The 56,106-nt window shown below is 75.0% G+C and carries 50 protein-coding genes and 1 pseudogene (1 of these 51 only partly in view); 31 read left to right on the forward strand and 20 right to left on the reverse strand.

Going from position 1 to position 56,106, the window contains the following annotated elements; translation table 11 throughout:
- Positions 1-140: 140 nt before the first annotated feature.
- Positions 141-1,250 carry a hypothetical protein gene (locus ACF1ED_RS33965; RefSeq protein ID WP_391767188.1) on the forward strand — a complete coding sequence of 370 codons (1,110 nt, stop codon included), beginning with the start codon at positions 141-143 and terminating at the stop codon, positions 1,248-1,250.
- 29 nt (positions 1,251-1,279) lie between these two features.
- Here the strand turns inward: ACF1ED_RS33965 and ACF1ED_RS33970 are convergent, their stop codons facing one another.
- A complete protein-coding gene (locus ACF1ED_RS33970) occupies positions 1,280-2,509 on the reverse strand; it encodes a serine hydrolase domain-containing protein (RefSeq protein WP_391767190.1) in 1,230 nt (409 codons plus the stop codon).
- Between the two features lie 375 nt (positions 2,510-2,884).
- Between ACF1ED_RS33970 and ACF1ED_RS33975 the strand changes: the two genes are divergently transcribed.
- From ACF1ED_RS33975 to ACF1ED_RS33990, 4 genes are all read left to right on the forward strand, one after another.
- On the forward strand, positions 2,885-3,448 hold the full coding sequence (locus tag ACF1ED_RS33975) for a PadR family transcriptional regulator (protein ID WP_391767192.1): 564 nt from the start codon (positions 2,885-2,887) through the stop codon (positions 3,446-3,448).
- A gap of 65 nt (positions 3,449-3,513) precedes the next feature.
- Positions 3,514-5,238 carry an acyl-CoA dehydrogenase family protein gene (locus tag ACF1ED_RS33980; protein ID WP_391767194.1) on the forward strand — a complete coding sequence of 575 codons (1,725 nt, stop codon included), beginning with the start codon at positions 3,514-3,516 and terminating at the stop codon, positions 5,236-5,238.
- Positions 5,239-5,307: 69 nt separating this feature from the next.
- Positions 5,308-7,014, forward strand: a complete 1,707-nt coding sequence (locus tag ACF1ED_RS33985; protein WP_391767196.1) for a serine/threonine-protein kinase — start codon at positions 5,308-5,310, stop codon at positions 7,012-7,014.
- A 27-nt stretch (positions 7,015-7,041) separates the two neighbouring features.
- A complete protein-coding gene (locus tag ACF1ED_RS33990) occupies positions 7,042-9,075 on the forward strand; it encodes a prolyl oligopeptidase family protein (protein ID WP_391767198.1) in 2,034 nt (677 codons plus the stop codon).
- Positions 9,076-9,084: 9 nt separating this feature from the next.
- On the opposite strand, the gene ACF1ED_RS33995 is transcribed toward ACF1ED_RS33990, so the two are convergent.
- Entirely contained in the window at positions 9,085-10,068 is a 984-nt protein-coding gene (locus tag ACF1ED_RS33995) for a LuxR family transcriptional regulator (RefSeq protein WP_391767200.1), read from the reverse strand.
- A 151-nt stretch (positions 10,069-10,219) separates the two neighbouring features.
- On the opposite strand from ACF1ED_RS33995, the gene ACF1ED_RS34000 reads away from it, so the two are divergent.
- From ACF1ED_RS34000 to ACF1ED_RS34035, 8 genes are all read left to right on the forward strand, one after another.
- The gene (locus ACF1ED_RS34000) at positions 10,220-11,632 is read left to right on the forward strand and encodes an aminopeptidase P family protein (protein ID WP_391767202.1); all 1,413 of its coding nucleotides are present in this window, start codon (positions 10,220-10,222) and stop codon (positions 11,630-11,632) included.
- A 68-nt stretch (positions 11,633-11,700) separates the two neighbouring features.
- On the forward strand, positions 11,701-12,618 hold the full coding sequence (locus ACF1ED_RS34005; RefSeq protein WP_391767204.1) for a glutaminase: 918 nt from the start codon (positions 11,701-11,703) through the stop codon (positions 12,616-12,618).
- Positions 12,619-12,712: 94 nt separating this feature from the next.
- Positions 12,713-12,919, forward strand: a complete 207-nt coding sequence (locus ACF1ED_RS34010) for a cold-shock protein (protein WP_391767206.1) — start codon at positions 12,713-12,715, stop codon at positions 12,917-12,919.
- A gap of 140 nt (positions 12,920-13,059) precedes the next feature.
- Entirely contained in the window at positions 13,060-13,632 is a 573-nt protein-coding gene (locus tag ACF1ED_RS34015) for a GNAT family N-acetyltransferase (protein ID WP_391767208.1), read from the forward strand.
- A gap of 119 nt (positions 13,633-13,751) precedes the next feature.
- A complete protein-coding gene (gene rox / locus ACF1ED_RS34020) occupies positions 13,752-15,185 on the forward strand; it encodes a rifampin monooxygenase (protein WP_391767210.1) in 1,434 nt (477 codons plus the stop codon).
- A gap of 253 nt (positions 15,186-15,438) precedes the next feature.
- Positions 15,439-15,846, forward strand: coding sequence for an STAS domain-containing protein (locus ACF1ED_RS34025; RefSeq protein ID WP_391767211.1), 408 nt, complete (start codon positions 15,439-15,441; stop codon positions 15,844-15,846).
- A gap of 184 nt (positions 15,847-16,030) precedes the next feature.
- The gene (locus tag ACF1ED_RS34030) at positions 16,031-16,672 is read left to right on the forward strand and encodes an isochorismatase family protein (protein WP_391767213.1); all 642 of its coding nucleotides are present in this window, start codon (positions 16,031-16,033) and stop codon (positions 16,670-16,672) included.
- Positions 16,669-17,187, forward strand: a complete 519-nt coding sequence (locus ACF1ED_RS34035) for a GNAT family N-acetyltransferase (protein WP_391767215.1) — start codon at positions 16,669-16,671, stop codon at positions 17,185-17,187. The genes ACF1ED_RS34030 and ACF1ED_RS34035 overlap by 4 nt, the downstream gene beginning before the upstream one ends.
- On the opposite strand, the gene ACF1ED_RS34040 is transcribed toward ACF1ED_RS34035, so the two are convergent.
- From ACF1ED_RS34040 to ACF1ED_RS34065, 6 genes are all read right to left on the reverse strand, one after another.
- The gene (locus ACF1ED_RS34040; RefSeq protein ID WP_391767216.1) at positions 17,184-17,747 is read right to left on the reverse strand and encodes a carboxymuconolactone decarboxylase family protein; all 564 of its coding nucleotides are present in this window, start codon (positions 17,745-17,747) and stop codon (positions 17,184-17,186) included. The two genes, ACF1ED_RS34035 and ACF1ED_RS34040, sit on opposite strands and share 4 nt — an antisense overlap.
- 99 nt (positions 17,748-17,846) lie before the next feature.
- Positions 17,847-19,106: a cytochrome P450 gene (locus tag ACF1ED_RS34045; RefSeq protein WP_391767217.1), complete on the reverse strand. Its 1,260-nt coding sequence runs from the start codon at positions 19,104-19,106 to the stop codon at positions 17,847-17,849.
- Positions 19,106-20,839: an FAD-dependent monooxygenase gene (locus tag ACF1ED_RS34050; RefSeq protein ID WP_391767218.1), complete on the reverse strand. Its 1,734-nt coding sequence runs from the start codon at positions 20,837-20,839 to the stop codon at positions 19,106-19,108. Before ACF1ED_RS34050 ends, ACF1ED_RS34045 begins: the two co-directional genes overlap by 1 nt.
- A 4-nt stretch (positions 20,840-20,843) precedes the next feature.
- On the reverse strand, positions 20,844-24,041 hold the full coding sequence (locus tag ACF1ED_RS34055) for a ferritin-like domain-containing protein (RefSeq protein WP_391767219.1): 3,198 nt from the start codon (positions 24,039-24,041) through the stop codon (positions 20,844-20,846).
- Positions 24,038-25,648, reverse strand: coding sequence for a flavin monoamine oxidase family protein (locus ACF1ED_RS34060; RefSeq protein WP_391767220.1), 1,611 nt, complete (start codon positions 25,646-25,648; stop codon positions 24,038-24,040). Before ACF1ED_RS34060 ends, ACF1ED_RS34055 begins: the two co-directional genes overlap by 4 nt.
- 73 nt (positions 25,649-25,721) lie before the next feature.
- Positions 25,722-27,374: an FAD-dependent monooxygenase gene (locus tag ACF1ED_RS34065; protein ID WP_391767221.1), complete on the reverse strand. Its 1,653-nt coding sequence runs from the start codon at positions 27,372-27,374 to the stop codon at positions 25,722-25,724.
- 484 nt (positions 27,375-27,858) lie between these two features.
- Here ACF1ED_RS34065 and ACF1ED_RS34070 point away from each other — a divergent pair, with 484 nt between their 5' ends.
- The gene (locus ACF1ED_RS34070; RefSeq protein WP_391767222.1) at positions 27,859-28,380 is read left to right on the forward strand and encodes an SSI family serine proteinase inhibitor; all 522 of its coding nucleotides are present in this window, start codon (positions 27,859-27,861) and stop codon (positions 28,378-28,380) included.
- A 268-nt stretch (positions 28,381-28,648) separates the two neighbouring features.
- The gene (locus ACF1ED_RS34075; protein WP_391767223.1) at positions 28,649-30,700 is read left to right on the forward strand and encodes a SpoIIE family protein phosphatase; all 2,052 of its coding nucleotides are present in this window, start codon (positions 28,649-28,651) and stop codon (positions 30,698-30,700) included.
- 3 nt (positions 30,701-30,703) lie between these two features.
- Here ACF1ED_RS34075 and ACF1ED_RS34080 read toward each other — a convergent pair whose 3' ends face one another.
- Positions 30,704-31,324, reverse strand: a complete 621-nt coding sequence (locus ACF1ED_RS34080; RefSeq protein ID WP_391767224.1) for a DinB family protein — start codon at positions 31,322-31,324, stop codon at positions 30,704-30,706.
- Positions 31,325-31,427: 103 nt separating this feature from the next.
- Positions 31,428-31,922 (reverse strand): Lrp/AsnC family transcriptional regulator, encoded by a 495-nt coding sequence (locus ACF1ED_RS34085; RefSeq protein WP_391767225.1) that lies wholly within the window; start codon positions 31,920-31,922, stop codon positions 31,428-31,430.
- 457 nt (positions 31,923-32,379) lie between these two features.
- Between ACF1ED_RS34085 and ACF1ED_RS34090 the strand changes: the two genes are divergently transcribed.
- From ACF1ED_RS34090 to ACF1ED_RS34105, 4 genes are all read left to right on the forward strand, one after another.
- Positions 32,380-32,925 (forward strand): heme-binding protein, encoded by a 546-nt coding sequence (locus tag ACF1ED_RS34090; protein WP_391767226.1) that lies wholly within the window; start codon positions 32,380-32,382, stop codon positions 32,923-32,925.
- Between the two features lie 180 nt (positions 32,926-33,105).
- A complete protein-coding gene (locus ACF1ED_RS34095; RefSeq protein WP_391767227.1) occupies positions 33,106-33,732 on the forward strand; it encodes an ankyrin repeat domain-containing protein in 627 nt (208 codons plus the stop codon).
- 268 nt (positions 33,733-34,000) lie between these two features.
- A complete protein-coding gene (locus ACF1ED_RS34100; RefSeq protein ID WP_391767301.1) occupies positions 34,001-35,503 on the forward strand; it encodes an FUSC family protein in 1,503 nt (500 codons plus the stop codon).
- A 98-nt stretch (positions 35,504-35,601) separates the two neighbouring features.
- Positions 35,602-36,663 carry a lactonase family protein gene (locus ACF1ED_RS34105; RefSeq protein WP_391767228.1) on the forward strand — a complete coding sequence of 354 codons (1,062 nt, stop codon included), beginning with the start codon at positions 35,602-35,604 and terminating at the stop codon, positions 36,661-36,663.
- A 115-nt stretch (positions 36,664-36,778) separates the two neighbouring features.
- Here the strand turns inward: ACF1ED_RS34105 and ACF1ED_RS34110 are convergent, their stop codons facing one another.
- Both ACF1ED_RS34110 and ACF1ED_RS34115 read right to left on the reverse strand, forming a co-directional pair.
- Complete coding sequence (locus ACF1ED_RS34110) at positions 36,779-37,696, reverse strand: sirohydrochlorin chelatase (protein WP_391767229.1); 918 nt, start codon at positions 37,694-37,696, stop codon at positions 36,779-36,781.
- A 171-nt stretch (positions 37,697-37,867) separates the two neighbouring features.
- On the reverse strand, positions 37,868-38,863 hold the full coding sequence (locus ACF1ED_RS34115) for an N-acetylglucosamine kinase (RefSeq protein ID WP_391767230.1): 996 nt from the start codon (positions 38,861-38,863) through the stop codon (positions 37,868-37,870).
- 87 nt (positions 38,864-38,950) lie between these two features.
- On the opposite strand from ACF1ED_RS34115, the gene ACF1ED_RS34120 reads away from it, so the two are divergent.
- On the forward strand, positions 38,951-39,628 hold the full coding sequence (locus tag ACF1ED_RS34120) for a uracil-DNA glycosylase (protein WP_306314853.1): 678 nt from the start codon (positions 38,951-38,953) through the stop codon (positions 39,626-39,628).
- Positions 39,629-39,662: 34 nt separating this feature from the next.
- On the opposite strand, the gene ACF1ED_RS34125 is transcribed toward ACF1ED_RS34120, so the two are convergent.
- Positions 39,663-40,745, reverse strand: a complete 1,083-nt coding sequence (locus ACF1ED_RS34125) for a WD40/YVTN/BNR-like repeat-containing protein (protein ID WP_391767231.1) — start codon at positions 40,743-40,745, stop codon at positions 39,663-39,665.
- Between the two features lie 121 nt (positions 40,746-40,866).
- Positions 40,867-41,946 (reverse strand): NADH:flavin oxidoreductase/NADH oxidase, encoded by a 1,080-nt coding sequence (locus ACF1ED_RS34130; RefSeq protein ID WP_391767232.1) that lies wholly within the window; start codon positions 41,944-41,946, stop codon positions 40,867-40,869.
- Positions 41,947-42,158: 212 nt separating this feature from the next.
- Here ACF1ED_RS34130 and ACF1ED_RS34135 point away from each other — a divergent pair, with 212 nt between their 5' ends.
- Complete coding sequence (locus ACF1ED_RS34135; RefSeq protein WP_391767233.1) at positions 42,159-42,551, forward strand: ArsR/SmtB family transcription factor; 393 nt, start codon at positions 42,159-42,161, stop codon at positions 42,549-42,551.
- Here ACF1ED_RS34135 and ACF1ED_RS34140 read toward each other — a convergent pair.
- The gene (locus tag ACF1ED_RS34140; protein ID WP_391767234.1) at positions 42,529-43,182 is read right to left on the reverse strand and encodes a DUF305 domain-containing protein; all 654 of its coding nucleotides are present in this window, start codon (positions 43,180-43,182) and stop codon (positions 42,529-42,531) included. The genes ACF1ED_RS34135 and ACF1ED_RS34140 overlap by 23 nt on opposite strands.
- Positions 43,183-43,357: 175 nt before the next feature.
- Between ACF1ED_RS34140 and ACF1ED_RS34145 the strand changes: the two genes are divergently transcribed.
- The gene (locus tag ACF1ED_RS34145; RefSeq protein ID WP_391767235.1) at positions 43,358-44,884 is read left to right on the forward strand and encodes an LVIVD repeat-containing protein; all 1,527 of its coding nucleotides are present in this window, start codon (positions 43,358-43,360) and stop codon (positions 44,882-44,884) included.
- Positions 44,885-44,942: 58 nt separating this feature from the next.
- Here ACF1ED_RS34145 and ACF1ED_RS34150 read toward each other — a convergent pair whose 3' ends face one another.
- The 4 genes from ACF1ED_RS34150 to ACF1ED_RS34165 all read right to left on the reverse strand — a co-directional run bounded on the left by ACF1ED_RS34150 (position 44,943) and on the right by ACF1ED_RS34165 (position 48,098).
- Complete coding sequence (locus ACF1ED_RS34150; RefSeq protein ID WP_391767236.1) at positions 44,943-45,560, reverse strand: TetR/AcrR family transcriptional regulator; 618 nt, start codon at positions 45,558-45,560, stop codon at positions 44,943-44,945.
- Between the two features lie 132 nt (positions 45,561-45,692).
- The gene (locus ACF1ED_RS34155; RefSeq protein WP_391767237.1) at positions 45,693-46,361 is read right to left on the reverse strand and encodes a phosphatase PAP2 family protein; all 669 of its coding nucleotides are present in this window, start codon (positions 46,359-46,361) and stop codon (positions 45,693-45,695) included.
- A gap of 88 nt (positions 46,362-46,449) precedes the next feature.
- On the reverse strand, positions 46,450-47,394 hold the full coding sequence (locus ACF1ED_RS34160) for a M56 family metallopeptidase (RefSeq protein ID WP_391767238.1): 945 nt from the start codon (positions 47,392-47,394) through the stop codon (positions 46,450-46,452).
- A gap of 110 nt (positions 47,395-47,504) precedes the next feature.
- A complete protein-coding gene (locus ACF1ED_RS34165) occupies positions 47,505-48,098 on the reverse strand; it encodes a DUF5134 domain-containing protein (RefSeq protein ID WP_391767239.1) in 594 nt (197 codons plus the stop codon).
- Positions 48,099-48,266: 168 nt separating this feature from the next.
- Between ACF1ED_RS34165 and ACF1ED_RS34170 the strand changes: the two genes are divergently transcribed.
- The 6 genes and pseudogenes from ACF1ED_RS34170 to ACF1ED_RS34195 form a co-directional block, all read left to right on the forward strand.
- Positions 48,267-48,839: a GNAT family N-acetyltransferase gene (locus tag ACF1ED_RS34170; protein WP_391767240.1), complete on the forward strand. Its 573-nt coding sequence runs from the start codon at positions 48,267-48,269 to the stop codon at positions 48,837-48,839.
- Positions 48,840-48,995: 156 nt separating this feature from the next.
- The gene (locus ACF1ED_RS34175; protein ID WP_391767241.1) at positions 48,996-50,402 is read left to right on the forward strand and encodes a DUF6421 family protein; all 1,407 of its coding nucleotides are present in this window, start codon (positions 48,996-48,998) and stop codon (positions 50,400-50,402) included.
- A 44-nt stretch (positions 50,403-50,446) separates the two neighbouring features.
- Positions 50,447-51,205 (forward strand): SDR family NAD(P)-dependent oxidoreductase, encoded by a 759-nt coding sequence (locus ACF1ED_RS34180; protein WP_391767242.1) that lies wholly within the window; start codon positions 50,447-50,449, stop codon positions 51,203-51,205.
- Positions 51,184-52,284: a threonine aldolase family protein gene (locus ACF1ED_RS34185; RefSeq protein ID WP_391767243.1), complete on the forward strand. Its 1,101-nt coding sequence runs from the start codon at positions 51,184-51,186 to the stop codon at positions 52,282-52,284. Before ACF1ED_RS34180 ends, ACF1ED_RS34185 begins: the two co-directional genes overlap by 22 nt.
- A 71-nt stretch (positions 52,285-52,355) precedes the next feature.
- Positions 52,356-52,958: a transglutaminase family protein gene (locus ACF1ED_RS34190; RefSeq protein ID WP_391767244.1), complete on the forward strand. Its 603-nt coding sequence runs from the start codon at positions 52,356-52,358 to the stop codon at positions 52,956-52,958.
- 73 nt (positions 52,959-53,031) lie between these two features.
- Positions 53,032-53,145 (forward strand): annotated as a pseudogene (locus tag ACF1ED_RS34195) (cytoplasmic protein); the annotation flags it as partial.
- A gap of 55 nt (positions 53,146-53,200) precedes the next feature.
- Here ACF1ED_RS34195 and ACF1ED_RS34200 read toward each other — a convergent pair.
- A complete protein-coding gene (locus ACF1ED_RS34200; protein WP_391767245.1) occupies positions 53,201-53,926 on the reverse strand; it encodes a lysophospholipid acyltransferase family protein in 726 nt (241 codons plus the stop codon).
- 226 nt (positions 53,927-54,152) lie between these two features.
- On the opposite strand from ACF1ED_RS34200, the gene ACF1ED_RS34205 reads away from it, so the two are divergent.
- The 3 genes from ACF1ED_RS34205 to ACF1ED_RS34215 all read left to right on the forward strand — a co-directional run.
- Positions 54,153-54,503: a TlpA family protein disulfide reductase gene (locus tag ACF1ED_RS34205; protein ID WP_391767246.1), complete on the forward strand. Its 351-nt coding sequence runs from the start codon at positions 54,153-54,155 to the stop codon at positions 54,501-54,503.
- A gap of 234 nt (positions 54,504-54,737) precedes the next feature.
- Complete coding sequence (locus ACF1ED_RS34210) at positions 54,738-55,262, forward strand: flavin reductase family protein (RefSeq protein ID WP_391767247.1); 525 nt, start codon at positions 54,738-54,740, stop codon at positions 55,260-55,262.
- A 198-nt stretch (positions 55,263-55,460) separates the two neighbouring features.
- Positions 55,461-56,106, forward strand: the 5' portion of a protein-coding gene (locus ACF1ED_RS34215; RefSeq protein ID WP_391767248.1) for an electron transfer flavoprotein subunit beta/FixA family protein. The gene runs 140 nt beyond the window's last position; only the first 646 of its 786 coding nucleotides appear in the window; its start codon is at positions 55,461-55,463; the stop codon falls past the right edge of the window.

The raw sequence follows: 56,106 nt of genomic DNA on the forward strand, positions 1-56,106 counted from the left end.
TGGTACTGCAGGGGGGACCCTGTGGGAGAGTAGGACGCCGCCGAACAATTTTTAGCCTCAACCCCCGGACACCGTCCGGGGGTTGAGGCATTTTTTATGCCCATTGCACGGAGTGATCGATTCCGGGAGGATTTCCTGCCGTGACTCTCTTTCTCGCCGTCGTGCTCGGCGTGCTCCTCGTCGCTCTTCACCGGCTCTTCGTCGTGCCCCGGCGTGCCGCGGCCTGGGCCGTCGAGCGGTTCGTCGCCTCCGATTACGGGCTGTCGCCCCGCGAGGCGCTCGATCCGCGTCGGGCCGGACCGCCGGCGCCGGCCCACCGGGCGCGGGAGCGGCAGGCCGTCGCCGACGCGGCGTGGCGCGGGGACTGGGAGCCGGCCGCCCGGTACGTACGCGCGGCGGGGGAGGACTGGGACGAGCGCTGGACCCGGATCGAGGTGCTGCAGCACGTCGCCCAGGAGGACGACTCCTGGCTCGACGCCTGGCGGGCCGCCGAGCCCGGGGACTGCGACGCCCGCACCCTGTACGCGAGCCTCCTGGTGCACCGCGCCTGGGCGATCCGGGGCAGTGGCTACGCCCACGAGGTCCTGGGCTACGACATGAACCGCTTCCGGGCGCTGCTCCCGGCCGCGATCGAGGAGGCGCGCAAGGCCTCGCTGCTGGAGCCCGCGAACCCGGGACCGTGGGTCGTCATGATCACGGCGGCGCGCGGAGCGCAGTACAACCCCCGGGAGTTCGCGGCGCTCTGGGACGAACTCGCGGCGCGGGCGCCGTACCACTACGAGGGCCACGGGCAGGCGCTCCAGTACTGGTGCGCCAAGTGGTTCGGCAGCGATCAGCAGATGATGGGCTTCGCCCGGCGCGCGGTTCGCAAGGCCCCGCCCGGCAGCCCGCTGGCCGGGATCTACCTGCACGCCGTGGGCGAACTGCGGGAACGTACCGCCTTCACGCTGCCCGCGGGGCCGATGGGCAGGCGGGTGCTGAAGCGGGTCGCCGCCTCCTTCGAGCGGATGGACCCCGACCACGAGCTCCTGCCGGGCCTCCGGCACCAGCTGGCGGACGCCATGCTCCGGTCCATGATGTACGGGCCCGCCCTGGACCAGTTCCGGCTGATCGGTCCGTGGTGCGGGGCCGGGCCCTGGCGGAAGGGCGGCGACCCGGTCATCGCCTTCGAGACGGCGCGCGGGACGGCCGCGAGGCTGTCCCGCGTCCGTCCCGCGCCCGCGCCGAGGGTGCACGACATCGGCCGCTGAGCGGCGAGCCGGGCCGGCCGTCCTCCGGCTCAGTCGTCCAGGGCCTGGTAGAGGGTCGTCCAGAAGTCGTGGAAGAGGTGGGCGGGGGCCGGGACGGAGGTGCCGGTCTGGGTGAGGAGTATGCCGGTGAGGCCGTTCACCGGGTCCGCGTACGTCGAGGTGCCGCTCCCGCCGTCCCAGCCGAACTGGCCGACGGGGGCGTAGTCGCCGCGGTGGGTGCGGACGGCCATGCCGAAGCCCCAGCCGCCGTGCTGGCCCTGGCCGAAGGAGACGTGGACGTTGTCGGTGGCCAGCTTGTGGCGGGCGGCCTGCTGTTCGGGGGTGAGCCGGTTGGTGGTCATCAGCTCCACGGCGGGGCGGGAGAGGATGCGCTCGGTGCCGTGCAGGCCGCCGGCGAGCAGCATGCGGAAGTAGGCGTGGTAGTCGTCGGCGGTGGAGTTCAGGCCGCCGCCACCGCCCTGGAAGGCGGGCGGCGCGCTGTGCCGGCCGCCCTCGGCCTCGTCCCAGACGTGGAACTCGCCGGTCGCCGGGTCGGGGGCGTACAGCGGGGGCAGCCGGTGGATCCGGTCGGCGGGGACGTGGAAGCCGGTGTCCTTCATGCCCAGCGGCTCGAAGAGGCGCTCGCGGAGGAAGGTCTCGAAGGACCGGCCGGAGACGCGGGCGACGAGGACGCCGAGCAGGTCGCTGCTGATGTGGTACTGCCAGCGCTCGCCCGGCTGGTGCATCAGCGGCAGCGCGCCGAGGCGGCGCATCCACTCGTCCGGCTCGGGCATCGGCACGGGCAGGTTGGGCGTGAGTCCCTGCTCGAAGACCGCGTTCATGATCGGCGTGCCCAGGGACGTCAGGTCCATGCCGAGGCCGAAGGTCGAGGTCAGCACGTCCCTGACGGTGATCGGCCGACGGGCCGGCACGGTCTCGTCCAGCGGGCCGTCGACGCGCTTCAGCACCTGTCGGCCGGCGAGTTCGGGAAGCCAGGGGTCGACCGGGTCGTCCAGCCGGAGCCGGCACTCGTCGAGGAGGATCATCGCCGCCGCCACCGTGACGGGCTTCGACGTCGACGCCATCCGGAAGACGGTGTCCCGGGCCATCGGCGCGCCGCCGTCGTGGCGCATCGTCCCGAGCGCCTCGACGTGCGTCGCGTCGCCCCGCCCGATCAGGGCGACGAGCCCCGGGATCCTGCCCGACTCGACGTGGCGCGCGAGCACCTCGCGCACCCGCCGCAGCCCCGCCTCGGAAAAGCCTTCCTTGGTCATGCCCATGGTGATCTCCCCGTCCGTGGATGTCGGTGAACCGCCGAACGCCTGCGACGCTACATTGCGTTTCTATATTCGGCAACGCAATGGGATGGCAGCTGGGCTGTCCCTGCTGGTCAATAGGGGGAGATCGTTGCAATGGAGCTGGCCTTGAATGCAATGCGCCCGTGCGTACCGGTCGGCGTGCGCGTCCGCGTCGATCTCGACGTGGTCGTCGGCCGGGGCGACTTCGGCCCGGCCCGGCTCCGGCCCCCACCGGCCGGGTCTTCGCGCCGCGGGAGGGCGGCCGGCCCGCCCGGGGTCGCCTCCGCCGCCGTGAGGCGCGTCTCATCGGAGGGCGGTCGCCTTGCTATGCAACCAGTTGCATAGAAAGATCGGGGCATGGCGCTCGAACACGCGATCCTCGTGTCCCTGCTGGAGCGGCCCGGGTCCGGATACGAACTGGCCCGGCGCTTCGAGCGGTCCATCGGCTACTTCTGGACCGCCACCCACCAGCAGATCTACCGCGTGCTCAAACGCATGGAGAACGACGGCTGGGTCACCTCCCGGGAGGTGACCCAGCACGGGCGGCCGGACAAGAAGGAGTACTCCGTCGCCGACCTCGGGCACGCGGCGCTCAGCTCCTGGCTGCACGAGCCGATCGAGCCCGAGAGCGTCCGCCACGACCTCGCCGTGAAGATCCGGGGAGCCGCCTTCGACGACCCGGCCGGCCTCGTCCGCGAGGTCGAGCGGCACCGGCGGGCGCACGGCGACCGCCTCGCCCACTACCTGGCCGGCGAGGAGCGGGACTTCCCCCCGGCGCCGGCGGACGGCACCCCGGCGGACGGCGCCCCGCCCGACGCCGAGCGCGAGCTCCAGCACGTCGTGCTGCGCGGCGGCATCGCGTACGAGCGGATGATGATCGCCTGGCTCGACGACGTCCTCGCCACCCTGCGCAGGTTCTGAACGCCCTGCGGCAGGCCCCACCCACCACCCTCACTTCCACCCTCACCCTCCAAGGCGGTTACCCCATGGCCGACGCCCTGCTGTTCAACCCCCGCACCTACGACCCCGCGCACTTCGACCCCGAGACCCGCAGGCTGCTGCGCGCCACGGTCGACTGGTTCGAGGAGCGCGGCAAGCGCCGGATCATCGAGGACTACCGCACCCGCGCCTGGCTCGGAGACTTCCTGGCCTTCGCCGCGAAGGAAGGACTCTTCGCCACCTTCCTCACCCCCGCCACCGAGGCCGGCGAGGGGCGGGGCGACAAGCGCTGGGACACCGCCCGCATCGCCGCCCTCAACGAGATCCTCGGCTTCTACGGGCTCGACTACTGGTACGCCTGGCAGGTCACCATCCTCGGCCTCGGCCCGGTCTGGCAGAGCGACAACGCCGCCGCCCGCGCCCGTGCCGCCGAACTCCTCGACCAGGGCGAGGTGTTCGCCTTCGGCCTCTCGGAGAAGGCGCACGGCGCCGACATCTACTCCACCGACATGCTGCTCACCCCCGACGGCGAGGGCGGCTTCCGCGCCACCGGCTCCAAGTACTACATCGGCAACGGCAACGCCGCCGGCCTGGTCTCCGTCTTCGGCCGCCGCACCGACGTCGAGGGCCCCGACGGCTACGTCTTCTTCGCCGCCGACAGCCGCCACCCGGCCTACCGCCTGGTCAAGAACGTCGTCGACTCCTCGAAGTTCGTCAGCGAGTTCCGCCTGGAGGACTACCCGGTCACCGCCGCCGACGTCCTGCACACCGGCCGTGCCGCCTTCGACGCCGCCCTCAACACCGTCAACGTCGGCAAGTTCAACCTCTGCACCGCCTCCATCGGCATCTGCGAGCACGCGATGTACGAGGCCGTCACCCACGCCCAGAACCGGATCCTCTACGGCCGCCCGGTCACCGCCTTCCCGCACGTGCGCCGCGAACTCACCGACGCCTACGTCCGGCTGGCCGGCATGAAGCTCTTCAGTGACCGCGCCGTCGACTACTTCCGCACCGCCGGACCCGACGACCGCCGCTACCTCCTCTTCAACCCCATGACGAAGATGAAGGTGACCACCGAGGGCGAGAAGGTCATCGACCTCATGTGGGACGTCATCGCCGCCAAGGGCTTCGAGAAGGACAACTACTTCGCCCAGGCGGCCGTCGAGATCCGCGGCCTGCCCAAGCTGGAGGGCACGGTCCACGTCAACCTCGCCCTGATCCTCAAGTTCCTCCGCAACCACCTCCTGGACCCGGTCGACCACCCGGCCGTCCCCACCCGCCTCGACGCCGCCGACGACGCCTTCCTCTTCCGCCAGGGCCCCGCCCGCGGCCTCGGCTCCGTCCGCTTCCACGACTGGCGCCCCGCCTTCGACGCGTACGACCGTCTGCCGAACGTCGCCCGCCTCCGCGAACAGGCCGACGCCCTCTGCGACTTCGTCCGCACCGCTGCCCCGGACGAGGCCCAGAGCCGCGACCTCGACCTGCTCCTCGCCGTCGGCCAGCTCTTCGCGCTCGTCGTCCACGCCCAGCTCGTCCTGGAACAGGCCGCCCTCACCGGACTCGACGAGGACGTCCTCGACGAGCTCTTCGCCGTCCTCGTCCGGGACTTCTCCGGCTACGCGGTCGAGCTCCACGGCAAGGACTCCGCCACCGGGGCGCAGCAGGCCTGGGCGCTCGGAGCGGTCCGCCGCCCCGTCGTCGACGAGGCCCGCACCGCCCGCGTCTGGGCCCGCGTCGAGGCCCTCTCCGGCGCGTACGAGATGAAGGCCTGACCCCGCCGGTCCGGGCGGTCCGGCCGCCCGGACCCCGGCTGTCACCGGGGACCCCTACGATGATCGCTCATGAGCACGAATGACGACGACGGCAGACCCCTCGTCGACGGACGGTTCCGGCTGGTCTCCCGGCTCGGAAGCGGCGGCATGGGCACCGTGTGGCGGGCCCGCGACATCGCCCTCGACCGGGACGTGGCCCTCAAGGAGGTCCGCCCTCCGGACCCGGCCGTCGAGGAGGCGAATCCCGGCCTCACCGCCCAGATGCGGGCCCGGGCCGTCCGCGAGGCCCGGGCCCTCGCCCGGCTCTCCCACCCGCACGTCGTGACCGTCCACCACATCGTCGAGCCCGCCGACGGCTCGGCCCCCTGGATCGTCATGGAACTCGTCGAGGGGAACTCGGTCGCCGACCGGCTCGCCGCCGGGCCGATGCCCGTCCCCGAGGCGATCGCCCTCGGCCGGCAGGTCCTCGGCGCGCTGCGCGCCGCACACGCGGCCGGCATCCAGCACCGTGACGTCAAGCCCGCCAACGTCCTGCTGCGCGCCGAAGGCGGCGCCGTGCTCACCGACTTCGGCATCGCCGTCTTCGACGAGTCCACCTCCCGGCTCACCGCCTCCGGCGACCTCATCGGCTCCGCCGAGTTCATCGCCCCCGAGCGGGTCCGCGGCGAGGAGGGCAACCCGGCCTCCGACCTGTGGTCCCTCGGCATGCTCCTGTACGTGGCCACCGAGGGCCACCATCCGCTGCGCCGCGCCACCAGCCTCGCCACCGTCGTCGCCGTCCTCGACGACCCGATCCCGGCGCCGGTCCGCTCAGGCGCCCTCGCCCCCGTCCTCACCCGGCTCCTCGTCCGCGACCCGGCCCTCCGGCCGGACGGCGCGCTCCTCGACCGGCTGCTCGCCGAGGCGCAGACCGCCGCCGGCGGTGCCGTCGCCGACGCCGTACCCCCGGGCTTCGGCCCGCCGGACCCGGGCGCTTACCCGCCGCCCCCGGCCCGCCCGTACGCCCACCCCGCCTACGGGCGGCCCGCCGAGGACCACCCCGGCCGTCCCGCGCCCACCCGGCGCAGGCGCCTCGCCACCGTCGCGGGCGGCCTGGTCCTCGCCGCCGCCCTGCTGGCCCTCGGCATCGCCCAGTTCCTTCCGAACGGCGGCGGCGACGGCGGCAAGGGAGGGGGCACCGGCCTCGGCACGGGCACCAGCACCGGCGCCGGTGACGGCAAGCGGACCGGGACCACCGACCGCACCACCGCACCGGAGGGGACGACCGGCACCGGCACCGGCACCGGCAAGGAGAGCCCCACGACCACCGCCCCCGCCGCCGGCTCCCTCCTCACCCCCGCCGGCGTCCGCACCGCCCTCGCCGCCTTCCGGGAGGCCACCGGCGTCTCCACCATCAAGCAGGTGTTCGTCTACGACGAGTACGCCATCGCCGAGATCCCCACCAAGGAGGGGGCCAAGACCTACGACCGCTACCAGTACCGGGACGGCGAGGTCAGCAAGCAGGGCGCCGGAGGCACCATCCTCGCCTCCCGCCCCGACGACCAGCCCTTCGACCCGTCCCGCATGCCCTGGGACGACCTGCCGGCCCTGGCGCAGCGCGCCGACCGCGAGCTCAAGGTCGACGCGCCCCTCACCCGGTACCTGATCGTCCACCGCTGGACCTTCAACGACAACCGCCCCACCCTCCTCGTCTACCGCACCAACGACTACAACGCCACCGGCTACCTCGCCGTCGACGCCGACGGCAAGGTGGTGCACAAGCTGACCGCCGACTGAGTCACCACCGGCGTGCGCCGGGGGACAATGTCCGGCGTGAACCATGACGACCCGTACCTGTGGCTGGAAGACGTCGACGGCGAGGAAGCCCTCGCCTGGGTGGCCGAGCGGAACGCCGAGACGGAGGCCGAGCTCGCCTCCGGCCCCGGCTTCGACGCCTTCGCGGAGCGCCTGCGCGAGGTGCTCGACGCCGTCGACCGCATCCCGTACACCACCCGCCGAGGCCCGTACCTCTACAACTTCTGGCAGGACGCCGAGCACGTACGGGGCCTGTGGCGGCGCACCACCCTGGAGCAGTACCGCAAGGACGCCCCGGAGTGGGAGACGCTGCTCGACGTGGACGCGCTCGCCGAGGCCGAGGGCGAGAAGTGGGTGTGGGCCGGCGCCCGGGTCCGGCGGCCCGACCACGAGCGGGCGCTGGTCAGCCTCTCCCGCGACGGCGGCGACGCCGTCGTGGTCCGGGAGTTCGACCTGCCCTCCCGCGCCTTCGTCGCGGACGGCTTCACCCTGCCCGAGGCCAAGACCAGCATCGGCTGGGCCGACGCGGACACCGTCTTCGTCGGCACCGACCACGGCCCCGGCTCCCTCACCGACGCCGGCTACCCGCGCACGGTCCGCCGCTGGCGGCGCGGCACCCCGCTCGCCGAGGCCGTCACCGTCTTCGAGGGCGAGCCCTCCGACGTCTCCGCCTGGGCCTGGCACGACGCCACCCCCGGCTTCGAGCGCGACTTCGTCGGCCGCTCCCTCGACTTCTTCCGCAGCGAGACCCACCTCCTCACCGCCGACGACCGGCTGGTGCGGATCGAGGTCCCGGAGGACGCCGAGGTCTACGCCCACCGCGGGCACCTGGTCGTCACCCTCAAGTCGCCCTGGCTCGGCCACCCCGCGGGCTCGCTCCTCGCCTTCGGCTTCGACGCCTTCCTGGCCGGCGACCGCACCGCCGAGGCCCTCTTCACCCCCGACGGGCGGACCGCGCTCGCCGGGCACTCCTGGACCCGCCACCACCTGGTCCTGGAGACCATGCGGGACGTCAGCACCCGCATCGAGGTGCTGACCCCGCGCGAGGAGGGCGGCTGGTCGCGCGCCCCGCTCGCCGACGTGCCCCCGCTGTCGGCCGTCGGCGTCACCGACACCGACCCGGACGTCTCCGACGAGTACTTCCTCGACGTCTCCGGTTTCCTCCAGCCGTCCACGCTCACCCGCGGCACCATCGGCGGCGACAGCGAGATCCTGCGCCAGGCGCCGGCCCGCTTCGACATCACCGGGCTCGCCGTCGAGCAGGCCTTCGCCACCTCCGACGACGGCACCCGCGTCCCTTACTTCGTGATCGGCCCCGACCGGTCCGGCGACCGCGCGGAAGGCCCCGGCCCCACCCTGCTCTACGGCTACGGCGGCTTCGAGGTCTCCCTCACCCCTTCGTACGCGGCGCTCACCGGCCGCGGCTGGCTGGAGGGCGGCGGCACCTACGTCATCGCCAACATCCGGGGCGGCGGCGAGTACGGCCCCGCCTGGCACCAGGCCGCGCTCGGCGCCCACCGGCACCGGGCCTTCGAGGACTTCGCCGCCGTCGCCCGGGACCTCGTGGCCCGCGGCATCACCACGCCCGGCATGCTCGGCGCCGCCGGCGGCAGCAACGGCGGCCTCCTCATGGGCGCCATGCTCACCCGCTACCCCGAACTGTTCGGCGCCATCGTCTGCCAGGTGCCGCTGCTCGACATGGTCCGCTTCCACAAACTGCTCGCCGGCGCCTCCTGGATCGCCGAGTACGGCGACCCCGACGACGAGGCCGACCTGCCGCACCTGCGGGAGCTCTCGCCGTACCACCGGCTCACCGCCGACGCCCCCTACCCGCCCGTGCTGCTCACCACCTCCACCCGCGACGACCGGGTCCACCCCGGGCACGCGCGCAAGGCGGCGGCGCGGCTGCGCGAGCTGGGCCACCGGGTGCTCCTCCACGAGAACACCGGCGGCGGCCACGCGGGCGCCACCGACAACGCGCAGGCCGCCCGCAACAAGGCCCTGATGTACACCTTCCTGCGCAAGCACCTGACAGAGGGGTGAGGGGCGGGCTCAGAGCCAGCCGTGCCGCTGCGCCTGGAGCGCCAGCTGGAAACGGTTCGCCGCGCCCAGCCGGGCCATCAGGATCTGGATCCGGCGGAAGAGGGTGCGGCGGCTGACGCCGATCTCCCGGGCGATCACCTCGTCCGCCGCGCCGCCGGCCAGCAGCCACAGCAGCCGCCGGTCGGCCGGCGCGAGCCCGCCGGGGAGGGCGGTGCGGCCGTGGAAGGGCAGCGCGTCCCGCCAGGACTGCTCGAAGAGCGCCACCAGCGCCGAGAGCAGTCCGCACGGCTGCACCACCAGCATCGTGCTGTGCACGTCGGCCTCCCGGATCGACAGCGAGACCAGCGCGTACGCGTCGTCGATGATCACCAGCTTCACCGGCACGGACGGCAGCACCCGGGCCTGCTCGCCCGCCGCGACCACCGGCTCGATCGACTCCTCCAGGTGCCCCGGCTGCTCCAGCGAGGCCCGGGAGTAGATCACCCGCTGGGTCACCCCCCGGGCGAGGGTGGCCAGCGCGTCGTCGGTCGAGCCGGGGATCGGGAAGTACGGCGGCGAGTCCAGCTGCCGGATCTGCTGCCGGGCGCTCGCCCACGCCTGCCGCATGCGCGGCCCGATCGCCTCCCCGGTCACGACCTCCACCAGGTCGTCGTCGTGCGCGGCCAGCCGCCGGCGGCGGAAGGACTCGAAGGCGCCGCCCACCGTGATCCGCGACTCGTCCAGCTCCGCCGCCCGGTGCCGGCCCAGGACCTCCAGGCCCGCCGCCGGAGGCACCGGCGCCACCGTGCCGCCGCCGTCGACCACCGGGCTCGCCAGCCCCGCGTCGACCAGCTCGCCGTACGCCTCCGCCAGCGCCGGCCCGTCGAGCCCGGCCGCCGCGCCGACCGCGGGCAGCGGCGCGGGAGCCCGCTCCAGGAGGGCGCGGTAGACACGCGCGGCCGTCTCGCCGAGGCCCAGGAGGCGCAGCGCCTCGCCCAGTTTCGCGTTCGCCATGGGACCCATTCTCCGGCCGCTCCGGACCGCCCGGTGTCCGATCCGTGCCACTGGCACCATCCGGCCCCACGGCGTCCCCGGGCGGGCTACGGTCCGTGAGCCGCCGACGACCGGCGGTTTCCCGCAGGCACTCTCGACGAAGGAGCACGACGTGGCGAAGGGTCGCAAGAACGGCCTGTACGGCGGCATCTCCGAGGAACTGTCCGCGCTGATGCGGACCGGCTGGGCCGACACCGAGCGGCACGACCTGGAGCGGGCCGAGCAGGCGCCGTACGCCGCCGCCCGCCGCGCCGCGCTCTCCGCGCGGTTCCCCGGCGAGCGCCTGGTGATCCCCTCCGGCAACCTCAAGGTGCGGTCGAACGACGACACCTACCCCTTCCGTCCCCACTCCGCCTACGTCCACATGACCGGCGACCAGGCCCGCGACTGCGCCCTCGTCATGGAGCCGCGCGAGGACGGCGGCCACGACGCCTACGGCTACGTCCTGCCCCGGGACGGCCGCGACGACGACACCTTCTGGATCGGCTACACCGCCGAGCTGTGGATGGGCCGTCGGCTCTCCCTCGCCGAGGCCGAGCGCGTCCTCGGGCTGGCCTGCCGTGACGTCCGCGACCTCACCGGCCACCTGGCCGCCGGCGCCGGCGTGCCCACCCGCGTCCTCCGCGGCGTCGACGCCGCCCTGGAGGCGGCCGTCACCACCGACGAGGAGCGGGACGCCGAGCTGGAGGACGTCCTCAGCGAGCTGCGCCTGGTCAAGGACGCCTGGGAGATCGGCGAGCTGCGCAAGGCCGTCGACTCCACCGTCCGCGGCTTCACCGACGCCGTCGGCGACCTCTCCACCGCCGTCGCCACCTCCGAGCGGTGGATCGAGGGCACCTTCTTCCGCCGCGCCCGCCTGGAGGGCAACTCGGTCGGCTACGGCTCCATCTGCGCCGCCGGCGAGCACGCCACGATCATGCACTGGACCTCGAACGACGGCCCGGTCCGTCCCGGCGAGCTGCTGCTCTTCGACGCGGGCGTGGAGACCCACTCCCTCTACACCGCCGACGTCACCCGCACCCTCCCCATCAGCGGCACCTTCACCCCCCTCCAGCGGCAGGTGTACGACGCCGTGTACGAGGCGCAGCAGGCGGGCTTCGACGCCGTGAAGCCCGGCGCCCCCTACCGCGCCTTCCACGAGGCGGCCCAGCGGCACCTGGCGGCGAAGCTGGTGGAGTGGGGCTTCATCGAGGGGCCGGTGGACCGCGCGTACGAGCTGGGCCTCCAGCGGCGCTTCACCATGGCGGGAACGGGCCACATGCTCGGTCTCGACGTGCACGACTGCGCCTCCGCGCGCAACGAGGAGTACGTCGACGGGGTCCTGGTGCCGGGCATGGTCCTGACCGTCGAGCCGGGCCTCTACTTCCAGCCCGACGACCTGACCGTGCCCGCCGAGTGGCGCGGCATCGGCGTCCGCATCGAGGACGACCTGCTGGTCACGGAGGAGGGGCACGAGAACCTGTCGGCCGGGCTGCCCCGCACCTCCGCCGAGGTGGAGGAGTGGATGGCCCGCGTCGCGGGCTGAAACCCCGGGCGCGCGCTGGGGGCGCGGGCCGGCGGACGGGAGCGGCCGTCGGGCTGCATGATGTGATCATGATGCAGTCGTTCCTGCCCGTCCTCGAACGCGTCGCCGAGGAGATCGAGGGCCTGACCGGCCGGGGCCGCCCGGCCGACTACATTCCGGCGCTCGCGGCGGCCGACCCGCGCCGGTTCGGGATGGCCGTCGCGGAGGTGGACGGCAGCGTGTACGGGGTGGGGGAGTGGCAGCAGCCCTTCTCCACCCAGTCCGTCACCAAGGTCTTCACCCTGGCGCTCGCCCTCGCCAAGGAGGGCGACGCGCTGTGGGGGCACGTGGGCCGCGAGCCGTCCGGCAACCCGTTCAACTCGCTGGTGCAGCTGGAGTACGAGCAGGGCATCCCGCGCAACCCGTTCATCAACGCGGGCGCCCTCGTCGTCACCGACCGGCTCCACCGGCTCACCGGCGACGCCTCCGGCAGCCTGCGGGACTTCCTGCGCGCCGAGAGCGGCAACGACGACCTCGACTTCGACCGGGACGTGGCCGCCTCCGAGACCGAGCACGGCGACCGCAACGCCGCCCTCGCCCACTTCATGGCCTCGTACGGCAACATCGCCACCCCCGTCCCCACCCTCCTGCGCGAGTACTTCCGGCAGTGCTCGATCGAGGCGTCCTGCGCCGACCTCGCCGTCGCCACCGGCTTCCTGGCCCGGCACGGCATCCGCTCCGACGGCAGCCGGCTGCTGACCCGCAGCCAGGCCAAGCAGATCAACGCCGTCATGCTCACCTGCGGCACCTATGACGCCGCAGGCGACTTCGCCTACCGGGTGGGGCTGCCCGGCAAGAGCGGTGTCGGCGGCGCGATCATCGCGGTGGTCCCCGGCCGCTGCACCCTGTGCGTGTGGAGCCCCGGCCTCGACGAGCGGGGCAACTCGGTGGCCGGCGTCGTCGCCCTGGACCGCTTCACCACCATCACCGGCCTCTCCGTCTTCTGACCCGCCGCCGGTCCGGGCCCGGCTGGCGGAGCCGGCCCGCACGGGGTACACCTCCGGTGGGGCGCCGTGAGCGCCCGGAGCGAGGGAGGTCGCCGTGGACAACCGCACCACCGGGTTCGTGCAGTCCTTCAACCGCCGCGCCGGCTACGGGTTCGTGCTGCCCGTCGGATCCGAGGACCCCGTCTTCTTCCGGGCGGAGGACGTCGAGGGCGGCGTCCGCTCGCTCTCCGAGGGGCAGCAGGTCACCTTCGTCCTGGTCCTCGGCGAGGGCCGTTTCGAGGCGCGCGAACTGCGCACCTGACCCCGTCGCGACTCCCCCGTACGGAGCAGCCGGGCCGCGTCGGGCCCGTCATCGGCCCGGCGCGTCCCGGGGGCGGGACGGATCCGTGGGACCGTGCCGTACGGCCTGCCGGCGCGCCGCGCCCGTGCCAGGGTGGGGCCATGAGCATCGAAGTGCGCCCGGCCTCCGTCTACGAGGACGTCCGTGCCGTGATCGGCCCCAAGTCGCCCACCGCGAACGTGTGTTTCTGCCTGAGCTACCGGATCCCCTCGAAGCTCAACAACGAGCTGCGCGGTCCGGAGCGGGGCGCGTACGTCGCCGGCCTGTGCGACCGGGAGCCCCCGCCGGGCGTCCTCGCCTACGACGGCGACGAGCCCGCGGGCTGGGCCGCCGTGGCGCCGCGCTCGGAGACGACCTTCGCCCACAGCCGGAAGATCCCCCACGTCGACGACCTGCCGGTCTGGTCGCTCTGGTGCGTGCGGGTCCGTCCGGGCCACCGGAAGCGGGGCGTCAGCCACGCCCTGATCGAGGGCGCCGTGGAGTTCGCCCGCGCGCACGGGGCGCCGGCGGTGGAGGCGTACCCGCTCGACAACGGCGAGGCGCGCGTGGACATGATGATGGCGTACGCGGGGCTGCGGAAGAACTTCGAACGGGCCGGGTTCGTGAAGGCCGCGGACACCGCCTCGGTGCTCGCCGGCCACCCCCGGATCCTCATGCGGCTCGATCTGCGCTGAGCGGTGATCCGGCGGTCCCTCTCCCTCTTCAACGTATAGCGCACGGGGGGCCTTGCGGCAAGGCCCCCGGAATGACGGAGAATCGGCGGCTGAACAGCGCAAACAGATGGGGGAACGCCATGTTCGATGCCGATGTCCTCGTGATCGGCGGGGGGCCGACCGGGCTCACGCTCGCGTCCGAGCTGAGGCTGTGGGGCCTCACGCCCCTGATCCTGGAGAAGGAGGCCGAGCCGAGCGGCCACAGCCGCGCGCTCGGACTCCACGTCCGCAGCATCGAGGTGATGGACCAGCGCGGTCTCCTCGACCGCTTCCTCGCCCGCGGGCAGCAGTACCGCGTCGGCGGTTTCTTCGCCGGACTCGGCACCAGCTGGCCCGAGGGACTGGACACCGCCCACTCCTACGTCCTCGGCATCCCGCAGAACGTCACCGAGGAGCTCCTCGACGAGCACGCCCGCGAACTGGGCGTGGAGATCCGGCGCGGCCGGGAGCTCGTCGGGCTCGTCCAGGACGGCGAGGGCGTGACGGCCGAGCTCGCCGACGGCACCCGGCTGCGCGCCCGCTGGCTGGTCGGCTGCGACGGCGGCCGCAGCACCGTGCGCGCCCTGACCGGGATCGGCTTCCCGGGGCTGCCCGCGCGGTACGAGACGCTGATCGCGGAGGTGCGGATCGGGGTCCCGTGGGAGGAGGTCGTCCCGGTGGTGGCCGAGGTCCGCAAGACCCAGTCGCGGTACGGCGTGATGCCGCTCGGCGACGGGCTGTTCCGGGTGGTCGTGCCCGCCGCCGGGCTCTCCGGCGACCGGTCCGCGCCGACCCTCGACGAACTGAGGGAGCGTCTGACGGCCGTGGGCGGCACCGACTTCGGGGTGCGCGAGCCGCGCTGGCTGTCCCGCTTCGGCGACGGCACCCGGCAGGCCGAGCGGTACCGCGAGGGCCGGGTGCTGCTGGCGGGCGACGCCGCCCACATCCACCCGCCGACCGGTGGGCAGGGCCTCAACCTCGGGGTGCAGGACGCCTTCAACCTCGGCTGGAAGCTGGCCGGGGAGGTGCTCGGCTGGGCGCCGGACGGCCTGCTCGACACGTACCACTCCGAACGCCATCCGGTCGCCGCCGCCGTGCTCGACAACACCCGCGCGCAGATGGAGCTGATGTCCGAGGAGCCGGGGGCGCGGGCGGTGCGCCGGCTGCTCGCGGAGCTGATGGACTTCGACGAGGTCAACCGCTTCCTGATCGGGAAGCTCACGGCGATCGACCTCCGCTACGACTGCGGCGAGGGCCACCCGCTCCTCGGCCGGCGCCTGAAGGACGTGCCGCTGAAGGAGGGCCGGCTGTACGAGGCGGCCCGCGCCGGGCGCGGTCTCCTCCTGGACCGCACCGGGACGCTCGCGGTGACGGGCTGGGAGGACCGCGTGGAGCTCGTCACCGGTGCCGGTGACGAGCCCGACGTGCCGGCGGCGCTGCTGCGGCCGGACGGGCACGTGGTCTGGGTCGGCGACGACCCGGCGGGGCTCCGGGAGGGGCTGGAGCGGTGGTTCGGGGCGCCTTCCGCCCCCTGACACCGCCGTGTCGGCCCGCCGTCCGCCTCCTCCGTGAGCGAGGAGGGCGGCGGGCCGTCGCCGGGTGGGGCCGGCACGTCGGTGGCGGGTGGCGTTCGCACGTCGGTGGCGGGTCGCGCTCGTACGACTGAGCGACAAACTCCTGGACGCGCATTCACTGGATGGGGTGACTGAGGCCGAGGTGAAACGTCCCTCCCGCCCACCCTGCGGCCAGGCTCGTCGTGACACTTGGACCCACCCTGTGGAGCGTCCGATGCAGTTGATCCCCCGTCACGACCCCCACCTCTCCGTCCGGAAGGCAGGCGCCCTGACCGTCGCCGTCCTCCGCGGCGAACTGGACCTCGTCCTCGTCCGCCATCTGCGGCCCGAACTCGACGCCCTGGTCCGCGAGGCCGACGCCCTGGCCCTCGACATCCGCGCGCTCGGCTTCTGCGACGCCACCGGCCTCGGGCTGCTCGCGCACTGCGCCCGGAGCGCGCGCGGGCGCGGGGCGCACTTCCAGCTCGTCTGCGACCAGCGGTGGATCCTGCGCCTGGTCCGCCTCACCGGCCTCGACGACCTGCTGCGCCCCGAGCCGGCCCTGCGTCCGCTGCCCTCTCCCGCGGTGCCCGCGCCACCGCCGTCCTCCGGCCCCCGCGCCCGGGCGGAGCACCCCGTCTGAGGCCCCGCGATCCGGTCCGTGCCGCACGCGCGGGTCCACGCCCGGACGAGGCCGGGGCCGAGCGGGGCGGGCCGGGCGGTGCCGGGAAGGGAAGGGCCGGATCGAGCGGGGCCGGGCCGGGAGGGGCCGGCCGTTCCCCCGAAACTCCGTGGAGCGGCCGGGCCGGGCGCGTGATGATGGCCGGATGATCACGCCGCCTCCACCTTCGCCTCCGCCTCCGCCGACTCCGTCCTCCCTCCCGCCGGTGGACACGCTCCTCGTCGTCGACGTCCAGTCGGCCTTCGTCACCGGCGACGGCGCCGTGCCCGACGCCGCCCGGCTCGTCGACCGCACCGCCGGGCTGATCGCCCGGGCCCGTGCCGCCGGCGCGCTCGTCGTCCACCTCCAGAACGACGGGCCGCCCGGCGGGGAGGACGAACCCCACACCCCCGGCTGGGAGTTGCACCACCCCGTCGGGCCCGGTCCCACCGAGGCCGTCGTCCGCAAGCCGCACGACGACGGCTTCCGGGACACCGGCCTCGGCGACCTGCTCGCCCGGTACGGCACCCGGGCCGTCGCCGTGTGCGGGGTCATGTCGGAGATGTGCGTCCAGGCCACCGCCCGCACCGCCCTCGACCGCGGCTACCGCGTCGTCGTCCCGCACGACGCCCACGCCACCCAGGACTGCCCGGCCGTCCCCGGCGTCGCCGACGCCGTCCCGGCCGCGGTGGTCTCCCGCGTCGCCGCGTACGCCCTGGGCTCCGACGCGGAGGTCACCGTCCCGGCGGCCGCCGTCTCCTTCGCCCCGTCGCCGGGGGCCGACGCCGTGCGAGGATCGGCCGCATGACCGGACTCCGCCTCCGCCGTGCCGGCGAGGCCGACCTCGCCACCCTCGTCCGCCTCCGCGACGACGCCGCCCGCTGGATGCTCGACCGGGGCATCACCGGCCAGTGGCGGCCCGGGGAGCTGGGCGAGGACCACTTCCGCCGGATCATGGCCCGCGGCGAGGTCTGGCTCGCGGAGGGCGGCGGGCGCGTCGCCGGCGCCTGGGAGCTGTGGTGGGACGACGAGGACGCCTGGGGACCGCGGCCGCCCGACGCCGGCTACGTCCACCGGCTCATGGTGGACCGCGCCGCCGCGCCCGGGACCGGGCGGCTGCTGCTCGCCGCCGCCGAGGACCGGGTCGCCGGGGCCGGCCGTACCCGGGCGCGCCTGGACTGTCTGGCCACCAACCCGAAGCTCACCGCCTACTACCGGGACGCCGGCTACCGCGCCGTCGGCAGGAAGGACGGCAAGCCGCAGCCGGGCGGGCCGGCCAAGTCCTTCATCCTCATGGAGAAGGAACTCCCGCCGCCCGCCTAGGGCTTCGCCGTCTCCCCGTCGGAGTCCGGCTGGATGCCGGCGAGGAGGTTGAAGGCACCGGTGAGCAGGTTGAGGCTGACCACCCCCACCACCTCGGCGATGATCCGGTCGCTCCAGCCGTGTGCCCGCACCTCGGCGACGTCCGCGTCGCCGAGCGCGCCCGGCTCGGCGAGGACCTTGAGGGCGAGTCCGATGAGCGCCGCCTCGCGCGGATCGGTGGAGGTGCCCTGGCGGGCCAGGGAGACGTCCGCCTCGGTCAGTCCGGCGGCCCGGCCCGCCGACTCGTGCGCCTCGCGGCAGGTGCCGCAGCCGATCCACTCCTGGACGGCGAGCGACAGCTTCTCGCTGAGCGCGCGGGGGATCTTCACGCGCTTCATCGCCCGGGACAGGCTCAGGTAACCCTCGATCACGGCGGGCGAGTTGGCCATCGTGGAGACCATCTCGCCCGCCGAGCCGTGCCGTTCGACGATGTCCCCGAGGAGTTCGCGGGCCCGCCCCTGGGCCTGGTCGGGGGTGAGCGCCGGCAGGCGGCGGGTGACGGCGGTGCTGGTCGTGGTCATGCGTTCCTCCTCTTCATACCCGTGGGGGGTATAACGGAAGGGTGGGGGAGATCGTTCCCGGGTGCCGTCTCCGTCTCGTTCCCCCTCCTCGTCCCCTCCTCACGCGGCCCGTGCGTCCCGGGCCCGGAGCACCAGCCGGGACGGCCCGTGGAAGACCCAGTCCGGGGCGTACTCCACCTCGACGAGCGGGCGCGCCCCGGGCCGGAGCAGGGGGAGCCGGTCCAGCAGCACCCCGAGGCCCGTCTCCGCCTCCAGACGGGCGAGCGCCGCCCCCGCGCAGTAGTGGATGCCGAGGCCGAAGGCGCAGTGCCGGCCGGTGGCCCGGCGCACGTCCAGCACGTCCGGGTCGCGGAAGCGCGCGGGGTCGCGGTGGGCCGAGCCGAGCACCGCCACCACCCGGTCCCCGCGCCGGACCCGCCGCCCGCCCAGCTCCGTCTCCCGCCACGCCCAGCGGGTCACCATCTGCACCGGCGGGTCGAAGCGCAGGAACTCGTCGACCGCGCCCGCCAGGAGTCCCGGATCCGCGCGGAGTTCCGCCCCGGTCCCGGGCCGCGCGAGGAGCGCGAGCACCGCCTTCCCGAGGAGCCCGGTCGTCGTCTCGTGCCCGGCCGTCAGCAGATGGACGCAGGTCGACGCGAGCACGCCCGGCGTCAGGGCGGGGTCCTCGCGGGCGGCCTCCGCCAGTGCCCCCATCAGGTCGCGCGGCTCCCCGCCGGCGGCCCGCCGGGCCGTCAGCTCGACCGTGAAGTACCGCTCCAGCTCTCCCGCCGCCCGGTCGGCGCGCGCCAGCCCCGCCGGAGAACGGTCGCCCCGGGTGCCGCCCGCCTCCTGGAGCGCCAGCGCCCGCTCCCTGAACCACGGCCACAGCCGCCCCTCCACCCCCAGCACCCGCGCGATGACGAGCAGCGGGAACGGCGCCGCGAACCCCCGCACCACATCGACGACGGGCCGCCGCGCGAGCGGTCCGGCCAGCTCCTCGGCGATCGACCGCACGACCGGCCGCAGCCCCGCGACGGCCGCCGTCCCGAGCGGCGGGCTCACCCGGGCCCGCAGCCGGGCGTGCCGGGGCGGGTCGAGGAAGACCAGCCAGTTCTCGACGACCCGCCGCAGCGTCTCGTACCCCTCCGGTATCGGAGCCGCCCGCCCGGTCAGCGGCGACCGCCGCCGGTACGCACGCTCCGTCAGCACCCGGGCCGCCTCCGCGTACCGGAACAGGTACCAGGTGGTGGGCCCGGCCGCGCCGCCGGACGGCCGCACCGCGTGCACGGGGTCCCGCTCGCGGTACCGGCGGTAGACCGGGTACGGATCGGCCAGCTCCAGCCGCCCGGGACCGAAGGGCGGCAGGGCGTCCGCGCCCATCACCCGCTCCCTTCCCGCCGCGTCCCGCCCGCGCCGGGCCCGGCGCCCCGCACCAGGTCGGCGAGCGCACCGGGATCCGGGGGCGGGTGCTGCCCGCGCCAGGCGACGTGACCGTCCGGGCGGACCAGTACGTACGGGTGCCCGTACCGCCGCCGCACCTCGTCGCCGGGCGGAGCGGTCCGCACCCCCAGCGGCACCCCCCGGTCGGCGAACGCCCGTACCGGTCCCTCCGCGTCCTCCCCGGCGGCGGCTTCGGGGCGGAGCAGGGTGAACGTGCGGCCGAAGAGGTCCAGGGCGGACCGTCCGGGCCCCAGCCACACGTGCGGGGCGCGCCCGCCGGGCACGGCCGCACGGTGCCAGCCCGGTTCGTCACGGCCGTCGCGCGCGGGCGGCGCGGCCTCCGTGTCCCCCGTGTCCTCCGCGTCCTCCCCGGCGATCAGCGGCGACCGGTAGCGGTGGGCGAAGTGGGCGTCCGGCGCGTCGAACTCGCGGCGCGGGTCGGACGCGGCGATCCGCCGCCCCAGCTCCGCGCGGGCCTCCTCGCCGCGCGGCGAGTCCTCCAGGAGCACCGGCGCGAGGCTCCGGTCCAGGGTGCGGCGCAGGTTGCGGTGGCTCTCCTCCAGGCCGGCGAGGGCGACCGGACGCCGCTCGGTCTCGTACGCGTCGAGCAGGCCGGGCCCCGCCCAGCCCGCCAGTTCGGCGGCGAGCTTCCAGCCGAGGTCGGCCGCGTCCCCGATCCCGGTGGCGAGTCCCAAGCCGCCGGAGGGGGAGAGGGTGTGCGCCGCGTCGCCGGCGAGCAGCACCCGGCCGTCGCGGTAGCGGGCGGCGACGCGGTGGGTGAGGTGCCACTCGGTCTCCGACAGGATCTCCACCGGCACGTCCACGGCGAGCGCCCGGCGGACCACCGCAGGCGCCGCGGCCGGGCCCGGGGGACAGGTCAGCCGGTACAGGTCCCGGCCGTCCACGGCCCGCAGCGGATAGCGCAGTCCGCCCGGCTCGGTCACGAAGTGGACCAGGGCCGCCCGGCCCCCGAGCCGGGCCGCGAGGCCCGGCGCCCGGAAGAGGACGTTCCGCAGGGTCCGGGTGGCGTGCCGCTCGGGTGCCGCGATCCCGCACGCCTTCCGCACCGGCGAGGCCGCCCCGTCGCAGCCCACCAGGTACCGGGCGCGCACCGTCGTCCGCACCCCCGCCGCGTCCGTCAGGGAGGCACGCACCCCGTCGGGCGTCCGGTCGAACCCGGTCAGCCGGGTCCCGAGCCGCACCGGGCCGTCCGGCCGCACGCCGAGCCGCCGGGTCAGCAGCGGGACGAGCCAGTGCTGGGGGCAGATCGCCTCGGGCTCCGGCGTGTGCGCGGGCGGCCGCCGTCCGGCGGTGGTGCCGAACCGCAGCCGGTGCAGCTCGTGCCCGCCGACCGCCGTCACCCAGGCCACGTCCAGGGTGTGATCCGGCGGCCAGCCCGCGCCCCGGATCGCGTCCGCCACGCCCCAGCGGCGGAACAGCTCCATCGCCCTCGGCCCCACGGTCGACACCTTCGGATGGGTGACCCGGCCGTCCCCGGCCTCCACCAGCACGAAGCGGACGCCCCGCCAGGCCAGGTCGAGCCCGAGCGCGAGCCCCACGGGACCGCCGCCGACGATCAGCACCTCCGTCTCCTCCACGGGCCCGGAACCGGTGCCGGAGGGCGCGTCCCCCTCCGGCCCTCCGCGGTCCGCCGTCCTTCCCGTCACCGCCATCGGCTCACCTCCTCCCTTCCGCCGCGAAGTGCTCCGCGTACCAGGCCATCAGCTCCGGCACCCGGTCCGGGACGCCCGGGCACTCCCGGGCCATCGCCGCCAGGTGCCGGAAGCGCATCGCGAATCCGCGCCGGGCCACGTCCGGCCGGGCGATGTGCGCGGGCGGCTCCTCCAGCTCGAAGGACGGGCCCGCCGTCCGCCCCCGCCAGCCCGAGTCGAGGGTGACGAGGAGTTCGGCGAGCGGCCGCATCATCCCGGTCATCACGTCGATCGAGGCGTTCATCAGCCGGGAGCGGCGCAGGCTCGCGTCCGGGCTCTCCCCGAAGTGCTGGACCATCAGCTGCAGCATCAGGAAGTAGCTGCGGTTGAACAGCCGCAGCACCTGCCGGGCGTGCGCGTCGAGCACGGCGGGCCGCCCCGGATGGCCGGGGTCGGCCGTCGGGTTGCGCAGCGCCGGGTGGGCCGGCTCCCAGGGCGCCCCCTGCCCGCCGGGCCCGTCGGCCCGTTCGGTCATGAGGAGTTCGGCGAGCCGCACGAAGGTCTCGTGGTGCGAGGGACCGCCGTCCCCCGGCGCGTCGAGGACCCCGCCCTCGCCCTGCTCGGTGACGAAGTCGATCGCGAAGAGCGCGCTCGACAGGTCGTCCACCTCCAGCTGGTAGTCCGGGTGGACGGAGTCGACGGCCGCGCCCAGGAAGAGGTGGTGCTCGCCGCCGCCCCTGCCCCGCTCGACCAGGAACAGGTCGGGCACCCGGGCCAGCCCGTCCCGGATCGCCGCGTACAGCTCGCTCGGCGACCCGAAGGGCACCCCCGCGCGCGTGCCGGACCCCGCCGGTACCGGGCCGGCGGCCCCGGTCGCCGTCGCGGCGCCCGCCAGCCGCTCGGGCCGCTCGATCGCGATGAACCGCTGGAGGCTGCCCAGGTGCAGCGGCTCCAGGGCGAAGTCCAGCGGCAGCGGCAGCCGGCCGGGCGTCCCGAAGTCGATCGCCGGCACGTGGAAGGGCTCGCCCATCGCCATCAGCACGTTGTTGACGACCAGGAAGTGGACCATCTCCTCGCGGGCCACGTCGAGGAGGCTGTCCCGGATGCCCTTCGCCAGGGTCTCCCCGCCGTCCCCGCAGGCCAGCCGGAGCTGCCGGGGCGTCCACCTGCCGCCGCGCACGTAGGAGAAGCCCGTGCCGTGGGTCGGGACCGTGTAGGCGGCGTAGAGGTACTGCAGCGAGGTCGCCAGCTCCACGGTGACCGCCTGCCACAGCGCCGCGCGCAGCTGGGCCCGGGTGGTGATGCGCGGCTCCGCCGTCCGGCGCGGCGCGGGGGCCGCCGGGGCGTGCGGGAGCGCCGCCGCCGCGCTCCGGGAGCGCAGGTACGCGAGGAGCAGCCGCGCCTTGGGCAGCGTCAGGTCCCGGGTCGGCGGCATGTAGTAGGTGCGGTCCTTGTTGGCCGGGTCGCACATCTGCCAGACGAGCTTCGCGTACGTCTCCACCTTGCAGCGGTCGGCCAGGCTGAACACCTCGTCCCGCATGAAGGGGAACAGCTGCTCGTAGTACGCGAACACCTCGCGGTGCAGCAGGTCGAAGCCGACCTCGGAGGGCAGGACCGCGTCCAGGTGCCAGTCGTCGGGCAGCACCCGCACGGCGGCGGTCCCCGCCCACGCCCAGAACCCGAGCGCGTCGTCGTGGTCGTAGCATCCGGCCGCCGAGCCGGGCGCCGCCGCGTCGACCGGCGGCAGGTCCTCGGGCCCCGTCGCGAACAGCAGCCGCGCGGTCCCCGCCCGCGCCCCGGAGACGGTGAACCAGCCGTGCCCCTCCGCGTCCGTGGCGATCCGGCACACGGCCCCCGCCGCCTCCGGCCCCGCCGCCTCCGAGGCCTTGCGGTCGCCCGACCGCCCGGCCCGGAGCCGTACGACGGTGACGTCCCCGGTCCGGGCGAGCGGGCCCGACGCCGCCGGATCCAGCGGCAGCGCGCGCGGATTGGGGTACTGCCGCACCTCCAGCGCGGGGAGCGGCCCGGGCCGGCCGCGCAGGAAGCTCCGGAGCGGCACCTCGACGGCGTGCTCGTCGCCGCGCTCGGCGTCCGGATGGTCCAGGATCAGCGCCGCGTCGTCGGTGAGCACCACCGCCTCCCGCTCCCGCAGGACGACCCCTCCGCCGTCCCGCACCACCACGAGCCCCTCCTCTCCGGCCCGCCGCACGGCCTCCTCCGACACCGCCGGCACGGTCGCCACCGCCCCGCCCCGGAACCCGCGGGGCAGCACCGCGACCGTCAGTCCCGACCCCGCCGTCCGCAGCTCCAGGACAGGCCCGTCGCCACCGTCCGCCGCCCCGCGCGCGTACGGCTCGTTGACCACGACCCCCTCGGGGCCGATCCGCACCGTGCACGGCCCGGGCCGATCGGCGCCGCCGTCCGCCCCGTACGGGACGAGCAGCCGGCCCGCCGGATGGCTGCGCGGCTCGCCGGGGCTCCACGGCGCCACGACGCCCCGCAGCCGCCACCGCTGCGGCGCGTCCCCGCCCCCGTCCTCGTCCGCCGCCACGGCCTCCAGGGTGAACTGGACGAGGAGCGCCCCGCCGTCCCGCTCCGCCACGGCCGCGCGCAGCGCCCGCACCACGGGGGAGTCCACCGCCCCCGCCGGCCAGTCGAGCCCGTCCTCCGCCCCGGCCACGCACTGGTGGAGCGAGCGGGCCACCGGCCGGAAGCCCTGCCAGCGCGGCGGCATGAAGCCGCGCAGGCCGCCCAGGCAGGCATAGCCCGCGTCGTGCGAGCGGCCCTCCCGTCCGAAGGCGAACCGGCCGCCCATCAGCGTCGCCGTCCACGCGGACGCCGGATCGACGTCGAAGACCCGCGCCCGGTTGACCGTCGTCCCCAGGTAGGGGTTGTGATGGCCCCACAGGTCCACCGAGCGGCCCGTCAGCGGATCCGACCGGTCCACGCGGCCCGCCGTCCGCTCCGTCCCGGTGACCCTGGCCTCCCACACCAGGTGCCCGTTCCCCGAGAAGTGCCCGCCGCGCGCCCCCCGTTCCGCCAGGTGCGCGTGGTAGCCGGCCGCCGGGCCCGCCACCCCGAACGGCTCCGGCGGAGCGCCCGCGCCGCCGTCCCGCAGCGCCGTGTGGGAGGCCAGGTCCACGAGCCCGGACCGGGGCCCGGTGGGCAGCCGGGTCAGCGCCGTGCCGGCGAAGTGCACCCGGGGCAGGTCGAAGACGCTCACGCCGCCTCCAGCCCGGCCGGCGCCGCAGCGCCCCGCCACCGCTCGTCCCGTCCCCGCCCGCCCCGCCGTTCGTCCCGCCGTTCGTCCCGCGCGATCAGCCGCACCGCCTCCAGGGCCGACTCCACCGCCCCCTCGATCCACGCCGGTTCCGTCGCGCAGTGCTCCCCGGCGAAGAACATCCGGCCCTGCGGGCGCAGCGCGCGCAGCCGCTGCTCCTCCCGGCCCGCCGGATCCGCGCCCCAGCGGATCGTGCAGCCGCCCCGCGTCCACGGATGACCGCCCCAGGCCAGGCTGGCGACCCCGCGCACCATCCCGCGCCGCAGCAGCTGCGGGTGCATCCGGCCCAGCTCCTCGACGACCGCCCGGTGCCGGTCGGGGGCGGGCAGCGCGCCGAGCACGTCGGCGTCCTCGCCGATCGTGTAGCTGGCGAGCAGGGCGGCGCCGAGCGCGGCTTCCCCGGCACTCCCGGCTCCGGCCGGTGCGGAGGTCGGGTAGTACGTCTGCCGGATCCGGCCGCCGCTGAAGGAGGCGCCGCCCCGGATGCCCTCCCGCTCCCAGAACGGCTCCCGGCAGTGCACGGCCACCTTGGTGGCCGGGCAGTAGACGACCTCGCGGACGGCGGCGAGCTTGTCCTCGTCGAAGCCCGCCAGGGGAAGCTCCCTGAGCACCGAGAAGGGCACCGTGCACAGCACGTAGTCGCAGCGCCTGACCCGTGCCGCCGCCCCGGCGCCGAGCCGCACGCGCACGTGGTCGGAGGCGAGTTCGAAACCGGTCGCCCGCTGACCGAGCCAGATCGGACCCCGGATCCGGGCGGCGAGCCGCTGCACCAGCTGGTCCATGCCGCAGGCGAGCCCGACGAGACCGGGGCTGGTCTCGGTCAGGATGTCGTCGAGGAAGCCGTCCAGCCGGCTGCCGCAGCCGGCCCGGATCCCCGGATGGGCCGCGAACAGCCCGTGCACGTCGATCCGGTCCTTGCCGCCGCCCCGCAGATGGGGCGTCAGGTCGATCTCGTCCACCAGACCGAGCAGCCGTCCGCCCAGGTCGGCCCGGAGCCCGTCCCGCAGCGCGGGCGGGGCGACGGCGTCGACCACCGCCGCGAGCCAGGCGCCGAACACCACGGTCTCCTCCCGGAACCCGGCCGGCCCCAGCGAGGACCGCACCTCGGACACCAGGGCGCGCGGCGCGTCCCGCAGCCGGACGTGCCCGCCGCCGGTCGCCAGGAAGGCGTTCTCCTCCGACAGCAGCGTGCGGAAGGGGCGCACCTGGTCGGCGAGCCCGAGGTGGGCGACGTACCCCATGGTCCGGTGGTGCGCGGTGGGGATCCGCATCGCGCCCAGCTCCACGAAGGGGGCGCCCTCCTGCGCCCCGAAGCGATGGGTGCGCACCCGCCCGCCGAGCCGCAGGCTCCCTTCGAGGACCTCGACGCGGAAGCCGAGCCGCTCCAGCTCGTAGGCGGCGACGAGCCCGGCCATCCCCGCCCCCACCACGGTCACCGTGCCGTCGGCACGGGGACGCCGGCGGGCCTCCGGCACGCGGAGCGGCTCGGCGGCGGGAAGGGACGGCGGGGACGGGAAGGGCTGGGGGGCGGCGGCAGGACTGGTGGACATCAGGATCCGACTCCCGATCGGTTCGGCGCACACGGTGGGGGCGAGGGGCGGGCAGGGGTGGGGCGGCGGGGGCTCAGGCCCGGCCGGCGGCTCTCGCGCCGGCGGCGAGCCCCGCCAGGTACTCCCGCAGCCGGTCGACGCGGCCGAGCGGGGCGACCAGCCCCACGTACCCGTCGGGCCGTACGAGCCGCAGCTCCGCCGGATCCCCGAGGGCCGCGGCCGCCCGCGCGTCCGCGGGCGTCACGGCCAGCGGACGTACGCGGACGGGGACGGCGGCGCAGGCGGCGCGCAGCGCCCCGAGGGTGACCGCGTCGGCGCGGCCCGCGTGCAGCACCAGCGTCCACGTCCCGTACGCCAGCAGCCGGTGCAGCCGCACCGCCTCCCCAGGGCCCGCCGCGCCCGGTCCGGGCTCCGCCGGGACGACCCGGGCGTCCGGCATCCGGTCGCCGGCCCGCGCGCCCGTGCTCCGGCCCGGTCCGGACACCCGCACGGAGAGCGGGCTGTCGCGGTGATGACGGCGCAGGTCGCTCAGCCGCAGGTCGAGGCGGCGCTGGAAGCCGCTCCTGGCCAGCGCGGCGGGCACGGTCGCGGTGAAGGCCCGGTGCCCGAGGGGCGGCAGCGGCAGCTCCATGAAGTTGAACCGCATCTCCCGGATGTACCGGAGCGCCATCAGCCGCTGCTCCGCGTCGTACGTGTCGAGCAGTGCCTCACCGGCCTCGCCCCGGTGCACGGCGGCGAGCTTCCAGGCGAGGTTGTGGGCGCCGAGGACGCCCACGTTCATGCCGTGCCCGCCCACCGGCGCCCACGCGTGCGCCGCGTCCCCGGCGAGCAGACCGCGCCCGCTGCGCAGCCGGACGGCGACCCGGTCGCTGAACCGGGCGCGGTTCAGCCACCGGGACGGGGCGGGGGCGAGCCGGAGCCCGGGCATGCGGGCGGTCTCCGCGACCAGGTCCCGCAGCTCGTCCAGGGTCGGGGCCGCCCCCAGCGAGGGGTCGGGGTCGTCGCGGAAGCAGAAGAAGCGGTAGCCGCCGTCGGGCAGCGGGAAGACGAGCAGCGCCCGGCGCGGGGCGAGGAAGATGTGGCCGCGCCCCGGTTCCTCGTCCAGCGGCCAGGTGGGCAGCGCGTTGCCCTGCACGACCTGGAGGCCGGTGCGGCGACGTCCTTCGAAGGCGATCCCGAGCCGGTCCCGCACCACGCTGCGGGTGCCCTCGCAGCCCACGATCCAGGGCGCGGAGCCCGACTCGATCCGCCCCTCACCGTGCCGCAGGGTGAACTCGGCCCGGTCGTCGTGCACCTTGACGTCCGTGACCTCGGTGTTCCACTCGACACGGGTGCCGAGCCGGGCCAGCTCCCCGGCCAGCAGGCGCTCGATGACGTGCTGTTCGATGTTGAGCGGGCGGGCGAAGGCGGACCGCGCCCAGCCGGTGGTGAGTTCGCCGAGCGGCCGGCCCCGGGCGTGCACGGTCACCGCGCCCAGCTCCGCCCCGTGCGCGTCCAGGAGCGTGCCGACGCCCAGCGAGTCCAGCGCCTCCCGGGCCCGCGCCCACAGCACCAGCGCGCGGGCCTCCCGTTTCGTCTCCGGCGCCCGGTCGACGATCCGGACGCCCAGGCCGAGGCGGCGCAGTCCGATCGCGAGCGTCAGCCCGACCGGCCCGGCCCCCACGACGCAGACGTCGACGACGCCCCCGCCGTGACCGTCCGTGCCCCCGCCCCTGTCCCGCTCCACGTGCCACCCCTCCCGTTCGCGTTCCCGTGGATCAGAGTGCGCTCCGGAAGATCGCCTCCACCAGGGCGTGCGGAAGGGCGCCAGAGGCATGCGACCAGCGATGATCACGCCCTGTGCAACAGGTGGTCTGTTTGGGTGAGCAAGGGCGGGATCCGGTCGTCCGCCCCCCTCCGGGAACTCCCTCGTACCGTGAGCCCCAAGGCCCCGGCCGCCGCCGACCCACCGGAACCGGCCACTCCGCCGGTCGGCCGCCCGGCCCGAGGAGCACCCGTCCGCGGCGACTTCACGCCGTACGGGCTCCCGCGACGCGGCGAGTCCTCGCCACACCCCGCCCGACGCGCGCGCCACCCCCCGCCCCGCCGCGCGCCATCCCCCCGCCCCGCGTGCCGCGCCTTCGCCCCGCCCCGCGCTCCGCGGGGACGCGAACGCCGCGGGCACACGGGCATAGCGGTGACCACCGGACCCCGGGGATCGTTGACCGGGCATGAACACGCACACCCCCGCCGCGCTGCTGGCCGCCCTCCTGCTCGCCGCGCCCGCCGTCACGGCCTCCCCGTCCGACGGCGCCACCCCGCACGGTCCCGCGTCGCACGCCCCCGCCTCCCACGGCCCGAGCGCCCCGACCACCCCCGCGGTCCCCCACGTCCCGACCACCCCCGCCGCCCCGGCCGGTACGGCCGTCCGGCTCACCGTCACCGGCCCCGCCCCGGCCACCACCGCGTCCACCCCCGACGGTGCCACCCCGCCCGCGGCCGCCCCGCGCGCCGTCACCCTCCGCTGCGACCCGGCCGGCGGCGACCACCCCCGCGCCGCCGAGGCCTGCGCCGACCTGGACGCCACCCAGGGGCGCGTCGACCGCGAGTCCGACACCGCGTGCGTCCTCCTCTACGACCCCGTCGAGGTCCGCGCCGAAGGCGTCTGGCGCGGCCGGCCGGTCTCCTTCACCCGCCAGTACGGCAACACCTGCGAGCTGAACGCCCGCACCGGCGCCGTCTTCGCCTTCTGACCCGGGCGCCCCTTCCGGTCCGAGCGCCCCGCGCCCGTGGCGCGGCCCCGCGCCCCGCCCGCCTCCAGGAGGCCCGAACGCCACCGGTCGACGGTGCGCGTCCGAACGGATGCGGCGCGGGGGCCCGTCGACGGGACCTCGGCTAGGGTGATTCGATAGGGATTGCCCCCTGGGGCCAGGCCGATGCGTAGGTCGATGCGTGGACGCTCATCAGTCGTCACCGAGCAGGGTTCCGCAGCCGCCGCGGGCGGCCGTCGGGGACGCGGGCGTGCTCCGGGAACTGCTCCCGATCGCCCTCTGGCGCGAGGACGCCGAGGGCCGCATCGTCGAGTGGTCGCTCGCCGCCCAGGACCTCCTCGGCCACCGTCCCGAGCACGTCCTCGGACTCCCCGCCTCCCCGCTGCTCGTCCCCGACGGCAACCGGGAGCTCGCCGACCGGCTCACCCGCCGGGTCCAGGCCGGCGAGAGCATGGTCGGTACGCTCCCGGTCCGCCACCGGGACGGGCACATGGTCCCCATGGAGATGTGGATCGTGCCCGCCGCCGACCCCACGGGCCGGCCCGGCGCCATGCTCATCGCCGTGGAGACCTCCGAGGTCCTGCGGATGCGGGAGAACCTCGCCGCGATGGAGTCCCTCTTCACCCAGTCGCCCATAGGGCTCGCCCTGCTCGGCCCGGACCTGCGCTTCCTGCGCGTCAACGACGCCCTGGCACGGATGAACGGCGTGACCGCCGCCGAACACGTCGGCCGCCGCCTCACCGAGGTGGTGCCCGGCGTCAACGCCGCCTCCCTGGAGTCCCTGATGCGCCAGGTCCTCGACTCACGTACGGCGGTCATCGACGCCCGCCGGGTCGGCCGGACCCCCGCGGACCCCGGCCGCGACCACATCTGGTCCTGCTCCTACGCGCCCCTCGTCGACCGCGGCACCCGCTCCGGCCCCGCGTCCGATCACGCCGACGGCGCCGCCGAGCCCGTACGGCCCGGCCGCCCCCTCGGCATCATCGCCTCCCTCGTCGACATCACCGAGAGCCAGCAGGCCCACATCGAGGTCGAACGGGCACGGCACCGCTTCGCGCTGCTCGCCGAGGCGGGCGCGCGCATCGGCACCACGCTCGACCTGCGGCAGACCGCGGAGGAGGTCGTCCGCTTCCTGGTGCCGCAGCTCTGCGACTCCGCCGACGTGCAGATGCTGGAATCCGTCCTGGAGCCCGACGACCTGGCCGCCTCCTCCCGGGGCGTGCTGCGCCGCATCGCCGCCGTCTTCCCCGAACCGGTGCCGCCGAGCCCGCTGCTGGAGCCCGGCCAGACCTTCCAGCTGCCCGCCGGCTCCCCGTACGAGCGGCTCGTCCTCGACGGCAGGCCCACCTTCCTCGGGGGCGAGGACATCCCGGTCCTCTTCCCGGGGAAGGCGGCCGAGTCGCTGCGCGACTACCTGTCGACCCGCTTCGGCTCCGCCCGCACCGTGCCGCTGGTCGCCCGCGGACAGGTCCTCGGGGCCGTCACCGTCACCCGCCTCAAGACCCGCGAACCCCTCGACGACCAGGACGCGGTGCTCATCGACGAGGTCGTCGCCCGCGCCGCGCTCAACATCGACAACGCCCGCCTCTACACCACCCAGCGCGCCGCCGCCCTCACCCTCCAGCGCAGCCTCACCAACAGCGCGCTGCCCGCCGTCACCGGCCTCGAACTGACCGGCCGCTACCTCCCGGCGAGCGCGCACGACGTCGGCGGCGACTGGTTCGACGTGATCGAACTGCCCGGCGACCGCACCGGACTCGTCATCGGCGACGTCATGGGGCACGGCATCCACGCGGCCGCCGTCATGGGCCAACTCCGCACCGCCGTGCGGACCCTGGCCCGGCACGACATCCCGCCGACCGAGATGCTGCGCTCCCTCGACGCCGTCGTCGCCGACCTCGGCGAGGACACGATGGCGACCTGCCTGTACGCCGTGCACTCCCCGGCCACCGGCACCTGGACGATCGCCCGCGCCGGCCACCCGCCGCCGGCCGTGGTCACGCCCGAGGGCGCGGTCTCCTTCCTCCAGGGACCGCCGGGCACCCCGCTCGGCACCGGCGCGCACGACTTCGGCACGGAGGAGTTCCCGCTGCCGCCCGGCGGACTGCTCGTGCTCTACACGGACGGGCTGATCGAGGCCAGGGACCGCGACCTCGACGAGGGGATGCGGCAGCTCGGCCGCGCCCTCGGCCGGGCCGACGGCCCGCTGGACGGGGTCTGCGACGGGGTCCTGGACCGGCTCCTGGTGGGCCCGGCCCAGGACGACGTGGCACTCGTCCTGGCCCGGACGACGGCCGGCTGAGGGTCAGGCGTTCCGGACCCGGTACAGGTCACGGAGGAGCGCGATCTCCGCGCCGTGGTGCAGGAGTTCCTGGTTCACCCACCAGACGACCTCCAGGAACGGCTCCTCGGCGTCGCCGCCGTGCGGGTAGGTGCAGTGCCCGACCGCTTCCAGCTCCTCGTCGCCGACGGAGAGCAGCGCCCCGCGCCACTCCTCCGCCGCCCCGTCGAAGGCGGCGATCGCCGAGGCCGCGTCGCCGGCCGCGCGGTAGTCGTCGCGGGTCAGCGAGCGGGTGCCGTTCGTGTGGTCGGCGCGGAGCGCCAGCAGCTCGCTCAGGTGGGCGAGCCGCCAGGCGAGGGTGGTGAACGGCGGCGGCACGGGGTGCGGGTGTGGGGCGCTCTCCCGGCCCCACTCACCGGCGCCGCTCAGCAGCGTGCCGTCCGCCCCGGTCCAGCCCTCCCGCCGCCGCACCGACCAGCAGCCGGGCCCCGGTTCCCACAGGTACTCGGCGTCGGTCATCGGCCCCACCGGCACGTCCGTGCCGTTGCCGCTGTCCACCACCGGCCCGGCCAGACGGCCCGTCAGCCGCTGCCGGGCGAAGTCGAACTGGGAGAGGAGGGGGGCGAGTCGGTCGGGTATCGCCATGGGACGCTCCGGTGCGTGGGAGGACGGGACGCCCGTACCCTGCCACGCGTCCCCGCGCCCCGCACCCGGGTTACGCCTCCGGGGCCACGGCCCCGCCCCCGGGTCACGCCCCCCGGCCCCGCCGCTCCCCGGCGCTCCGGCCCATCGACTCCACCAGCGGCAGCATCCGGTGGGCGACGCGTTCGCGGAGCGCGATCTCGGTGCGGGTGCGGACCACGCCAGGCAGCCGGATGAGCCGCTGGATGACGTCCTCCAGGTGGCCCGCGTCCCGGGCCACCACGCGGGTGAGCAGATCGCCCCCGCCGGTGATCGAGAAGGCCTCGACGATCTCCGGCACGGAGGCCAGCGCGTCGCCGACCTCGTCGAGATGGCCCTGCGTGACCTCCACGTGCACGAAGGCGAGCACCGGGTGGCCGAGCGCGGCGGGGGAGAGGACCGGCCCGGTGGCCGTGATCACCCCGTCCCGTTCGAGCCGGTCGATGCGGGCCTGTACGGTGCCCCGGGCGACGCCCAGGACGCGCGCGTACTCCCGCACGCTGGTGCGCGGCTGCTCGATCAGGAGCCGCAGGATGCGGGTGTCGAGTTCGTCCACCGCCATGACGTGCCGGCCTCCCCGTGCCCGCCGGGAGGAGGCCGCCCGGCGTGATGGTCCGCCCGGCGGGGCGATCCGCCGGAATGGTCCCGACTGTACCCAGCGCCCCGCGGGCCGCCCCCGAGGGGCGCGCGGCCCGCCGCCACGCGCGCGTGCGAAGGCCGGGCGGGCTTCCTGTTCCGCCACGCGCGCGTGCGGGGCCGCCAGGCTCCCCGTCCTCCACGCGCGCGCGGCGGCCGGACGCGGCGCCGCGCCCTCCGCTCTCCCCGCGCGTACCGCACCCCGCCCGGGGCCGGGTCGTCCGATCGGCTGACCCTCCGGTCCGCCGGGCGGGGCCGCACGACCATCCGCCGGGCCGACCGTGCGGGGCGGGGGGCGGACCCAGGATGGAGGCAGAACGAAGGAACATCCCTCCTCCACCCGGACCGGTCAGGTCCGCCCACGACCTCCTCGGGAGCCCACCATGAAGAAGAAGCAGCTCGTCCTCGGCACCACCGTCGCCGCCGTCCTCGCCACCGGCACCTTCGGCGCCGTCTCGGCGAACGCCTCCGCCCCGGCCGCCGCTCCCGCCGCCGTTGCCAAGGCCGACGCGAAGAACAAGAACACCACCACCAGCACCCACCTGACGATCGACGCCGCCACCAAGGCCGCGCGGGCCGCCCTCGACGCCGCCGAGAAGGAGAACCAGCGCGTCTCCGTCGCCGTCGTCGACCGCAACGGCAACACCATCGTCACCCTGCGCGGCGACGGCGCGGGCCCGCAGTCCTACGAGTCCGCCGAGAAGAAGGCGTACACCGCCGTCTCCTGGAACGCCCCGACCACCGAACTGGTCAAGCGCCTGGAGCAGGCCCCCAACCTCAAGGACATCCCCGGCACCCTCTTCCTCGGCGGCGGCGCCCCCGTCACCGCCAAGAACGCCCCCATCGCCGGCATCGGCGTCGCGGGCGCCCCCTCCGGCGATCTCGACCAGAAGTTCGCCCAGGCCGGCGTCGCCGCCCTCGCGAAGTGACGCGGTAGCCACCGCCGGGCCCCCAGGCCCCGACGGCGTCCGGCCACGCCCGCCCGGACGCCGTCGGCCCCCGCGCCCCGGGGCCGTCCGCTCCGTCCGGCGCACGGCCCCGGCACACCCCCGACCCTCCCTCCGTCCCCCCACGCCCCTCAGCCCGCCGTCGACCCCGAGGAGACCGCCGTGACCGCCACACCCCACCACCGGCTCCTCGCCGCCGCCCGCCGGGGCGACGCCGACGGCGTCCGTGCCGCCCTCGCCGACGGGGCCGGGACCGGGGCCCGCGACGAGGAGCTGCGCTCCCCGCTGCTGCTCGCCGTGCTCGGCGACCACGTCGGGGCCGCCCGCGCGCTCGTCGCCGCCGGCGCCGACGTCAACGCCCAGGACGCCCGGCACGACAGCCCCTGGCTGGCCACCGGCGCCACCGGCAGCGTGGCGATGCTGCGGGTGCTGCTCGCGGCCGACCCCGCACCCGACTTCCGGCTGACCAACCGCTTCGGCGGCACCAGCCTCATCCCCGCCGCCGAACGCGGCCACGTGCCGTACGTCCGGGCCGTCCTGCGCGACACCCCGATCGACGTCGACCACGTCAACGACCTCGGCTGGACCGCCCTCCTGGAGGCCGTGATCCTCGGCGACGGCGGCCCCGCCCACCAGAAGGTCGTCGCGCTGCTGCTCGCCGCCGGGGCCGACCCCGGACTGGGCGACTCGTACGGCACCACGGCCCTGGAGCACGCCGAGCGGCGCGGCCACACCGCGCTCGCCGCCCTGCTGCGCCGCACCCCCGCGGCTCCGGCCGCCCTGACCTGAGGTGGTCCACCGGCCCACACGTGGGCCACTTCCACCGGCGATGACCGGGCCAATGGCACAGCGTTCCGGAAGCGATTTGAGCCAAGCGCCCGGTCGGTGTTTCCCTTGGTCCCATCAGATGTTCTCGGCGCCGCAGCGCCGGGACGGCGACGAGGCCGTCCCGGACGCCGGCGCCTTCGTCGTGTCCGTGCGCGCCCCACCACCCCGGGGGCAGGGCGCACGGCGGGCGAGCGGCAAGACGAGGGGGCGGCCGACCGCCGTGAAGAGGATGTTCGTGGCTCCGGATCCGGGGCTCCTCCGGCTCAGGACCGGATTGCGCGCGGTGCTCGGCATCGCGCTCGCGGTGACCGTCGCCGAACTGGCCGGCTTCTCGCTGACCGCGTCGATCACCGGAGGGCTGGCGGCGCTGCTCGCCCTGTTCACCGTCACCGACGCCACCGTCCGCGGCCAGGCCGTCACCACCCTGCTGCTGCCGCTCGCCGGCTTCCCGGTCCTGGCGCTGGCCACGCTGCTGCACGACCACACCCTCCTGCGGGACACGGCCTTCCTGCTCGTCGTCCTCGGCGGCGTCTACGCCCGGCGCTGGGGCCCCCGCGGCCACGCCCTCGGCATCTTCGCCTTCATGAACTTCTTCAGCACCCAGTTCCTGCACGCCGTGCCCGCCCAGCTCCCCGAGCTGTACGCGGCCGTCGGCATCGCCCTCGCGGCGGCGGGCACGGTGCGCTTCGCGCTCTGGCCGATCGAGCGGCGCAACCCGCCGCCCGCCGCTCCCGCCCCGCTCCCCGGCACCGGCCTCGCCCGGATCACCACCCGGCAGGCGATCCAGGCCACCGCGGCCTGCGCGGTGGCCCTCGGCATCGGCCAGGCGCTCTCCGAGGACCGCTGGTACTGGGCCGTCGGCACCACCTGGTGGATCTTCGTGAACACCGTCTCCCGGGGCGAGACCCTGGTGCGCGGTTTCCGCCGCTTCCTCGGCACGCTACTCGGGATCGCGGTCGGCATGGCCGTCGCCATCCCGCTGCACGGCGCCCCGCTGCCCACCGCCCTCCTGGTGGCCGTCTGCGTCTTCGGGATCTTCTACACCGCGCCGCTCTCCTACAGCTGGATGATGCTCGCGGTCACCGTCATGGCCGGACTCCTCTACGGGCTCCTCGGGGTCCTGGACCCGGCGCTGCTCGTCCTGCGGCTGGAGGAGACCGTGGTCGGCGCCGTCTGCGCCGCCCTGGCGGTCCTGCTGATCCTGCCGGTCACCACCCACGCGATCAACGACGCCTGGATCCAGCGCGCGCTGCGGGCCGTCCACGCGGCGACCGCGGCCTCCGAGCGGCGGCTGTCCGGCGACGAGCGGGCCGATCCGCGCCCGCACGTGACCGAGCTCGACCTGCTGCTGGGCCGGGTGCGGCTCTCGCTGGCCCCGCTCGTCCACCCGCTGAGCCCCTTCCGCGAGCGCAAGGGGCGCGCCCGCCAGGTCCTCGGCCTGCTCGACGAGTGCGCCACCGAGGTCCGCGGGCTCGCGGCCGTCGCCGCCGATCCGGACGCCAGCCACGACGCCCGGCTCGCCGCCGCCTGCTGGCGCGTCGAGACGGCCGTGGAGCGGCTCACCTCGCCCCGTACGCCGAGGCCCGCCCCCGCCGCCCGGGCCGACGAGCCCGAGACCGCGTCCCCTCCGGCCCCCGCCGCGCTCGGTCACGTCAGCGGCCTGGAGCGGCTGCTCGCCGCCCTCGACGAGCCGCTGCGGACCCCGCCCGGCTCCCTCCTCGTCCGCTCCTGACGGCGGCCGCCGCCCACTGATCGAACTTGGTCTAGACCCCCTGCTAACGTCGCCGCAGACGGCCGGTCGCAGCGACCGGCCCGGGGCAGGGAGGCGCCGTGGGCGGGACCGACGAGACACGTGGACGGGGAGCGGGGGCGGTACGGGCCTACCTCGGCTCCTTCACCTCGGCGGGGGGCCGCGGCGTGCTGGCCGCCGACGTCGACCCGGCGACCGGCGCGCTCACCGTCACCGGTGGCACCGACGCCGTCGCCGACCCCTCCTACCTCGCCCTCGCCGGCGGCGTCCTCTACGCCGTCTCCGAGACCGAGCCGGGAGCCGTCGCCGCCCTCGCCCCCGAAGGACCCGCGCCGCGCCCGCTCGGCGCCCCCGTGCCCGTCGGCGGCTCCGGGCCCACCCACCTCGCCGTCACCGCGGGCCACCTCCTCACCGCCAACTACACCTCCGGCAGCGTCACCGTCCTGCCGCTGGCCGCGGACGGCGTCCCCGGCCCCGCCACCGCCGTCCTGCACCACGAGGGCAGCGGCCCGGTCGCCGACCGGCAGGCCGGGCCCCACGCCCACCAGGTCGTGCCCGACCCGAGCGGCCGCTGGGTGCTCAGCGTGGACCTCGGCACCGACTCCGTGCGCGTCTGCGTCCTCGACCCCGCCACCGGCGCCCTCCGGCTCCACGGGGAGACCACCCTGCGGCCCGGCTACGGCCCCCGCCACCTGGTCTTCCACCCGGACGGCCGCCACCTGTACGTCGTCGGCGAGCTGGAGCCCGCCGTCACCGTCTGCCGCTGGGACGCGGAGCGCGGAGAGCCGACGCCGCTCGCGGAGATCCCGCTCGCCGACGCGGACGGCGCCCGCCCCGCCTACCCCTCGGCCGTCGCCGTGGCACCGGACGGGCGCTTCCTGTGGGTCGCCGTGCGCGGCACCGACACCCTCGCCGTCCTCGTCCTCTCCCCGGCCGGTGACGAGGCGATCCGCTCGGCCACCGTGCCCTGCGGCGGATCCTGGCCCCGCGACCTGGTCCTCGACCCGTCGGGGCGGCGGCTCTACGCGGCGAACGAGCGGTCCGGGGACGTCACCTGGTTCGACGTCGACCCGGAGACCGGCACACCGGTCCGCGCCGGCTCGGTCGAGGCCCCGGCGGTTACCTGCGTCGTCTTCGGCTGATACGGCCCCGGGGGCGTGACCGGAGCCGGAAGGCGCGGTTCCGGGAGCGCCCCCGGACATACGGAAGGGCCCGCACCGGACGGCCGCCGGTGCGGGCCCTCACGGGGCCCGGGCGTCAGAGCGCCGGGGCCGCGCCGTGCTGCGGGAGGCCGAGCACGGCCGCGTACTGGGAGAGCACGAGCTTGCCGATGGCCGGGTAGGCGCCCAGGGCCTCGGCCGCGGGGCAGCCGGCCTCCTTCGACGCCTCGTCGAGCAGGCCCTCGGCCAGCTCGGGGCCGATCAGGTACGGCGCCAGGGCCAGCTGCACCGCGCCCGCGTCGCGCAGCTGCTCGGCCACGGAGGCGATGGAGCCCTCCTGGTCGAGGGCGGCGGCCATCACCGGCACGGCGAGCCGGGCCGCGAGCAGCATGCCGGTGATCCCGGCGGCCTGCACGGCCTCCTCGCCGCCGACCGTGGCCAGGACGATGCCGTCCGCGGCCGTGGCGACGGTGAAGAGCCGGGCGCGGTCGGCACGGGCGAGCCCCGCCTCCGACAGGCGCACGTGCAGCGCCTCGGCGAGCAGCGGGTGCGGGCCGAGGACGTCGGTCAGCTCGGCGGTGTTGCCGCTGTCCATGACGGCCTGGCGGACCTGGCGCATGACGGCGCTGTCCGGGCCCGCGAGCAGCGGGACGACGATCGCGGCCGGGCCCTGCGGGGCCTCGACCTCGCGGCCGGCCGCGACGGCGATCCGGTACCGCTCCTCGCGCAGCTCCGCCGCGGCGGTCAGCACGCCGGCCAGCGTCGGGTACTCCTCGCCGTCGCCGTCCACGAAGCCGATCGCGGCCTCCAGGCCGGGCAGCTCGGACCGGGCGATGCTCACCAGCTCCTCGGCCAGCGAGCGTATGGCGGCCGAGGGCACGCCGGGGACGGCGAGCACCAGGGCGGGAGCGCCCTCGGGCGCCGCCGCCGGGTCGGGGCGACGGTGCCGCCCGGACGGGCGGGGGCGCGGCATTCGTACAGGCAGGCCGTTGGCGGGCCCAGTGGGGGTGCTCATGGCGCCGCATGCTACTGGCTTTGCGGACGGCGGCGTTCGGTGAGGTGCGACCCCGCGCCTTCTGCCCCTGTATGTCCGGTCGAAGACGCGCCACCTGGCGGACCGGACGTTCGTTCGGTCGCTCGGTACGCCCCGGACCAGCGGCGATGCCCCCGGGGGCGGGGCGCGCCGTCAGAGGACCCGCAGCAGCGCGGGGTCCTCGGGGAGGCGCTGGGCGCCCGCCGCGAGCCCCGCCGCCAGCGCCACCGCCCCGTCGAGCGGGTCCCCCGCAGGAGCGACGGCCGGGACCCCGGGCAGCCGCTCCGCGAGCGCCGCCCGCAGCGGTACGAGGAGCGGGTCGCCGAGCCGGAACAGGCCGCCGGTCAGCGCCACCACGGCCGCCGGGTCCGGCGGGCAGGCCGCCCCGGCGGCGTCCGCGATGTGCTCGGCGGCCCGCGCCAGGATCCCGGCCGCGACCGGGTCGTCCGCCGCGCGGGCGGCGACCTCCGGGGCGAAGGCGGCCAGGACGGCCGGCCGGTCCGTGCGCGGGTAGAGCGCGGCGGGCAGCCCGGCCGCCGGGCCGTGCAGCCTCTCCGCGCGGGCCAGCAGCGCCGGCGAACCGCCGCGCCGCCCGTCGTGCGCCCGCATCGCCGCCTCCAGTCCGGCCCGGCCGATCCAGGCGCCGCTGCCGCAGTCGCCCAGGAGGTGCCCCCAGCCGTCGGCCCGGCGCCAGCCGCTCAGGTCGGTGCCGAGGGCGATCAGGCCGGTGCCGCCGGCGACGACCGCGCCGGGCCGGGCGCCGAGCGCCCCGGCGTAGGCGGTGACGGCGTCGGCGGCGAGCGCCGTCCGGCGCACCCCCCAGGCCTCGGCGAAGGCCGCGGGGAGGACCGCCCGCAGCTCCTCGCCCAGGGTCGCCATCCCGGCGGCCCCCACGGCGGCGGCGAGCACCGGCCGTCCCTCCCCGGCCTCCGCCCGCAGCGCGGCCACGGCCGGCAGCGCCGACTCCAGGAAGTGGGCGGCGGAGATCCCGCCCGGTCCGGTCCGCACGGGTCCGGGCGCGGCCGCCCGGCCGAGCACCGTCCCGTCGGCGGCCCGGGCGAGGGCGACCCGCAGCCCGGACCCGCCCGAGTCGATCCCGACGACCAGCGCGTCCACCGGTCCGCCGCCGCCTTCGCTCTCGGGATCCACGCTGCAACCGTCCTCACCGGGTGGGGTCTGGGGCCCGCAGTCTAGGGCGGAGGGCGTTGTCGGTGTAGGCCGCTAGAGTGACGGACCGTGACTGCGAGACCGTTGAACGAACTGGTGGAGCCCGGCTGGGCGAAGGCCCTGGAGCCCGTCGCGGGCCGGGTGGCCGAGATGGGCGACTTCCTGCGGGGCGAGATCGCCGCGGGCCGTACCTACCTGCCCTCGGGGCCGAACGTGCTGCGCGCCTTCCAGCAGCCGTTCGACGACGTGCGGGTCCTGATCGTCGGTCAGGACCCCTATCCCACCCCGGGGATGGCGATCGGCCTGAGCTTCGCGGTGGCCCCCGAGGTGCGGCAGCTGCCGGCCAGTCTGCTCAACATCTTCTGGGAGATGCACACCGACCTGGGCCACCCCCGTCCCTCCAACGGCGACCTCACGCCGTGGACCCGGCAGGGCGTCCTGCTGCTCAACAGGACGCTGACCACCTCCCCGCGCAACGCGGGCGCCCACCGGAACAAGGGCTGGGAGGAGGTCACCGAGCAGGCCATCCGCGCCCTCGCCGCCCGCGGCAAGCCGCTGGTCTCCATCCTCTGGGGCCGCGACGCCCGCAACGCCCGTCCGCTGCTGGGCAGTCTGCCGGCGGTCGAGTCGGCGCACCCGTCCCCCCGCTCCGCGGACCGGGGCTTCTTCGGCTCCCGCCCCTTCAGCCGGGCGAACGAGATGCTGGTCGCCCAGGGCGCCGAGCCGGTGGACTGGCTGCTGCCCTGAGCGCGGCTCCGACGGGTGTGCGGCGGCGGGGGGTTCAGATCACCGCCGCCCGGACGCACAGGACGTCCGGCAGGTGGCCGGCGAGGAGCCGCCAGCTGTCGCCGTCGTCGTCGCTCGCGTAGACCTCGCCGTTGCGGTTGCCGAAGTAGACGCCCGCCGGGTCGGCGTCGTCGGTGCACAGGGCGTCGCGGAGCACCGTGCCGTAGTGGTCGCCCTGCGGGAGCCCCTTGTGCAGGGGTTCCCAGCTGGTGCCCGCGTCCGTGGTGCGGTAGACCCGGCAGCGGCGCTCCGCCGGGACGCGGTCGGAGTCGGCGGCGATGGGGAAGACGTAGGCGGTGCCGGGGCGGTGCGGGTGCGCGGCGACGGCGAAGCCGAAGTCGGAGGGCAGCGGTCCGCCGATGTCCGTCCAGCTGCCGCCGGCGTCGTCGCTGCGGTAGACGCCCCAGTGGTTCTGGAGGTACAGCCGGTCCAGGTCGCCCGCGTCCTGCGCGATCTTGTGGACGCACTGGCCGAACTCCGGGTCCGGGTCGGGCAGGAAGACGGCGGAGACGCCGTGGTTGGACGGGTCCCAGGAGGCGCCGCCGTCCCGGCTGCGGAAGACGCCGGCGGTGGAGACGGCCACGGTGACGGCGTCGGGGTCGCGGCGGTCGGTGACGACGGTGTGCACGGCCTCGCCGCCGCCGCCCGGCACCCACTGGGAGCGGGTCGGGTGCTCCCACAGCGGCCGGACCAGGGCGAAGGACTCGCCGCCGTCCTCGGAGCGGAAGAGCGCGGCCGGTTCGGTGCCCGCGTAGACGACGCCGGGGGAGTGGGCGGGGGCCGGGTGGAGCTGCCAGACGCGCTCCAGGGAGGCCCCGGTGTCCCGGGGGAACTTCACGGCGGGCGCGGGCGGTTCGGTCCAGCTCCGGCCCAGGTCGTCGGAGTGGAAGACGGACGGGCCCCAGTGGGAGCTGTCGCCGCCGACCAGCAGCCGGGGGGTGTCCGGCCGGGTGTCGATGGCCACCGAGTAGACGGCCTGGGCCGGGAAGTGGGGATCGTCGAACTCCCACCGCCCGTCGTGCCTGCGGCCGATGAAGAGTCCCTTGCGGGTGCCTACGGTGAGAAGTACGTCGGGCATGGGGCCCACCTCCAGGACGCCGTTGTCGCGGGTACGGGCCAGTCTGCACCCGGCCACTGACAACGGCGCCCGAAGACACCCCGTGGCCGTCCGGCCGCGGGGCGTCCTCGCGGGCGCGGGTTCAGATCGCCCAGGCGTACTGCGGCGGCGCGAAGGCGGTGGCGCCCAGTTCGCGCGCGGCCCGGCGCGGCCAGGAGGCGTCGCGCAGCAGCTCGCGGCCGAGGAGGACCGCGTCGGCCTCGCCGTTGGCGATGATCTTCTCGGCCTGCGCGGGCTCGGTGATGAGGCCGACGGCGGCGACCGGCAGTCCGGTCTCGGCCTTGACCCGGGCGGCGAAGGGCACCTGGTAGCCGGGGCCGACCGGGATCCGGGCGGGGCCGCCGTTGCCGCCGCTGGAGACGTCGAGCAGGTCGACGCCGTGCTCGCGCAGCAGCGCGGCGAAGCGGACGGTCTCGTCCGGGGTCCAGCCCGCCTCCTCCAGCCAGTCGGTGGCGGAGACGCGGAAGAAGACGGGGAGTTCCTCGGGCCAGACGGCCCGGACCGCGTCCACGACCTCCAGGGCGAGCCGGGTCCGGTTCTCGAAGGAGCCGCCGTAGGCGTCGGTGCGGTGGTTGCTGTGCGGGGAGAGGAACTCGCCGATGAGGTAGCCGTGGGCGCCGTGCACCTCGACGACCTCGAAGCCGGCGGCCAGCGCGCGGCGGGCCGCGGCCGCGAAGTGGCCGACGACCTCCCGGATGCCGTCCTCGGTCAGTTCGGTCGGCACCGGGTAGCCCTCGTCGAAGGCGGCCGGGCTCGGCGCGACCGGCTGCCAGGCCTCCTCCGCCGGGGCGGGGCCGCGGCCGAGCCAGGGACGCTGGGTGGAGGCCTTGCGGCCCGCGTGGGCGATCTGGATACCGGGGACGGTGCCGTGGGCCTTGAGGAAGCCGGCGATCCGGCGCAGGGCCTCGGTCTGGGTGTCGTTCCACAGGCCGAGGTCGGCGGGGCTGATCCGGCCCTCGGGGGCGACGGCGGTGGCCTCGACCAGGATCAGGCCGGCGCCGCCGGTGGCGCGGGAGGCGTAGTGGGCGAAGTGCCAGTCGGTGGCGACCCCGGCGTTCGGGCCGAAGACCTCCGCCGAGTACTGGCACATCGGGGCCATCCAGACGCGGTTGGGGACGGTCAGCGAGCGGAGGGTGTAGGGCTCGAAGAGGGCGGCGCTCATCGGGACTCCGTTTCGGGACGGCCGGAAGTGCCGGACGGATGGGCCCGGCGGGATGCTCGTACGATACCCATCGTAGTACGCCGACTGTCAAACTACGAGAGTCCTCGTACAATGGAGGCCGTCCCGGACCCGCCCGCGGGGAGAGCCGTCCCCCGGGAGAGAATCGTCGCTCGGGAGGGAACCGTCCCTCGGGAGAAAGTGGAGCCGCCGCCATGTCGACCCCCGTCAGCCCCCGCCTCCTGGAGCACCCCGCGCGTGACGAGATCCGCCTGGAGCCCGTGCTGCACGCCCTGTCGGATGCCGTACGGCTGCGGATCGTCAGCGAACTCGCCGCTGCGGAGACCGAGTTGAGCTGCTCCCACTTCGTGCTCCCGGTCACCAAGTCGACCACCACCCACCACTTCCGGGTGCTCCGCGAGGCCGGCGTCATCCGCCAGGACTACCGCGGCACGGCCAAGCTCAACGGACTGCGCAGGGCCGACCTCGACGCCCTCTTCCCGGGGCTCCTCGACACGGTCCTGGCAGCGGCCGAGGCGCAGGCCGCCCGCCGGGACCCGGCCGGGGGACCGGCCGCCGGGGACCTCACAGCGACCGCATCCGGTTGATCTCCGCCGTCTGCTGCGCGATCACGTCGTTCGCCATCTCCTCCACCAGCACGTTGTTGCCCTGGGCCAGCACCTCGGCCGCCATGGTCACGGCCCCCTCGTGGTGCGTCACCATCAGCTTCAGGAAGAGCTCGTCGAAGGCCCCGCCCTTCGCCGCGCGCAGCTGTGCGAGCTGGGCCTCGGTCGCCATGCCCGGCATCGAGTGATGGTCGTGCGCGCCCTGCTCCCGGGGGCCGCCGTTCGACCCCAGCCATCCCTCCATGGCGCCGATCTCCGGCTGCTGCGCCGCCGCGATCCGCTCGGCCACCTTCCTGACCTGCGGCGAGCCCGCGCGGGTGGGGGCCAGGGCGGTCATCGTCAGGGCCTGGCGGTGGTGCACCACCATCATCTGCACGTACCGGAAGTCCGCGCCGTTCGGCCGCTCGTCGGGGAGCAGGCTCGCCGCCTCCTCGGGCGACACCCGCCGGGCCGGCTCACCGGGCCTGCCCGGCACCACCACCCCGCCCGACCCGGCCGGGGCGGCGGGCTCCCGCGCGGCGGAGCCGGACCCCGACTCGCAGGCGCCCAGGGCGAGTACGGCCAGGACGGAGAGGGCGGCGGCGACGGCGGCGCGGCGACGACGGATCAGCAACGGTACCTCCAGGGGGATTTGCGGGTGCAGGGGCCGTTCCTAGCACTTCTTGCGGGGGAGTTGCCCAGGTTCCTTCATTACATCTGTGTTGCCATCTGTTGGGATGTGCACGCCAAGGAACATACTGCCGGGGTCCAGCACCGTTCAGCGTTGAACGGAAAACACGGAGGACGGAGTGACTTCGTTGCATACCCCGCACAGTCCGCGGTCCCGGATCAGACGGCTCGGCGCGGCCACCGCCGCCGCAGGCCTGCTGGCCGCCCTGCTCGCCACCGGCACGGCCGCCGCCACCCCCGACCCGGGAGACGCGCCCGTCCAGGCGCCCGTCTCGGCGGAGCAGGCGGCCGAGGCCCGGTCGGCGATCCGGAGCGGCGAGATACCCGGCGTCGACGAGATCGTCCGGACGGACAACATCGCACACCTGGCGAACGTCCCCAAGGACGCGCTCAAGAGCCTCAACACGGACCTGGCCTTCCAGGGCAGGTACGCCTTCGCCGGCAACTACGACGGCTTCCGGATCTTCGACATCAGCGACCCGAAGAGCCCGAAGACCGTGGCCCAGGTCCTCTGCCCCGGCTCCCAGAACGACATCTCGGTCTCCGGGGACCTCCTCTTCCTCTCCACCGACTCCTCCCGCAGCGACGACTCGTGCGCCAGCACGACGCAGCCCGCCTCGGTCAAGGAGTCCTGGGAGGGCATGAAGATCTTCGACATCAGCGACGTCGCGAACCCGCGGTACGTCGCCTCCGTCGAGACCGCCTGCGGCTCCCACACCCACACGCTCCTGCCGCAGCGCAAGGACGTGTACGTCTACGTCTCCTCCTACTCGCCCAACGACGCCTTCCCGGACTGCCAGCGGCCGCACGACGGCATCTCGGTCATCAAGGTGCCCCGCAAGGCGCCCGAGCAGGCCCGCGTCGTCAACTTCCCCGTCCTCTTCCCCGGTGACGGCCCGGACGGCGGCGGAAACCCCGGCGGTCCCGTCAACCCGGGCGTCTCCAAGACCACCGGCTGCCACGACATCACCGTGCTGCCCGGCAAGGACCTCGCCGCCGGCGCCTGCATGGGCGACGGCATCCTCTTCGACGTCTCCGACCCCGAGCACCCCCGGGTGATCGACCAGGTCCAGGACAACGTCAACTTCGCCTTCTGGCACTCCGCGACCTTCAACCAGAAGGCGAACAAGGTCGTCTTCACCGACGAGCTCGGCGGCGGTGGCGGCGCGACCTGCAACGCGGTCGTCGGCCCGAACCGCGGCGCCAACGGCATCTACGACATCGTCGGCAAGGGCGACAAGCGCGAGCTCGTCTTCCGCAGCTACTACAAGATCCCGCGCCCCCAGGCCGACACCGAGAACTGCGTCGCCCACAACGGCTCGCTGATCCCGGTCAAGGGCAAGGACCTCATGGTCCAGGCCTGGTACCAGGGCGGCGTCTCGATCTGGGACTTCACCGACTCCGCGCACCCGAAGGAGATCGGCTACTTCGACCGCGGCCCGGTGTCCGCCACCGCGCTCACCACCGGCGGCTCCTGGTCCGCCTACTACTACAACGGCCACGTCTACTCGAACGAGATCGCCCGGGGCCTCGACGTCCTGAAGGTCTCCGACCGGCGCACCGACCCCGCGAACCGGATCCGCATGGACGAGCTCAACGTCCAGACGCAGCCGGACTACTTCGAGGACTTCCGCGACCGCGACTGACCGCGACCGCGACTGACCGCGACCGCTCCTGACCGGGACCGTTCCTGGCCCGGACGCGTCAGAGCATGCCGTCGGGCGGACCACCGTCCGGCGGCATGCCGCTGTCCCACGCCAGGCCGTACCGGTGGAACAGCTCCCCGCGCAGCCGCGCCATCGGCATCGGCGCGCCCGGCAGCAGCACCCCCACCACCGCGCCCATCAGCAGCGCCCGCAGCAGCGGATAGTCCCGGTCCACGTCCTCGGAGCCGTACCGCTCCACCGTGTCCCGCAGCAGGAACGCGAGCCGCTGCTGCTCCTCGCAGCGGATGAACCCCTCGGCCTGGAGGATGCCGGCCATGTGGGTCCGCATCAGCGTCGGCCGGGACACGGCGAGCCCCAGGACAGCGTCGATCGCCCGGGCCATCCGCTCCGGCCCGTCCTCGGCGCGCGGCGCGCGCTCCAGCGCCTCGGCGAGCGTGAGGTGCATCAGACGGTGCACCGCGGACTGGAGCAGCTGGCGCTTGCCGGGGAAGTAGTACGAGACCAGACCGCGGGCCACTCCGGCCTGCCGGGCGATGTCGCCGAGGGTGGTCGCCTCGTAGCCGCGGACCGAGACGAGCTCGACGGTCGCCTCCAGGATCCGCTCCCGCGAGCGTCGCCGAAGCTCTTCGTTGACCGATGGGCTACGCGGCGTCATGCTGGGCTCCTGCGTTGACTGGCTCTCGGCCAATATACTCAGCGCGGCCCGTCGGCCCGCCCCTGCGGCGCGACGACGGGAGGGCCGCCCTTCCTGGGCGACACGGGGGATCGTCCAGGAAGGGCGGCCTCGTCATGTCCCCGCCCCTCCGTGGTCGCGCTCCGGCCCGGGAAGGGGACGGACGACGAGGCTCCGGCGGTACGTCACGATCGCGACGGCCACGCAGCACCAGCCCGTCAGCCAGCCGGCCAGCACGTCCGACGGCCAGTGCACCCCGAGGTGGATCCGGGTCCAGCCGACCCCGAGGACCGAGACCACCGCGATCCCGGCCACCGTGCCCCAGCCCCGCCACGGCTCCCGGCCGACGAGCGCGAACACCCACAGCAGCAGCCCGCAGACCACCGTCGCCGTCATCGCGTGTCCCGAGGGGAAGGCCGCGAAGGAGGCCGAGTCCACCGGATCCCGCCAGACCGGCCGCTCCCGGCCGACCAGCGCCTTCATCGCCTGCTGCACCCCGGCCGCGGCCAGCACGGTCCCGGCCACCCACAGCGCCAGGCGCCGGTGCCCGTACCGGGCGAGGGCCAGGACGACGGCGACGGCCAGCGCCCGCAGCGTCCACGGGTCCCACACCCAGTCGCTCAGCACCCGGTTGACCCGGGTGAGGCCGGGGTGGGCCAGGGCGTGGCGGTGCAGGGCCTCGTCGACCGCGCGGTCGAAGGAGAGCAGCGGGGGCCAGCCGGCCACCACGAGCACGAGCAACAGCAGGGAGAGGGCCCCGGTGACCACGGCGGAGGTGCGCATTCCACGATCCTGCCGGACCGGCGGCCGAGGACCGCCCCGCGCAACACCGGTGGCCGTGTGGGCTGCCGCACTCCGCGCCGCCACCGCGTCAGCCCAGCGCGGCCAGGCCGGGGAAGAACGCGAGGAGCACCGGGACGACCGGGACGAGGGCGGCGGTCGCCGTCAGGCGCAGCCGCTGGCCGGAGGTCAGCCGGGGCGCGGCGGTGAGCAGCCGGTCGACCCGGCGGGGCAGCCCGGCCCCCGGGCCGGTGCCGGGGGCGGCGGCGAAGACCCCCCGCTCCTCGTTCAGTTCCACCAGGGCGAGCGCGATGGTGAGCCGGCCGAAGCGGCGCGAGGCCACGTCGTCGGCGGCCAGTTCGACCAGCCGGTGCATCTCCTCGCGGAAGGCGGTGAAGACCGGGATCCCGGGGAAGCCGGCGGCCAGGGCGCCGGAGCAGTGGAGCAGCCAGTCGTGGCGGGCGCGGGCGTGCCCCTGCTCGTGGGCGAGGAGCGCGTCCAGCTGGCGGCCCTTCAGCCGGCGCAGGGCGGCGGTGGTGACGACGAGCCGGGGGGTGGTCCCGGGCAGCCACCAGGCGTCGGGGCGCTCGCCCTCCAGGACGACCAGGCGCCCGCCGTCCGGCTCCTCCCCGGGCAGCTGCGGGGCGCGGACCAGCAGGTCGTCGCGGCGCTTGCGGCGGCGGGCGCGGGCCAGGCCGATCTCCCGGCCGAGCATGGCGCCCGTCCAGACCCCGCCGGCCGCGAGGACCACGGCGAGCACCGCCGACCAGGGGCCGCCGCCGGTGGAGAGCTCGTAGGCGTCGATCACCGCGCGCGGCGCGGGCGCGAAGACCTGTCCGCGCACGGCCTGCCAGGCGGCGGCCGCGCTGATGGTCATCGAGAGCGCGAAGCTGACCAGGACCGCGGCCACCGCGCACTGCCACATCCAGAGCGCCACGACCGGTTCTCGCTCCGCCCAGTCGGCCCGGGCGAGCAGCCGGGGGGCGATGAGAGCGGTCAGGACGCCGAGCAGCAGCAGTGCGAGGGAGACCCACATGGCGCCAGCCTATGAGCGGGTGCTCCCCGGGGGTATGGCCTCGTCCGGCAAGTGACGCACGCCACGGTTTCGCGGCCCGCCGGCCCGAACGTCCGGGCGGGACAAGGGACTCAGAGCGTGCAGAGCATCGCCAGCATGGCGAGCCCCATCGAGAGCCGGCACACCAGGGTCAGCTCCGGCCGGGTCGCCCACGCGGGCCCGCCGCCGCCCGTCGCGGCGGCCGCGCGCGCGTGCGGGACGACCGGGACGAGCCGGGCGCCGGAGCGGAGCACGTACACCGCGTAGTAGAGGAGCAGCCCGCCGGTGAGCAGGGGTATGCCGCCCGCGGCGGCCGCGCCCGTGCCGTGCGCCGTGTGCACCCCCTGTGCGCCGCCGGCCGCCGCCGGGGCCATCGAGAGCGCCATGTAGACCATCGCGAGGGAGCCGACCGCGTGGTGCAGCCGGTGGCCGTCGCGGCGCGCCGCGAAGAGGTCGCCCGCGGCCACCGCGCCGAACAGCGCCGCGTACACCGCCCAGCTCCAGGACGGCGGGTCCAGGACCGCGGCGGGCAGCGCCATCGCGGCCATGCCGAAGCCCATCACGGCCTCCGCGCGGGCGGCCCGCCGCTCCTCGCCGGCGCAGGCCCGCATCCGGAGCAGGCAGTAGGCCCCGCTGGCCGCGCAGAGCGCGACGAGCAGCCAGCCGGACAGGGCCGATCCGTGCACGGCACACCTCCCCCTCGACTCGTTCCCCACGAGAGGGCTGCCCGGCCCCGGAGCGGCCCACGCGGGCGCACGGGCGCGCACAGGCGTACGAAAGGGAGTGCGGCGGCGCGCGTTAGGCTCGGGGCGATCGCGCACGCCGATCACCGCGCCCGAGGGGAGCCCCGCACGATGGACACCGCCACGCCCGTTCCCGACACCGCCGCGAGCCAGGAGGCCGGCGCCGTCACGTACCGTCGGGCGGTGCTCGACGACGTGCCCGTCGTGGTGCCGCTCGTCGAGTCGGCCTACCGGGGCGACGCGAGCCGGGGCGGCTGGACCACCGAGGCGGACCTCCTGGACGGGCAGCGGACCGACCCGGAGGGCGTGGCCGCCGTGATCACCGCGCCCGGCAGCGTGCTGCTCCTGGTGGAGCGGGACGGCGAGACGGTCGCCTGCTGCCAGCTGGAGCACCGCGGCGAGGCCGCCTACTTCGGCATGTTCGCGGTCCGGCCCGAGCTGCAGGGCGCCGGTCTCGGCAAGCTGATCATCGCGGAGGCCGAGCGGCGGGTGCGCGAGCTGTGGGGCGCCCGCGAGATGCACATGACGGTGATCACCGCCCGGGAGGAGCTGATCGCCTGGTACGAGCGGCGCGGCTACCGGCGCACCGGCGAGACGAGCCCCTTCCCGTACGGCGACGAGCGTTTCGGCGTGCCGCGGCGGGACGACCTCCGCTTCGAGCTCCTGGTGAAGCCCCTGGTCTGATCCTTTCGGCGGAAGCATCCGTTCACCCCCCGACTGACAGGAAAAAATGCGGTCGGGCGGGTGTCCCACGGGAGAATTTCTCTTGCTCCCCTTGCGGGGAGGAGTCGTGCGTGGTTACGGTTCCTTTACGCAAGGTTCTCCTGTGGAGGAAGAGGCATGACGGAAATTCTTGTGCAGGACGTGACCGGCGAGGGGATAGCCACCGCCGCCCGCGTGATCGACCACCCGGCCTGGCCGCAGCTCAAGAGCGCCGTGGAGGAGATCCGCGTCTGGCAGCGGGCCGACGGCTCCGTGGACTTCGAGGCCGAGGGCGCGCCCGCCCGCTCCCTCGTCGAGCTGACCGTCGACCGCCTCGTCGCCTCCGTCGAGCAGCTCTCCCCGCTCGTGCCGCACGACGCCGCGTACCACCGCGCCCTCGTCGCCGACCTGCGCAAGTGGTCCGAGGGCGGCTTCGCCGTCCCGGACTTCCTGGACTCCCTGCTCGCGTTCCACCCGGCCGCCGGCCGCGCCGACGGGCTGCAGCACCTCGTGCTCTTCCCGATGTACACGCAGAACGGCAACCCGGACCGCAACTTCGAGGCCGTCGTGCTCCGCATGGTCTGGCCCGAGTGGCTCTCCGAGCTGGAGCGCACCCGCTACGACAACCCCGGCTTCTGCGGCATCACCTTCGAGGACTTCACCGCCGGGTACGACACCAACTCGGCCGTCCTCTTCCCGGAGACCGTCGCCGTCCGCGAGGTGCCCGAGCGCTTCACCTGGGGCGGCATCTTCTGCGACCGCGAGGCCGCCCGCTTCCGCAAGGTCACCGAGGCCGCCGTCGACACCCTGGGCCTGAAGCTGCCCGCCGACATCGCCGCCATGCTGGACGACCAGCAGCGCTGCGAGCAGGCGTTCGTCCTCTGGGACCTGGTCCACGACCGCGCCCACAGCCGCGGCGACCTGCCCTTCGACCCCTTCATGATCAAGCAGCGCCAGCCGTTCTGGATGTACGGCCTGGAGGAGCTCCGCTGCGACCTCACCGCCTTCAAGGAGGCCGTGAAGCTGGAGGGCGAGGGCAACCCGCACGGCCGCGACGTGCAGTACGCGGTCCTCTTCGACCGGATGTTCCGCTTCCCGCTCTCCGGCGACCGCACCCGCAACTACGACGGTCTGGGCGGCCAGCTCCTCTTCGCCTACCTCCACAAGAACGACGTGGTGCGCTGGACGGACAACGTCCTCACCATCGACTGGGACCGCGCCCCCGAGGTCACCAACCGCCTCTGCTCCGACATCGAGACCCTCTACCGCGACGGCATCGACCGCCCGAAGCTGGTCCACTGGTTCAAGGCGTACGAGTTCGTCTCCGGCTACCTCGCCCCGCACCCGGGCTCGAAGTGGGCCAAGGGCCCCGACGCCCTGGACCTCTCCCTGCCGCCCCGCAAGCTCGTCGACGACGTGCTTCCGGACGAGTTTCCCCTCAGCATGTTCTTCGAGGCCCTGGCCAAGAAGCTGAAGGGCGTGATCGCCGGCACCAAGGGCATCACGGCCGCGGACGTCACCGGCACCGAGCGGGTCGCCGCGTGAGCGAGTCCGGTCCGACCGTCCAGAACGCGCAGGAGGCGGCACCCATGAACGCCGAATCGAACGGCGGACCCCTCGACGGGACCGTCATCGCGGTGGCCGGCGCGGCCGGCCCCGCCGGCCGGGCGGCCCTGATCCGCCTGGCCGGCGCCGGCGCGACCGTGGTCGCCGCCGACGCCGACCCCGCCCGCCTCGCCGAGGCCGTCGAGGCGGCCCGCGAGACCCACGGCGCCAAGGTCGTCGGCGAGACCGTGGACCTCCTGGACCTCGACGCCACGCGCGCGTGGGCCGACAAGACGGAGAAGGAGTTCGGCCGCGTCGACGGCGTCGTCCACCTCGTGGGCGGCTGGCGCGGCAGCCCCTCCTTCACCGAGACCGACCTCAAGGACTGGGACTTCCTGGAGAAGCTCCTGATCCGCACGGTCCAGCACACCTCCCTCGCCTTCCACGACGCCCTGATCCGCAGCGGCGGCCGCGGCCGCTACGCGCTGATCAGCCAGGTCGGCGCCCACAAGCCGCAGGCCAACAACGCGGCGTACAACGCGGGCAAGGCCGCCGCCGAGGCGTGGACCCTCGCCATGGCGGACTCCTTCCGCAAGCTGGGGGGCGAGGACGGCCCGCAGGCCGCGGCTGTCATCCTGGTGATCAAGGCATTGGTGCACGACGCCATGCGCGCCGAACGCCCCAACGCGAAGTTCGCGGGCTTCACCGACGTGAAGGACCTGGCCGACGAGGTCGCCGGCCTGTGGGAGCGGCCCGCCCAGGAAGTGAACGGACAGCGCCTGTGGCTGACCCCCGCACCGTGACCGCCGCCCTCGGACACCGGACCGACGCCCGTCGTCACCACGACCCGTCGGTCCGGGGCTTCGCGAGCGACAACTACGCCGGCGTCCACCCCGAGATCCTTGCCGCGATCGCCCTCGCCAACGACGGCCACCAGGTCGCCTACGGCGAGGACGACTACACCGACCACCTCCAGCGGATCGTGCACAGCCACTTCGGCCCGCTCGCGGAGGCCTTCCCGGTCTTCAACGGCACCGGGTCGAACGTGACCGCCCTCCAGGCGCTCACCGACCGCTGGGGCGCCGTGATCTGCGCCGAGTCCGCCCACATCAACGTGGACGAGGGCGGCGCGCCGGAGCGGATGGGCGGCCTCAAGCTGCTCACCGTGCCCACCCCGGACGGCAAGCTCACCCCCGAGCTGATCGACCGGCAGGCCTGGGGCTGGGAGGACGAGCACCGGGCGATGCCCCAGGTCGTCTCGATCACCCAGAACACCGAGCTGGGCACCGTCTACACCGTGGACGAGGTCCGCGCCATCGTCGAGCACGCCCACTCCAAGGGCATGAAGGTGCACCTCGACGGCGCCCGGATAGCCAACGCGGCCGCCTCCCTCGACGTGCCGATGCGCGCCTTCACCAACGCGGTGGGCGTCGACGTCGTCTCGTACGGCGGCACGAAGAACGGCATGCTCTTCGGCGAGGCCGTGATCGTCCTGAACCCGGACGCGGTCAGCCACATGAAGCACCTGCGCAAGCTGTCCATGCAGCTCGCCTCCAAGATGCGCTTCCTGTCGGTCCAGCTGGAGGCCCTGCTCGCCAAGGACCTGTGGCTGCGCAACGCCCGGCAGGCCAACGCGATGGCCCGCCGCCTCGCGGACGGCGTGCGCGCCCTGGACGGGGTGGAGATCCTCTACCCGGTGCAGGCCAACGCGGTCTTCGCGCGCCTCCCGCACGAGGTCAGCCGCCGGCTCCAGAAGCGGTTCCGCTTCTACTTCTGGGACGAGCAGGCCGGCGACGTGCGCTGGATGTGCTCCTTCGACACCACGGAGGACGACGTCGACGCCTTCCTCCAGGCCCTGAAGGAAGAGCTGGCCCGCCAGTAAAGAGTGAATAGATATGCGACCGGATGGAAATTGATTGACTCCATCCGGTCGCATTCCTATGCTCATCTCCCATGGAGCTGACGCAGGAAAACCCTGACATCGCCGCGTACTTGGCGGTCGGCGAGGCCGTGGATCATGATCACCCGCTTGTCCGCGCCACAGCGGAACGCCTCTCCCTCGCCCACCCCGGCGCATACTCATACGCCAAGGCGAGCTACGAGTTCATCCGGGACGCCATCCCGCACTCCCAGGACTCCGGGGACCTCCGCGTCACCTGGCGCGCCTCCGACGTCCTGGAGCGGGGCACCGGCATCTGCTACGCCAAGTCGATCGCGTACGCCGCCCTGCTCCGCGCCCGGGGCATCCCCGCCGCCCTCTGCTACCAGCGCCTCGCGGACGACGACGGCTCGAACCCGGTGATCCACGGGCTCGCCGCGGTGCGGCTGCCGGGGGAGGGGCGGTGGGCCCGGCAGGACGTGCGCGGAAACGTCCCGCCCGGTGTCGACGCCCAGTTCTCCCTCGCGGAGGAGCGGCTGGCGTGGGCCGTGCGCCCAGAGGCAGATGAAGTGGACTATCCGGTGCTCTACGTTGAACCGCATCCGGTCGTCCTCCGCGCGCTCCGGGCCGCGACCGACCGGCCCCACCTGTGGCGGACCCTCCCCACGGACCTGTGACCCCCGGCAGCGGGGCACGGCGACCCTGCCCCTGACGCTCACGGTCTCCCGCGAAGGTGCGCGCCCTCGTCCCCGGCCCGCCGCCCGTCGCGACGGCCGCGCCCCGGACCGGGACCCCCGCGTCGCGTACACCGCCTTCGGCGCCGGGCCCTCGCGCACCCGCGACTCCGCCGAGGCGCTCCGGAAGGTCGGTCCCCGGGTGCGGATCACCGTCCGCGGCCCCGGCTGACCGGAGGCGGGAACTACCTGCCGGATGCCTTCAGCTGCTCCGGGGTCGGCGCGGTGCCGCCCAGGTGCGCGGGGATCCACCAGGTGTCCTCGGCGTCCTTGGGGCGCACCGGGTAGGCGCGCTGGGCGGCCTCCAGGAGCTCCTGGACGCGCTCGCGCAGCCGCCGGGTGATCGCCCCCGCGTACTGGTCGGCGGGGGCCTCGACCGGCTCCCCGACCCGGATCGTCACCGGGATGTGGGCCCGCTTGAAGTTCCGCGGCCGGCCCTTCGTCCAGATCCGCTGGGTCCCCCACAGGGCCATGGGGATCAGCGGCACCCCGGCCTCCTGTGCGAGCCGGGCGGCGCCCGACTTGAAGCTCTTCAGCGTGAAGGACTCCGAGATGGTCGCCTCGGGGAAGACGCCGACGATCTCGCCCGAACGCAGCGCCTCCAGGGCGTGCTTGTACGCGTGCTCGCCCTGGGACCGGTCCACGGGGATGTGCTTCATCGCCCGCATCAGCGGCCCGGAGACCTTGTGCCGGAAGACCGACTCCTTCGCCATGAAGCGCACCAGCCGCTTCTGCGGCAGCGCGGCCAGACCGTCGAAGATGAAGTCCAGGTAGCTGATGTGGTTGCTGACCAGGACGGCGCCGCCGGTGCGCGGGATGTGCTCCGAACCCTGTGTGTCGATCTTGAGGTCGAGCGCCTTGAACATGGTGAGCGCGGCGCCGACCACCGGTCGGTACACGAGTTCTGCCATGGGAGAGGTACCCCTTCGTCCATGCCTTTTTGGGAGGGCTCTCCCGGCGAAGTTACGCGGCCGTAGGTTTTCGGCTTTGGGCAGATCGTGCCGCATGTGGGCCGCCGTGACCAGTCCAGGCGGCTTCGTACGGGGAGATTCTCGTCACTCGCGGTGGTCGTGGCGGGAATCCGACGGTGCCGTGCGACGCTGCACGGGGAGAAGGACGCGGAAACGGCGGAGAGGGATGACGGTGGAGCGGCGGGGAACGGCGGCGGCGGACACGGCGGGGCGGCTCGGACCGGAACGCCTCGGGGGCGCGGAGCTGGGGGAGCGGGCGACGCTCGTCCAGTTCTCCACCGCCTTCTGCCAGCCCTGCCGGGCCACCCGCCGGGTGCTCGACGAGGTGGCCGCCATGGTGCCGGGCGTCGCGCACGTGGAGATCGACGCCGAGGAGCACCTGGGCCTGGTGCGCGACCTCGGGGTGACCCGTACCCCCACCGTCCTCGTCCTCGACGCGGCCGGCCGGATCGTGCGCCGGGCCGCCGGGCAGCCCCGCAGGGCCGACGTCATCGCGGCCCTCGGTCACGCGCTGTGAGCCGGGCGGCCCCGGGTCCGGCCGGCGCCGGTCCTGACGCGGTGACACATCTCCCACATCCCGGTACGCACTTGACCGGGGCCGTCACCCGTCGTCACCCTGACGGAGTGACCGGTGACCTCCTTCTCCACGGCCGGGCCCATGTGGACCTGGGCCGCCATGCGAGCGCGCGCTGTCCGGGTGTCTGACGCCCCCGGACCCCGCTCCACGCCGCCCCGCACGAAGGACAATTCCATGACGGTTTCGCCCGAGCTCCGTACCGTTCCCACGATCGGCGCCCCCCGGCCCGCCTCGCCCGACCTGCTCCGCTCCGTCTTCCGCCGGCACGCCGCCGGCGTCGCCGTGATCACGGCCCACGGGGAGCGTCCCGTCGGCTTCACCGCCACCTCGCTCAACTCCGTCGCCGCCGAACCTCCGCTGATCTCCTTCGGCGTGGGCACCGGCTCCTCCAGCTGGCCGGTGGTCGCCGAGGCCGAGCACATCGGCGTCCACATACTCGGCGAGCACCAGGAGGAGCTGGCGGCCACCTTCGCGCGCAGCGGCGCCGACCGGTTCGCCGAGCCGACCCGCTGGAGCCGCGGCCCCGAGGGTGTGCCCGTCCTCGACGGCGTGCTGGCCTGGCTGGTCTGCCGGGTGGTGGCCCGGGTGCCCGCCGGTGACCACCGGATCGTGATAGCGCAGGCGGTCGCGGGCGACCCGGAAGGCGCGGGCCGGCCGCTGCTCTACCACCACGGGCGCTTCAACGCGCTGCGCGACTGAGAGTTCCCGTGAGGGCCGCGCCCGGCGCGTTGGCCAGATCACATTGCTGAGCGCTTGCTTACTGGTCACGAACTGGGTGTACTGACGAGTAATATCTGGTCCGGGCGTCCGGCGCCCCGACCGGAAACCCGCCCTTCAGGCGCCTATGCTGCGAGCAACAAGGCAGCCCAGTTATGACGATGCAGTAGGAGAGCCGGCGTGAGCTTGAGGATCGTTGTCTGTGTGAAGTACGTGCCGGACGCCACTGGCGACCGGAAGTTCGCCGACGACCTGACGGTCGACCGCGAGGACGTCGACGGTCTCCTGTCGGAGCTCGACGAGTACGCGGTCGAGCAGGCCCTGCAGATCGCCGAGGAGGCGGACGACGCCGAGGTGACCGTCCTCACCGTCGGCCCCGAGGACGCGCGCGACGCGCTGCGCAAGGCGCTGTCGATGGGCGCCGACAAGGCCGTCCACGTCGACGACGAGGACATCCACGGCTCGGACGTCATGGCCACCTCGCTGGTGCTCGCCAAGGCGATCGAGAAGACCGGCTACGACCTGGTCATCTCCGGCATGGCCTCCACCGACGGCACCATGGGCGTCCTCCCGGCGATCCTGGCCGAGCGCCTGGGCGTCCCGCAGGTCACCCTGCTGTCCGAGGTCAAGGTCGAGGACGGCAAGGTCACCGGCCGCCGTGACGGCGACACCGCCTCCGAGCAGCTGGAGGCATCCCTCCCGGCCGTCGTCTCCGTGACGGACCAGTCGGGCGAGGCCCGTTACCCCTCCTTCAAGGGGATCATGGCCGCCAAGAAGAAGCCGGTCGAGGAGCTGGAGCTCGACGACCTGGACATCGACGCGGACG

The organism is Streptomyces sp. NPDC014656 (genome assembly GCF_043084305.1).
Lineage (GTDB): Bacteria > Actinomycetota > Actinomycetes > Streptomycetales > Streptomycetaceae > Streptomyces.

Coding starts and splice junctions, on each gene's coding strand:
- ACF1ED_RS33970 (WP_391767190.1), bottom strand. CDS start 2,509: ATGGGCATGACCAAGGAAGGCTTTTCCGAGGCGGGGCTGCGGCGGGTG.
- ACF1ED_RS33975 (WP_391767192.1), top strand. CDS start 2,885: ATGGCGCTCGAACACGCGATCCTCGTGTCCCTGCTGGAGCGGCCCGGG.
- ACF1ED_RS33980 (WP_391767194.1), top strand. CDS start 3,514: ATGGCCGACGCCCTGCTGTTCAACCCCCGCACCTACGACCCCGCGCAC.
- ACF1ED_RS33985 (WP_391767196.1), top strand. CDS start 5,308: ATGAGCACGAATGACGACGACGGCAGACCCCTCGTCGACGGACGGTTC.
- ACF1ED_RS33990 (WP_391767198.1), top strand. CDS start 7,042: ATGTCCGGCGTGAACCATGACGACCCGTACCTGTGGCTGGAAGACGTC.
- ACF1ED_RS33995 (WP_391767200.1), bottom strand. CDS start 10,068: ATGGCGAACGCGAAACTGGGCGAGGCGCTGCGCCTCCTGGGCCTCGGC.
- ACF1ED_RS34005 (WP_391767204.1), top strand. CDS start 11,701: ATGATGCAGTCGTTCCTGCCCGTCCTCGAACGCGTCGCCGAGGAGATC.
- ACF1ED_RS34015 (WP_391767208.1), top strand. CDS start 13,060: ATGAGCATCGAAGTGCGCCCGGCCTCCGTCTACGAGGACGTCCGTGCC.
- rox (WP_391767210.1), top strand. CDS start 13,752: ATGTTCGATGCCGATGTCCTCGTGATCGGCGGGGGGCCGACCGGGCTC.
- ACF1ED_RS34025 (WP_391767211.1), top strand. CDS start 15,439: ATGCAGTTGATCCCCCGTCACGACCCCCACCTCTCCGTCCGGAAGGCA.
- ACF1ED_RS34030 (WP_391767213.1), top strand. CDS start 16,031: ATGATCACGCCGCCTCCACCTTCGCCTCCGCCTCCGCCGACTCCGTCC.
- ACF1ED_RS34035 (WP_391767215.1), top strand. CDS start 16,669: ATGACCGGACTCCGCCTCCGCCGTGCCGGCGAGGCCGACCTCGCCACC.
- ACF1ED_RS34040 (WP_391767216.1), bottom strand. CDS start 17,747: ATGACCACGACCAGCACCGCCGTCACCCGCCGCCTGCCGGCGCTCACC.
- ACF1ED_RS34045 (WP_391767217.1), bottom strand. CDS start 19,106: ATGGGCGCGGACGCCCTGCCGCCCTTCGGTCCCGGGCGGCTGGAGCTG.
- ACF1ED_RS34050 (WP_391767218.1), bottom strand. CDS start 20,839: ATGGCGGTGACGGGAAGGACGGCGGACCGCGGAGGGCCGGAGGGGGAC.
- ACF1ED_RS34060 (WP_391767220.1), bottom strand. CDS start 25,648: ATGTCCACCAGTCCTGCCGCCGCCCCCCAGCCCTTCCCGTCCCCGCCG.
- ACF1ED_RS34070 (WP_391767222.1), top strand. CDS start 27,859: ATGAACACGCACACCCCCGCCGCGCTGCTGGCCGCCCTCCTGCTCGCC.
- ACF1ED_RS34080 (WP_391767224.1), bottom strand. CDS start 31,324: ATGGCGATACCCGACCGACTCGCCCCCCTCCTCTCCCAGTTCGACTTC.
- ACF1ED_RS34085 (WP_391767225.1), bottom strand. CDS start 31,922: ATGGCGGTGGACGAACTCGACACCCGCATCCTGCGGCTCCTGATCGAG.
- ACF1ED_RS34090 (WP_391767226.1), top strand. CDS start 32,380: ATGAAGAAGAAGCAGCTCGTCCTCGGCACCACCGTCGCCGCCGTCCTC.
- ACF1ED_RS34100 (WP_391767301.1), top strand. CDS start 34,001: ATGTTCGTGGCTCCGGATCCGGGGCTCCTCCGGCTCAGGACCGGATTG.
- ACF1ED_RS34110 (WP_391767229.1), bottom strand. CDS start 37,696: ATGAGCACCCCCACTGGGCCCGCCAACGGCCTGCCTGTACGAATGCCG.
- ACF1ED_RS34125 (WP_391767231.1), bottom strand. CDS start 40,745: ATGCCCGACGTACTTCTCACCGTAGGCACCCGCAAGGGACTCTTCATC.
- ACF1ED_RS34130 (WP_391767232.1), bottom strand. CDS start 41,946: ATGAGCGCCGCCCTCTTCGAGCCCTACACCCTCCGCTCGCTGACCGTC.
- ACF1ED_RS34135 (WP_391767233.1), top strand. CDS start 42,159: ATGTCGACCCCCGTCAGCCCCCGCCTCCTGGAGCACCCCGCGCGTGAC.
- ACF1ED_RS34150 (WP_391767236.1), bottom strand. CDS start 45,560: ATGACGCCGCGTAGCCCATCGGTCAACGAAGAGCTTCGGCGACGCTCG.
- ACF1ED_RS34155 (WP_391767237.1), bottom strand. CDS start 46,361: ATGCGCACCTCCGCCGTGGTCACCGGGGCCCTCTCCCTGCTGTTGCTC.
- ACF1ED_RS34160 (WP_391767238.1), bottom strand. CDS start 47,394: ATGTGGGTCTCCCTCGCACTGCTGCTGCTCGGCGTCCTGACCGCTCTC.
- ACF1ED_RS34170 (WP_391767240.1), top strand. CDS start 48,267: ATGGACACCGCCACGCCCGTTCCCGACACCGCCGCGAGCCAGGAGGCC.
- ACF1ED_RS34175 (WP_391767241.1), top strand. CDS start 48,996: ATGACGGAAATTCTTGTGCAGGACGTGACCGGCGAGGGGATAGCCACC.
- ACF1ED_RS34180 (WP_391767242.1), top strand. CDS start 50,447: ATGAACGCCGAATCGAACGGCGGACCCCTCGACGGGACCGTCATCGCG.
- ACF1ED_RS34190 (WP_391767244.1), top strand. CDS start 52,356: ATGGAGCTGACGCAGGAAAACCCTGACATCGCCGCGTACTTGGCGGTC.
- ACF1ED_RS34200 (WP_391767245.1), bottom strand. CDS start 53,926: ATGGCAGAACTCGTGTACCGACCGGTGGTCGGCGCCGCGCTCACCATG.
- ACF1ED_RS34205 (WP_391767246.1), top strand. CDS start 54,153: ATGACGGTGGAGCGGCGGGGAACGGCGGCGGCGGACACGGCGGGGCGG.
- ACF1ED_RS34210 (WP_391767247.1), top strand. CDS start 54,738: ATGACGGTTTCGCCCGAGCTCCGTACCGTTCCCACGATCGGCGCCCCC.